This is a genomic window from Kitasatospora sp. NPDC114501, from assembly GCF_055633695.1.
This window is the reverse complement of sequence record NZ_JBVKDS010000029.1, coordinates 1-57,671: the sequence shown is the minus strand read 5'-3', so window position 1 is coordinate 57,671 and position 57,671 is coordinate 1. Positions and strand designations below refer to the sequence as shown.

Annotated in this window: 23 protein-coding genes and 1 pseudogene (1 of these 24 running past the window's edge); 9 read left to right on the top strand and 15 right to left on the bottom strand. The window is 74.4% G+C overall.

All coding sequences use genetic code 11. From position 1 onward, the window contains the following. From ACZ7RU_RS35965 to ACZ7RU_RS35955, 3 genes are all read right to left on the bottom strand, one after another. Window positions 1–233, bottom strand: part of the annotated coding region (locus ACZ7RU_RS35965) for an amino acid adenylation domain-containing protein (RefSeq protein WP_470345214.1) (this coding region is incomplete at its 3' end). 4,494 nt of the annotated region lie to the left of the window's left edge; 233 of its 4,727 annotated nt are in view. A gap of 105 nt (window positions 234–338) precedes the next feature. Next, window positions 339–5,300 carry an amino acid adenylation domain-containing protein gene (locus tag ACZ7RU_RS35960; protein ID WP_470345213.1) on the bottom strand — a complete coding sequence of 1,654 codons (4,962 nt, stop codon included), beginning with the start codon at window positions 5,298–5,300 and terminating at the stop codon, window positions 339–341. Between the two features lie 124 nt (window positions 5,301–5,424). After that, a complete protein-coding gene (locus ACZ7RU_RS35955; protein WP_470345212.1) occupies window positions 5,425–6,057 on the bottom strand; it encodes a hypothetical protein in 633 nt (210 codons plus the stop codon). A 299-nt stretch (window positions 6,058–6,356) separates the two neighbouring features. Between ACZ7RU_RS35955 and ACZ7RU_RS35950 the strand changes: the two genes are divergently transcribed. The 9 genes from ACZ7RU_RS35950 (at window position 6,357) to sbnA (ending at window position 20,920) form a co-directional block, all read left to right on the top strand. Further along, window positions 6,357–7,934, top strand: coding sequence for a tryptophan halogenase family protein (locus ACZ7RU_RS35950; RefSeq protein WP_470345211.1), 1,578 nt, complete (start codon window positions 6,357–6,359; stop codon window positions 7,932–7,934). Further along, complete coding sequence (locus ACZ7RU_RS35945; RefSeq protein ID WP_470345210.1) at window positions 7,931–8,464, top strand: flavin reductase family protein; 534 nt, start codon at window positions 7,931–7,933, stop codon at window positions 8,462–8,464. Before ACZ7RU_RS35950 ends, ACZ7RU_RS35945 begins: the two co-directional genes overlap by 4 nt. Continuing rightward, window positions 8,461–9,807, top strand: a complete 1,347-nt coding sequence (locus ACZ7RU_RS35940) for a cation:proton antiporter (protein ID WP_470345209.1) — start codon at window positions 8,461–8,463, stop codon at window positions 9,805–9,807. Before ACZ7RU_RS35945 ends, ACZ7RU_RS35940 begins: the two co-directional genes overlap by 4 nt. 62 nt (window positions 9,808–9,869) lie before the next feature. Further along, complete coding sequence (locus ACZ7RU_RS35935) at window positions 9,870–10,376, top strand: DUF3291 domain-containing protein (protein WP_470345208.1); 507 nt, start codon at window positions 9,870–9,872, stop codon at window positions 10,374–10,376. Beyond that, complete coding sequence (locus ACZ7RU_RS35930; RefSeq protein ID WP_470345207.1) at window positions 10,373–16,234, top strand: amino acid adenylation domain-containing protein; 5,862 nt, start codon at window positions 10,373–10,375, stop codon at window positions 16,232–16,234. Before ACZ7RU_RS35935 ends, ACZ7RU_RS35930 begins: the two co-directional genes overlap by 4 nt. Continuing rightward, entirely contained in the window at window positions 16,227–17,957 is a 1,731-nt protein-coding gene (locus tag ACZ7RU_RS35925; RefSeq protein ID WP_470345206.1) for an acyl-CoA dehydrogenase family protein, read from the top strand. Before ACZ7RU_RS35930 ends, ACZ7RU_RS35925 begins: the two co-directional genes overlap by 8 nt. After that, on the top strand, window positions 17,950–19,641 hold the full coding sequence (locus tag ACZ7RU_RS35920; RefSeq protein ID WP_470345205.1) for an acyl-CoA dehydrogenase: 1,692 nt from the start codon (window positions 17,950–17,952) through the stop codon (window positions 19,639–19,641). The genes ACZ7RU_RS35925 and ACZ7RU_RS35920 overlap by 8 nt, the downstream gene beginning before the upstream one ends. Before the next feature lie 23 nt (window positions 19,642–19,664). Next, window positions 19,665–19,937: an acyl carrier protein gene (locus tag ACZ7RU_RS35915; RefSeq protein WP_470345204.1), complete on the top strand. Its 273-nt coding sequence runs from the start codon at window positions 19,665–19,667 to the stop codon at window positions 19,935–19,937. Between the two features lie 11 nt (window positions 19,938–19,948). Beyond that, window positions 19,949–20,920 (top strand): 2,3-diaminopropionate biosynthesis protein SbnA, encoded by a 972-nt coding sequence (sbnA, locus tag ACZ7RU_RS35910; RefSeq protein ID WP_470345203.1) that lies wholly within the window; start codon window positions 19,949–19,951, stop codon window positions 20,918–20,920. Between the two features lie 70 nt (window positions 20,921–20,990). On the opposite strand, the gene ACZ7RU_RS35905 is transcribed toward sbnA, so the two are convergent. From ACZ7RU_RS35905 to ACZ7RU_RS35850, 12 genes and pseudogenes are all read right to left on the bottom strand, one after another. After that, complete coding sequence (locus ACZ7RU_RS35905; protein ID WP_470345202.1) at window positions 20,991–22,697, bottom strand: fatty acyl-AMP ligase; 1,707 nt, start codon at window positions 22,695–22,697, stop codon at window positions 20,991–20,993. After that, window positions 22,694–23,473, bottom strand: a complete 780-nt coding sequence (locus ACZ7RU_RS35900; RefSeq protein ID WP_470345201.1) for a thioesterase II family protein — start codon at window positions 23,471–23,473, stop codon at window positions 22,694–22,696. Before ACZ7RU_RS35900 ends, ACZ7RU_RS35905 begins: the two co-directional genes overlap by 4 nt. Window positions 23,474–23,487: 14 nt before the next feature. Next, window positions 23,488–24,432, bottom strand: a complete 945-nt coding sequence (locus ACZ7RU_RS35895; protein ID WP_470345200.1) for a TauD/TfdA family dioxygenase — start codon at window positions 24,430–24,432, stop codon at window positions 23,488–23,490. A gap of 12 nt (window positions 24,433–24,444) precedes the next feature. Beyond that, window positions 24,445–25,389: a TauD/TfdA family dioxygenase gene (locus tag ACZ7RU_RS35890; RefSeq protein WP_470345199.1), complete on the bottom strand. Its 945-nt coding sequence runs from the start codon at window positions 25,387–25,389 to the stop codon at window positions 24,445–24,447. Between the two features lie 86 nt (window positions 25,390–25,475). Next, complete coding sequence (locus tag ACZ7RU_RS35885; RefSeq protein ID WP_470345198.1) at window positions 25,476–26,720, bottom strand: MFS transporter; 1,245 nt, start codon at window positions 26,718–26,720, stop codon at window positions 25,476–25,478. Then, the gene (locus ACZ7RU_RS35880) at window positions 26,717–27,676 is read right to left on the bottom strand and encodes an ornithine carbamoyltransferase (RefSeq protein ID WP_470345197.1); all 960 of its coding nucleotides are present in this window, start codon (window positions 27,674–27,676) and stop codon (window positions 26,717–26,719) included. The genes ACZ7RU_RS35885 and ACZ7RU_RS35880 overlap by 4 nt, the downstream gene beginning before the upstream one ends. Before the next feature lie 40 nt (window positions 27,677–27,716). Beyond that, a complete protein-coding gene (locus ACZ7RU_RS35875; RefSeq protein ID WP_470345215.1) occupies window positions 27,717–49,748 on the bottom strand; it encodes an amino acid adenylation domain-containing protein in 22,032 nt (7,343 codons plus the stop codon). A gap of 5 nt (window positions 49,749–49,753) precedes the next feature. Continuing rightward, window positions 49,754–54,748: an amino acid adenylation domain-containing protein gene (locus ACZ7RU_RS35870; RefSeq protein ID WP_470345196.1), complete on the bottom strand. Its 4,995-nt coding sequence runs from the start codon at window positions 54,746–54,748 to the stop codon at window positions 49,754–49,756. Between the two features lie 106 nt (window positions 54,749–54,854). Then, a complete protein-coding gene (locus tag ACZ7RU_RS35865) occupies window positions 54,855–55,067 on the bottom strand; it encodes an MbtH family protein (RefSeq protein WP_470345195.1) in 213 nt (70 codons plus the stop codon). Between the two features lie 274 nt (window positions 55,068–55,341). Continuing rightward, a complete protein-coding gene (sbnB, locus tag ACZ7RU_RS35860) occupies window positions 55,342–56,340 on the bottom strand; it encodes a 2,3-diaminopropionate biosynthesis protein SbnB (RefSeq protein ID WP_470345194.1) in 999 nt (332 codons plus the stop codon). A 112-nt stretch (window positions 56,341–56,452) separates the two neighbouring features. Next, entirely contained in the window at window positions 56,453–57,319 is an 867-nt protein-coding gene (locus tag ACZ7RU_RS35855; protein ID WP_470345193.1) for a pyridoxal-phosphate dependent enzyme, read from the bottom strand. Between the two features lie 64 nt (window positions 57,320–57,383). Continuing rightward, window positions 57,384–57,671: pseudogene (locus tag ACZ7RU_RS35850) on the bottom strand (hypothetical protein); the annotation flags it as partial.

Here is a 57,671-nt window from a genome sequence, read left to right as displayed (position 1 = left end):
CCGCCGCGCAGCCGCAGCACCACCGGGAGGAGGTACTCGGGGCTGCCGGGCTCCAGCCGGTTGAGGAACCACATCTGCCGCTGCCCGGCGGACAACCGCAGCGGCCCGGTCCGGTCCGCCTTGTCGATGCCGCGGCCGCGGCCGCGGCCGCGCAGCTCGCCGCCGAGGACGCGGCGCAGGTACTCGGCCCGGAGCGCCTCGGACCCGGTGGTGTCGGTTTCGGTGCCGGTCATGGCTCTCGGCTCTCCTCAGCTGTGGTGGGGCGCGGACGGGGTGCGGTCCGGCGCCGGGTGCGCGGCCGTGCGGCAGGTCGTGGCGGGGGCGGCGGTCGGCCGCGGTCAGAAGGTGGCGGCGATCTCGTCGTCGCTCATCCGGGCGACCTCGGCCCGGACGAGCTCCTCGACCGCGTCGGACAGGCCGGCCACGGTGGGGGTCTCGAAGACGGCCCGCACCGGCAGGTCGATGCCGAACTCCTGGTGGACGGCGGCGATCAGGCGGATCGCGGTGATCGACGTCCCGCCGCTGACGAAGAAGTCCGTGTCCGCGTCGGGTTCGGTGCCGAGCAACTCCGCCCACAGGGCGGCGATGCGCTGTTGCAGCGGCCCGCTCGGGGCCGTCCGGGTCTCCGGGGCACCCGTCGCCCGGCCGGGTGCGGGCAGGGCGCGGCGGTCGAGCTTGCCGTTGGCGGTCAGCGGGAACCCGTCGAGCACCGTGAAGGTGGTCGGGACGAGGTAGGACGGCAGCGTCCGGGCGCAGTGCTCGGCCAGTTCCCGCTCGGACGGCGTGGAGGCCTGGTCGGCCGGCACGTAGTAGGCGGCGAGCGCGGGCTCCCCGCCGGCCGGCCGGTGCACCAGTACCGCGGCCTCGCGGACCGCCGGGTGCCGGGCCAGGGCGGACCGGGCCTCGGCCGGCTCGACCCGGTGGCCGCGGATCTTCGCCTGGTCATCCAGTCGGCCCAGGAACTCGACGGTTCCGTCCGGCAGTTGGCGCGCGAGGTCGCCCGAGCGGTACAGCCTGGCGCCGGGCTCGCCGTACGGGTCGGGCACGAAGCGCTCGGCGGTCAGCGCGGGGTGACCGGTGTAGCCGCGGGCCAGCCGGCGTCCGCCGATGCACAGTTCGCCCCGTGCGCCCCGGGGGACCGGCCGCAGCGCGTCGTCCAGCAGGTACACGGTGGTGTGCGGCAGCGGCCGCCCGATCGGCAGGATCCGGGTCGGCGGGTCGGCGGGCACCGGGTGGACGGTGGTTCCGACAGCGGCCTCGGTCGGTCCGTACTCGTTGATCAGTTCGGTGTCCGGGGCGAGGGCCCGCCAGCGTTCCAGGGTCTCCCGGGTGAACGGCTCCCCGGCGACCACCAGGACCGGGGCCAGCGCCGCGGCCTGCTCGGCGGTCAGCTGGTCGGCGATGATGTCGAGGTGTCCGGGTGTCAGCTTGAGGAAGCTGTACGGGCCGGTGCGGGCCAGCCAGTCGCCGAGGCGGGACAGCTCGGTGTCCGGGGGGAGGACCTGCACCGGCTGCCCGACCACCAGGGGCGCCCAGAGGTTGGGGACGACGAGGTCGAAGGCGTGCGAGGAGAACAACGGTGCGCCGCCGCTGCCGCGGGCCGCGAGTTCCATCGCCGCCCAGTCCACGTGGTCGGCCAGGCCCCGGTGGGTGATCTCGACGCCCTTGGGCCGGCCGGTGGAGCCCGAGGTGAAGATCACGTAGGCCAGCTGGTCGGCCGTCTCGGTACGGGCCGGGGCGGTGCCGGGCAGCTGCGCGATCGCCGCGGCGTCGGTGTCCAGCCGGACGGCTCCGGGGTGGCCGGCCGGGCCGGTACCGCCGGTGCCGATCCAGGCGGCCGCGCCCGAGGCGCGGAACACCTCCGCGATCCGCTCGGCCGGGTCGGCCGGGTCGACCGGGACATAGGCGGCACCCGCCTTCCAGACCGCCAGGAGTGCGGTGAGCAGCTCCGGCCCGCGTTCCAGCACGACGCCGACCCGGTCCTGGTCCTCGACGCCGGCCGCGCGCAGCCGGTGGGCCAGCCGGTTCGCCGCGGTGTCCAGCTCGGCGTAGCTCAGCACCCGCTCGCCCAGCAGCACGGCGGCCGCCGTCGGCGTGCGGCGGGCCTGTTCCTCGAAGCGGGCGGGGACGGTGGCCGGGAGATCGGCGGTTCCGGGCTCGTTCCACTCCACCAGCTGGCGGTGGAGCTCGACCGGCGAGAGCAGGTCCAGGGCCTCCAGCGGCCGCTCCGGGTCTGCCGCCGCCGCGGTCAGCAGCCTGGTGAACCGGTCGGCCAGGGCGGCGACGGTGGCCGCGTCGAAGAGTGCGGTGTCGTACTCCAGCGCGCCGCGGTAGGCGCCGTCCGGCATCCGGCGCATGAAGAGGGTCAGGTCGGTCTTGGCCACCCGCCAGGCGTCGGTGAACGCGGCCAGGTCCTCGTCGCGGTCGGCGACGCTGGTCCGGCCCTCGGTGTGCAGGTCGAAGGCGACCTGGTAGAGCGGGGTGCGGGAGAGGTCCCGCTCGGCGCCGTGGGCCTCCACCAGCCGCTCGAAGGGCAGGTCCTGGTGGGCGAAGCCCTCCCGGGTGAGGTCACGCACCCGGTCGAGGGCCGCCGCGAAGCCGGCCCGGCCGTCCAGCCGGCAACGCAGCACCAGCGAGTTGAGGAAGAACCCGACGGTGTCCTCGACCTCCGGCCGGGTGCGGCCGGGAACGGGGGTGCCGACCGGGATGTCCCACTGGCCGGTGTGGCGCGCCAGCGCGGCCGCGAACCCGGTCAGCAGGACGACGAAGGGCGTCGCGCCGTGGGCCCGGCCGAGTTCGGTGAGCCGCCGGGCCTGCTCGGGCTCCAGCCGGAAGGCGTGGGCGGCCCCGCGCCCGTCGCGCTCGGCCGGGCGGGGCCGGTCGACGGGCAGGTCGAGGGTCGGCAGGCCGTCCAACGTGCCGCGCCAGTAGTCGAGTTCGGCCGCGAGTCGGCCGTCGGTCAGTCGCCGGGCGGACCACGCCGCCCAGTCGGCGTACTGCACTGCGGGCGGGGTCAGGGTGCTCTCGCGGCCCTCGTGCAGGGCGGCGCACAGCTCGCGTAGCTCGCGTTCCAGGACGACCGTCGACCAGCCGTCGCAGCCGATGTGGTGCAGGGTCAGCAGCAGCAGGTGCTCCTCGCCCTCGATCCGGGCCAGCAGCGCTCGCCAGAGCGGGCCGTTCTCGAGGTCGAAGCCGCGGTGGAACTGCTGGTCGAAGAGCGTGGCGAGCTGCTCCCGGGTGGCGTCCTCGACCCGGAGCTCGACCTCCTCGGCCGGACCGATCCACTGCCGGGGCTCGCCGGCTTCCGCGGTGAAGCGGGTGCGCAGCGACTCGTGCCGTTCGGCGAGCAGCCGCAGCGCCCGGCGCACGGTGTCCGCGCCGGTGGCGGCCGGCAGCCGGACCAGCAGCGGGGCGACCCACTCGGTGCCGCCCGGCCGCAGCCGGTCGAGGAACCACAGCCGTCGTTGCCCGGGCGAGAGCGGCAGTTCGCCGTCCCTCGGGACCGGGATCACCGGCTCGCTGTCGACGGAGTCCGCGGCCGCCGGGGTGAGCAGCCGGGCCTGCTCGGCCACGGTGGCGGCCACGAACAGGCCGCGCAGCGGGACCGGCCCGCCGCTCGCCGCCCGCAGGCCCGCGGCCAGCCGGACGAGCTGGAGGGAGGTCCCGCCGAGCGCGAAGAAGTCGTCGTGGGCTCCGATCCGGTCCGCTTCCAGCAGCCCCGACCAGACCTCGGCGACGAGTTCCTCGGCCCGGTCGCGCGGGGCGACGTACGGGGCCCGGCCCGCTCCCTCCGCCTCGGCCGCGGCCCGCAGCGCCGCCCGGTCGGCCTTGCCGGAGGCGGTCAGCGGAAACTCCGGCACCTCGCGCACGACGGCCGGCAGGTGGCTCTCCGGCAGCCGACCGGCGAGGAAGGCGCGCAGCCCGCCGGCCGGGACCGGGCCGCGCGGCACGACGTGCGCGGCGAGCCGGGTCCCGGTGCCCCCGGCCGGGGTGACGGGGGTGACGACGGCCGCAGCGACCCCAGGGTGGGCGGCGAGCACCGCCTCGATCTCGCCGGGTTCGATCCGCACCCCGTTCACCTTCAGCTGCCGGTCCAGCCGGCCGAGGTACTCCAGGGTGCGGTCCGGGCGCCACCGGACCTTGTCGCCGGTGCGGTAGAGCCGGGAGCCGGGCGGGCCGTACGGGTCCGGGACGAAGCGCTCGGCGGTCGGCCCGGGCCGGCCGAGGTAGCCGCGGGCGACGCCGGGCCCGCCCGCGTAGAGCTCACCGGGCACGCCCACCGGCACCGGGCGGCCGGCCGGGTCGAGGACCAGGACCCGCATGCCGGTGATGGGCCGGCCGATCGGGACCGGCCCGGCCGTCCGGGCGGGGTCGACGGGATGGGCGGTGACGTCGATGCTGCACTCGGTGGGGCCGTAGGTGTTCCAGAGCCGGACTCCCGGGCCTGTGCGGGCGCGCAGCCGGGTCGCGAGTTCGGCGTGCAGCGGCTCGCCCGCGCTGAAGACCAGCCGCAGCGCGTCGCAGCCGCTCCAGTCGCCCTCGTCGACCAGCGACCGCAGCACGGAGGGCACCGCCTGGAGGACCGTCACCCGGTGGGCGGCGGCGGTGCGCAGCAGCGCCGCCGGATCGCGTTCCGTGCCGGGCGGCGCGACGACCACCGTGCCTCCGCAGGCCAGCGGGGCGAGGAACTCCCAGGCGGCGGCGTCGAAGCCGATCGAGGTCTTGAACAGGACCCGGTCCGCCGGGCCCAGCTCGTGGGTGTCGATGGTCCAGCCGACCCGGCCGGCGATCCCGGCGTGCGTGATGGCGACCGCCTTGGGCCGGCCGGTCGAGCCGGAGGTGAAGACGGCGTAGGCGAGCCGGTCCGGGTCGGTCGCGGCCGGGGCGACGGGCAGGAAGGCCTCGGACGGCCCGCGCAGCACGGCGGGCGTCACCGGGCGGGCCCCGGCGGCCCGGACGGTCGCGGCGAGCGGCTCCGCGGCCAGCACCAGGGAAACGCCGGCATCCCGGATCAACTCGCCCAGCCTGGCGGCCGGCTGGGCCGGGTCGAGCGGGAGGTAGGCGCCGCCCGCCCGCCACACCGCGAGCAGCGCGACGACCAGGTCCACGCCGCGGTCGAGCGCCACGCCGACCAGCCGGTCCGCACCGGCTCCCCGCGCGAGCAGCCCGCGGCAGGTGCGCTCGACGGCCCGGTCCAGCTCGCGGTAGTCGACCGTCCGGTCGCCGTCCACCACGGCGACCGCGTCCGGGGTGCGGGACGCCTGTCGGGCGATGCGCTCCGGAAGCAGCAGAGGATCCATTCCGGTCGAACTCCTTCGGGCGATGGCGGTGCCTGACGGGTGACAGACCGTCAAGAACGGGCCCGGACCGCACGTCGGCGCGCGTCACCGGACGGGTGGAGCCCCCAGCCCGACGGACCAGAGCCTACGAACGGTCTTCCATAACCCGTCCATATCCCAGCTGACGGTGCAGCGGGAGCAGGGCGAGGGCGTAGAGCGTCACGCCGAACGTCATCAGGTCGAGCGCGGCGGCCGACACGACCAGGCCGCCAAGAACGGCCACAGGGCTCCAGTACGGCAGCCGCCGGCGGAACGTCAGGACGGCCACCATCGCCAGCAGGCTCAGATGGAAGAGGACGGGGAGCACCTGGTAGAAGACCGGCAGCACGCCCGGGTGGCTCTGCACCTCGGCGAAGAACCGGTCCTGTTCGGCCCGGGTGCCGGTGGCGAGGCCGCTGTACAGGTCGATCAGCACCTGGCCCACCGAGGCGGCCGTCCCGGTCAGCGCGAGGGCGTACCAGAGCGGCGCCGCCAGCCGGCCGCGCTCGGCGAGCACCCGGCGCAGGTCGCCGAAGACCACGCCGAAGGCCAGCAGCGAACCGAGCAGGCACAGATGCCCGACGGTCCAGCCGGCGCCGGGCTGGCGCGCCCCCGGCAGCAGCCGGATCAGGCCGTACGCGCCGAGCAGCACCGGCGCGGCGGCCCGGACCAGGAGGACCGGGCGGCCTGTCAGGCCGACGGCGGGCGTGCCGGGGGCGGGGGCTGCGCTGGTCTCCATGGGCGGGATTCCTTCCGGCGGGATCACTGGGGACGCGCGGGGGAGGCGCGGGACACGACGATCCTCCTGTCGATGTGCCGTCAGAGGATCGACGGCAAGGGCGAGTCCGCCACCCAGACGGCTCGGGGTGGCCGCCGCCCCGGCTCAGGGGCGGCGTCAGGGGCGCACCCCTAAGGGCGGGGCGGGCGGCCCGTGGAGTGCAGCGCATGGTCGCTGATGGGTGAGCTATAGCCGCGGTCATCAGGGTGGTCGGGACGGTTCGGTGGTCGGACCGCTCCACGTACCCAAGGAGGCACGGGATGGTTCAGTCGGTCCTAATCGTCGGAGGCGGCACGTCCGGCTGGATGAGCGCGTCGTACCTCAAGGCCGCGTTCGGCGACAAGGTGGACGTGACCCTGGTCGAGTCGGACCGGGTGGAGACGATCGGCGTCGGTGAGGCCACGTTCAGCACGGTCCGGCACTTCTTCGACTTCCTCGGCCTGGACGAGCAGGACTGGATGCCGGCCGTCTCCGGTTCCTACAAGCTCGCCATCCGCTTCGAGAACTGGCGCGGCGACGACACGCACTTCTACCACCCCTTCGAGCGGCTGCGCGTCGCCGACGGCTTCAGCCTCGCCGACTGGTGGCTCCAGGAGGGCGACAAGTCCAAGCGCTTCGACGAGGCCTGCTACCTGACCCCGCACCTGTGCGAGGCGGAGCGCTCCCCGCGCATGCTCGGCGGCGGCCTGTTCGCCTCGGAGCTGGACAGCTCGCTGGGCCGCTCCACGCTGGCCGAGCAGCGGGCCCAGTTCCCGTACGCCTACCACTTCGACGCGGCGCTGCTGGCCCGCTACCTGCGCGACTGGTCCACCGCCCGCGGGGTCAAGCACGTCGTCGACGACGTGGTCGAGGTCGCCCAGGACGACCGCGGCTGGATCACCCACGTCAAGACCCGGAACTCCGGCGACCTCGCCGCCGACCTGTTCGTGGACAGCACCGGCTTCCGCGGCCTGCTGATCAACGGGGCGCTGGAGGAGCCGTTCGTCTCCTTCCAGGACGTGCTGCCGAACAACCGCGCCGTCGCGCTGCGGGTGCCGCGCAACACCGCCCAGGACGGCATGCGCCCGTACACCACGGCGACCGCGATGGACTCCGGCTGGATCTGGACCATCCCGCTCTACAACCGGGACGGCACGGGCTACGTCTACTCGGACGAGTTCTGCACCCCGGAGGAGGCCGAGCAGACCCTGCGCGACTTCGTCGGCCCGGCCGCGGAGGGCCTGGAGGCCAACCACATCCGGATGCGGATCGGCCGCAACGAGCGCTCCTGGGTGAACAACTGCGTCGCCGTCGGCCTGTCCAGCGCCTTCGTCGAGCCGCTGGAGTCCACCGGCATCTTCTTCATCCAGCACGCCATCGAGCAGCTGGTGCGCCACTTCCCGGACGAGCACTGGGACCCGACCCTGCGCGACGCCTACAACGAGCGGGTCGCCCACGTGCTCGACGGCGTCAAGGAGTTCCTGGTCCTGCACTACCGCGCGGCGGCCCGCGAGGACACCCCGTACTGGAAGGCGACCAAGACCCGGGAGATCCCGGAGGGCCTGGCCCGCCGCCTGGAGCTGGCCCGTTCGACCGTGCTCGACCCGGCCACCATCTACCCGCACTACCACGGCTTCGAGGACTACTCCTGGGTCACGATGCTGATGGGTCTGGGCGCCGGGCCGGAGCGGGCGCGTCCCGCGCTCTCGCACATCGACCCGGCCAACGCCCTCGCCGAGTTCGAGCTGCTGCAGGCCGAGGCGGCCGAGCTGGTCAAGGCGCTGCCCAGCACCCGCGAGTACCTGACCAGTCTGCACGAGCATCAGGACTCGTCGGCCGGCTCCTCGCCGACCCGGTGACCGCGCCCGATCGCGCCGGTTCCGCCGGCGCGACCGTCTCCCAGCTGTTCGTGGACGAGTACCGGTCGCTGATGAGCAACTTCCCGACCGGTGTCACCGTGATCACCTCCGCGCTGGAGGACGGCGAGCCGCAGGGACTGACCTGCTCGTCCATGACGAGCGTGACGCTGTCCCCGCCGACCCTGCTGGTCTGCCTGGACACCAGCAGCGTGACCATGGCCGTCGCCGCCCGCCGCGGCGCGTTCGCGGTGAACCTGCTGCACGCCCGCGCGGCCGCCACGGCCCGGCTCTTCGCCACCCGCAACGTGGACCGCTTCGCCCGGGTGCGCTGGCAGCGCACCCAGCACAGCGCTCTGCCGTGGCTCGTCGACGACGCGCTGGCGGTGGCCGAGTGCGAGCTGGTCGACGTCCAGGTGGTCGGCACCCACGCCGTGCTGTTCGGCCAGGTCGAGGCGGTCACCCTGTTCGACGAGGCGCCGCTGCTCTACGGCAGAGGGATGTTCGCGCCGTGGCCCTTGGAAGAGGAATGAACAACGACCTGCTGATCACCATGTTCACCTCGCTGACGACCATCGCGGTGATCGCGCTGGTCGCCGGCGCGATCGCGCGGCGCCTCGGGCAGCCCGCGGTGGTGGGCGAGATCGTGGCCGGTGTGCTGCTCGGGCCGACGGTGGCGCACGGGGCGCTGGCCTCGGCCCTGTTCCCGACCGAGGTCCGCGGCCTGCTCAGCGGCTTCGCGGACCTGGGCGTGGCCCTGATGATGTTCGTCGTCGGGCTGGAGTTCGAGCCCGGCGTCACCCGCGGCTCGAACCGCAACATCATCGGGGTCACCGCCGGGGCCGTACTGGTCCCGCTGGCCCTCGGGTGCGGGCTCGGGCTGGTGTGGGAGCCGGGCGGACCGGTCGTCTCGGACGCCGGGTACGTCCTCTTCGTCGGCGTGTCGCTCTCGGTGACCGCCTTCCCGGTACTGGTCCGGGTGCTGGAGGACCGCCGACTGCTGCAGACGCCGGTCGGCCGGCTCTCGGTGACCAGCGCGGCGGTGTGCGACGTGGCGATCTGGCTCCTGCTGGGCCTGGACACCCTCACCGTGGCGGGGAAGACGCCCACCCGGCTGCTCCTGCTGCCGGTCTTCCTGGCCGTGCTGGCCTTCGTCGTCCGGCCGCTGTTCCGCCGGGCGGTGCGCGGCGGCGCGGCCCGGTTCGGCGGCGTCGACCTGGTCATGGTCGCGGTGGGGCTGCTGGCCTCCTGCGCGGCCACTCAGTGGATGGGCCTCGACTTCATCTTCGGGGCGTTCCTGTTCGGCATGGCCATCGCCGGCAGCGAGCAGCGGGCGAAGTCGGACGGCCGGGGCGAGACCGTGCCCGGCGTCATCGACCCCGAGGGGCCGAGCGGCTGGGCGGCCCGGCTGCGGCGCGAGATCGAGCCGATCGGCGCCAAGCTGCTGATGCCGATCTTCTTCATCGTGGCCGGCTGGCAGGTGAACCTCGCCGCGCTGAGCCCGGCCGAGTGGGCCATGGCGCTCGTGGTGGTCGCGGTCGCGATCCTCGGGAAGTTCGGCGGCACCTTCCTCGGGGCCCGGCTCACCGGTATCCCGAACCGTCAGGCCGCCATCCTCGGCGCCCTCATGAACACCCGCGGCCTGACCGAGCTGATCGTGCTCACCGCCGGCAAGCAGATGGGGCTGGTGGACGCCTCGCACTACACCGTCCTCGTGGTGATGGCGCTGCTGACCACCGTCGCCACCGGGCCGCTGCTGACCCTGCTGGTCGGCAGGGTCCGGAAGCCCGGCCACCCGCTCGCCGCGGAACCGCCGGCCCACACCGATCTCGTCGGCGCGGCCCCCGGCCGGTCCGCCGAACACCGCGTGCCCTGAGTCGCCTACCGGGGCGCCGGCGAGCGTGACCGCCGACGCCCCCGTCCGAAAGTGGAGTCCCCATGCCTGCCGAATTCCATATCGCCCAGGTCAACATCGGCCTGCCCGCGGTCCCCGTCGACTCGCCCGGGTTCCGTGACTTCGTCGAGAACTTCGATCCGATCAACCGCCAGGCCCAGTTCAGCAAGGGCTACGTGTGGCGGCTGTTCGGCGGGTCCTCGGACGGGCGCCGGGTGGTGGACGCGGTGTGGCCGGACGACCCGCGGGCCGTCGTCAACCTCTCCGTCTGGGAGACCCTGGACGATCTGCGCGACTTCGTCTACCAGGGGGACCACGCGGCCTTCATGCGGCGCCGCAAGGAGTTCTTCGTCGCCATGCCGGAGGCCTTCCAGACGCTCTGGTGGGTCCCGGCCTGGACCGTGCCGACCGTGGAGGAGGCGCACGCCCGGCTGCTGCACCTGCGCGAGCACGGGCCGACGCCGCACGCCTTCACCTTCCGCAAGGTCTTCCCGCCGCAGCCGGAGAACCCCGCCGAGGGGCTCACGGTCGAGGTCGAGGCGGGCGCATGAGCGAGCGGAGTGAGCGGGTCGCCGAAGGCGGCGCGCAGCGCCTCTCGGCCGCCCAGCTCGGTGTCTGGGCCGCACAGCGCCTCGACGCCACCGGGCGCCGCTTCGTCATCGCGGGCTACGCCGAGATCGGCGGGCCGGTCGACGAGGCCGTGCTCGGGCGGGCGTGGCGGCGACTGAGCGAGGAGTGCGGGGTGCTGCGGCTGCGCGCCGTCGCGCCGGACGGCACCTGGGTGAGCTCCACGGCCGAGGGGGCGGACGGCTTCGCCCTGGTGGACCTCACCGCGGCCGCCGACCCCAGGGCGGCCGCGGCCGAGTGGATGCGGGCGGACCTGCGTCGGCCCACCGACCTCGACCAGGGCCCGCTGTCCTGCGCCGCGCTGCTGCGTCTGGCCGCCGACCTGCACTTCTTCTACCAGCGGTACCACCACAGCGCGGCCGACGCGACCACGTACTCGATGGTCTTCGGTCGGCTCGGCGAACTGTATTCGGCGCTCGCCGCCGGGGAGACCCCCGGCGAGGGGCGCTTCGGGCCGTTCCCGGCGCTGGCCGAGGCGGACGCGGCCTACCGCCAATCCGAGCAGTACGCGCGGGATGCCGCGTACTGGACCGGGCACTTCGCCGACCAGCCGCTGCCGAGCCGGCTCGCCGTCCGTACCACCCCGCCGGCCGGCGCCGACGCCTTCCCCCAACGGGTCAGCTGCACCGGCGAGTTCACCGCGCCGGTGGTCCGCGCACTGCGCGACCTGGCGCGCGAGCAGCGCTCCGGCTGGCCCGTGGTGGTCACCGCGGTCACCGCGGCCTACCTGGCCCGGATGACCGCCCGTGAGGAGGTCGTGCTGGGACTGCCGGTGGCGGGCCGGACCTCCCCGGCCGAGCGGCGCACCCCGGGCATGGCCAGCAACACGGTGCCGCTGCGGATCACCGTGCCGGCCGGGGCGAGCCTGGCCGACCTGCTGGCCCCGGTGGGCGAGGAGTTCGCCGCCGCGCTGCGGCACCAGCGGTTCCGGCACGAGGACCTCACCCGCGCGCTCGGCCTGACCGGGGACGAGTTCGGCCTGGTCGGCGCGATGGTCAACTTCCTGCCCGCGCTGCCCGCCACCGCGTGGGCCGGTCTCCCGGTGACGGTGCACAGCCTGTCGGCGGGGCCCGCGGCCGACCTGACCTTCGGGATCGGGAGCCCGACCGCGGACGGCGCCCCGGTCGCCTGCGACGCCAACCCGAACTACTTCACCGAGGAGGAGGTGCGGGCACACCGCGACCGCTTCCTGCGCTTCGTCGAGGCCGCCGCGGCCCGGCCGGACCTGGCACTCGGCCTGCTGCCGCTGCTCTCCGGGCAGGAGCGGCGGGTCGTCCTCGCGGAGTGGAACGACACCGCGCGGGAGCCGGGCATCCGCTTCGTCGCGCGGACCGTCGCCGAGCGGGCCGCCGCGCACCCCGACGACCTCGCGCTGGTCTCCGAGTCGGAGACCCTGACCTACGCGCAGCTCGACCGGCGGGCCGAGGAGTTGGCCGCCGATCTGACCGCGCGCGGGGTCGGTCCCGAGGACCGGGTCGCGATCACGCTGCCGCGCTCGGTGGAGCTGGTGGTGGCGATGCTCGCCGTCCTGAAGACCGGCGCCGCGTACGTCCCGGTGGACCCGGAGTACCCGGAACAGCGCCGGGAGCTGCTGATCGCCGACTCCCGGCCGGCCTGCGTCGTCGACCGCACCGGCGCGGTGACCGGGCACGGCGGCGGCGCGGCCGGGCACGGCCTGCTGGCCGAGCACCCGGCGTACGTCATCTACACCTCCGGATCGACCGGCCGGCCCAAGGGCGTGGTGGTCTCGCACGCCGGCCTGTCGAACCTGGTCGACGACCACATCGCCCGGTTCGGCTTCGAACGCGGCAGCCGGGCCCTGCAGTTCGTCTCCCCCAGCTTCGACGCCGCGGTGGCCGACATCTGGCCCGCGCTGGCCTCCGGCGCCTGCCTGGTCCTGGCCCCGGTGGGCCGCACGCTCTCCGGGACCTACCTGTACGACTTCCTGCGCGAGCAGCGGATCACCCACGCCGCGCTGCCGCCGGTGGTCGTGGCGACGCTGCCCGACGCCCCGCTGCCCGAGCTGCGGGTGCTGGTCGTCGGCGGCGCGGACTGCGCGCCCGAGGTGGCCGAGCGCTGGTCGGCCGGGCGCCGGATGTTCAACGCCTACGGCCCGACCGAGGCGACGGTGACGGCCTCCTGCAGCGCGCCGCTGGCCGGCCGGGTGAAGCCGTCGATCGGCACGCCCGTCCAGAACGCCCGGGTCTTCGTACTCGACGACGAACTGCAGCCGGTGCCCGCCTGGGTGCCGGGCGAGCTGTACGTGGCGGGGGTCGGCCTGGCCCGCGGCTACCTGGACCGCCCGGCGGCGACGGCGGAGAAGTTCCTGCCCTGCCCGTTCGGCCCGGACGGCGCCCGGATGTACCGCACCGGGGACCTGGCCCGCCGCCGCGCGGACGGCACCCTGGAGTACCTCGGCCGCGCCGACGCCCAGATCAAGCTCCGCGGCTTCCGGATCGAGCCGGGCGAGATCGAGTCCGTCCTCGCCCGTGACGAGTCCGTCGCCAACGCGCTGGTGGTCGCCGCCGCCGGCGGGACCAGGCTGCACGCCTACGTGGTGCCCGAGCACGGTGCCATCGTGGACTCGGCGGCCCTGCGCCGCCGCGCGGCCCGTTCGCTGCCCGACTTCATGGTCCCGGCCGCGATCGTGGTCCTGGACGCCTTCCCGCTCACCCCGAACGGCAAGGTGGACCGCGCCGCGCTGCCCGAGCCCGACTTCGCGCGGCCCGAGGCGGCGGACGCGGAGCCGGCCACCGAGGCCGAGGCAGCGCTGTGCGCGGCCTTCGCCACGGTGCTGGGCGTGCCGCGGTTCGGCGTGGACGAGTCCTTCTTCGACCACGGCGGGGACTCCATCCTGGCCCTCCAGGTCGTCTCGCTGGCCAGGGAGGCCGGGGTCGGCCTCTCCCCCGCTGACGTGTTCCGCCACCGGACCCCGCGCGAACTCGCCGCGGTCGCCCAGGCCGAGGAGGCCCCGGCCGAGCCGGTCGCCGAGCCGTACGGGCCCGTCCCGACGACGCCGGCCTTCGCCTGGTTCGGCGAGGTGACCGGGTGGAAGCACGGGGTTTCCGGCTTCAACCAGTCCGTGGTGGTGCGGGTGCCGCGGGAGGCCGACCCGGCCTCGCTGCGCGCCGCGCTGCAGGCCGTGGTGGACCGGCACGACGCCCTGCGGGCGGTCCTGGTCCACGGCGACGGCGGCACGCCCCATCTGGAGGTCCACCGGCCCGGCCGGTACGACGTCACCGACTGCCTGACCACGGTCGACGGCCCGGCGACGCCGCAGGCTCTGGACGAGGAGACGGTACGCGCCCGCGAGCTGCTCGCCCCCTGGCAGGGCCGGATGCTGCGGGCGGTCTGGTTCGACGCCGGCCGCGAGCGGGACGGCAGCCTGCTGCTGATGGCCCACCACCTGGTGGTCGACGGGGTGTCCTGGCGCGTCCTGCTCGCCGACCTCGCGTCCGCCTGGGAGGCGGTCGCGGCCGGCCGCCGACCCGAACTGCCCCCGGTCCGCACCTCGCTGCGGGACTGGGCGCACCGGGTGAACACAGCCGCCGCGGACAGCGCGCGGGAGGCCGACCACTGGCGCGAGGTGCTGCGCACGCCCGATCCGCGGATCGCCGAGCGCCCCCTGGACCCGGCGGTCGACCTGGCCGGCCGCGCCCGGCACCTGCACGTCGAGCTGCCCGCCGACACCACCCGCCGACTGCTGGTGGGCATCCCGGCGGCCTTCCGCGCCGGGCCCGAGGACGTCCTGCTGACCGCGTTCTCGCTCGCCCTCGGCGGCTGGCGGGAACTGCGCGGCGGTCCGTCCGGCAACGAGGTCCTGATCGACCTGGAGGGCCACGGCCGGGAGCAGCTGCCGCCCTCGACCGACCTCTCGCGCACCGTCGGCTGGTTCACCGCGATCCACCCGGTCCGGCTCGCCCCGGGCCCCGGCGCGGACCTCGCCCAAGCGCTCAAGCGGGTGAAGGAGCAGCTGCGCGCGCTCCCCGCCCGGGGAACCGGCTTCGGCCCCGCCAAGTACCTGGCGGGCGCCTTCCCCGACGCCCCGACCCCCCGGATCGGCTTCAACTACCTCGGCCGCTTCGCCATGGCCGCGGGCGGGCCGTGGAGCCTCGAACCGGACCGTCGGACCCCGGGCTCGGGCGCCGATCCCGCGATGCCGTTCGTCCACGAGATCGAGGTCAACTCGATCGCCTACGAGGACGCGGACGGCCTCCGGCTGCGAACGGTGTTCTCCTGGCCCGAGGAGCTGTTCGGCGAGGAGGACGTCCGCGCCCTGGCCGACGCCTGGCTGGCCTCACTGGGCCGCCTCGCGGCCGCCGCCGAGGACCCGGACTTCGGCGGTCGCACCCCCTCGGACTTCCCGCTGGCCCCGCTGGACGCCGCCCGCCTGGACCGGCTGGAGCGCGAACGGCCCGACCTCACCGACATCTGGCCGCTGACGCCGCTCCAGCAGGGGCTGCTCACCCAGACCCTGCTGGACGAGGACGGTGAGGACGCGTACGTCGCCCGGCTGACGCTCGACCTCGAAGGCCCGCTCGACGCGCCCCGCCTGCGCCGGGCCGCCGAGCGGCTGGTCGAGCGGCACCCGGCGCTACGGGTCGCCTTCGACTGCCTGGACGGCACCGAGCCGCTCCAGGTCGTCCGCGCCTCGGCCGTGCCGGGCTGGCGGCTGGTGGACCTCTCCGGGCACGACGAGGCGGGCCGCGCGGCGGCCCTCGCCGAGCTGGACGCGGAGCTGGAGCGGGTGCGCTTCGACATCGCCGACCCGCCGTTGCTGCGGCTGGTGGTGGCCCGGCTCGACGCCGACCACCACCGGGTCCACCTGCTCAACCACCACCTGCTGTGGGACGGCTGGTCGACCCCGGTGCTGCTCACCGACCTGTTCGCGCTGTACGAGGGCAGGGAGAACCCGGAGGCCGCCCGCGAGAGCTCGCCGGCCGGGTACCTCGGCTGGCTGGCCGGACGGGACCGGGAGGCGGCGGCACGGGCCTGGTCCTCGGCCCTGGCCGGGTCGGCCGAACCCACCCTCGTCGCCCCGCAGGCCGCCGGCCTCAGCACCGTCCGCCACGGCCAGCTGCGCACCGAGCTGTCGGCCGAGCTGACCGCGGAGCTGACCGAGCTCGCCCGCACCCGCGGTCTCACCGTCAACACCCTCACCCAGGGCGCGTGGGCGGTGGTGCTCGGCGGGATCGTCGGCGCCGAGGACGTCGTCTTCGGCACCTCGGTGTCCGGGCGCCCGCCCGAGCTGCCCGGGATCGCGCGCGCCGTCGGCATGTTCACCAACACGGTGCCGGTCCGGGTCCGGATGGATCCGGCCGAGCCCGCCGTCGACATGCTCACCCGGCTCCAGCGCGAGCAGACCGAGCTGCTCGACCACCAGTTCCTCGGCCTCGCCGAGATCCAGCGCGCGGCCTCCGGCCGGACCCTGTTCGACACGACCATGGTCTGCCTGAACTACCCGCTGGACCCGCAGGCCCTGGACTCCCAGCTGAGCGACGTCCGGCTGACCGCGCTGGACGGACACGACGGGACGCACTTCCCGCTGCGCCTGGTGGTCATCCCGGGGGCCCGGCTGCGCCTGTGGCTCGGCTACCGGCCCGACGTCTACGGCACGGACGAGGCCCAGGACGTGCTGGACCGGGTGGTCCGCGTCCTGGAGGGCCTGGCGGCCGACCCGGAGCGGTCCGTCGACTCGCTGGACCACCTGCCGACGGCGTACGGCTTCGTCGATCTCGCCCAGTGGGGCGGCTATGGAAACGTGGTCGGATCCGATGACTGAACCGCAGGACGCGACCGCCCTCGCCGCGGAGATCGACGCTCTCCTCGGCGAGGCCGCGCCGGTGCTCGCCGAGCTCGACCGCACGTCCGGCTACCCGCTGACGCAGCTGGCCGGCCTGGACGGGCTGGGGTTGTCCGCCCACTACGTGCCGCGCGAGCACGGCGGCCGGCTGGAGAGCCACCAGGACCTGTTCGAGCTCTGGCGGGCGATGAGCCGCAACGACCTGTCGGTCGCCGTGGCGCACGCCAAGACGTACCTCGGCTCGATCTGCGTGTGGATCGCGGGCTCGCCCGAGCAGGCCCGTGGCCTGGCCGGGGCGGTTCTCGGCGGCGCGCGGGTCGGCTGGGCGCTGACCGAGCCCGGCCACGGCGCCGACCTGCTCGCCGGTGAGCTGACCGCCGTCCGCGAGGAGGGCGGCTGGCGCCTCGACGGCACCAAGTGGCCGATCAACAACGCCACCCGGGGCCGGCTGCTGTCCGTCCTGGCCCGCACCGACGAACGCGGCGGCGGCCGCGGCTTCGGCCTCTTCCTGGTGGACAAGGCCGAGTTGGCCGCCGGTTCGGCGACGCCGCTGCCGAAGGTCGACACCCTGGGCATCCGGGGCGCCGACATCAGCGGGATCCGCTTCGACGGCGCACACGTCGGCGGGTCCGCGCTGATCGGCGCGCCGGGCGGCGGCGCGGAGACCGTCCTCAAGGCCCTCCAGCTCACCCGGACGATGTGCGGCGCGCTCTCGGTCGGCGCGACCGAGCACGCCCTGCGGCTGGCCACCCGGTTCGCCGTGGAGCACCGGATCCAGGGGCGGCCGCTGGTCGAGCGGCCCTTCGTCCGATCGCTGCTCGCCCGCGGCGCCGCCACCCTGCTGACCATCGAGGCCGCCGGGACGGTCGGCTGCCGGGCGGCGCACGCCCTCACCGGCGAGATGAGCGTGGTGTCCGCCGTGCTCAAGGCGCTCGCCCCGACGCTGGCCGACGACGTGCTCGGCCGGCTCGGCGACTTCCTCGGCGCCCGCTCGCTGCTCACCGGGCTCTACGAGCACGGCGCCTTCCAGAAGCTCGCCCGGGACCACGCCGTGCTCGCCATCTTCGACGGCAGCACCCCGGTCAACCGACACGCGCTGATCAACCAGTTCGCGGTGATCGCCGCCGGGCACGCCGCCGGCACCGCCGACCTGGACGGCCTGGCGGCGACGGCCGGGCTCACAGCGCCGCTCGCCCCCGTACCGTGGGGACAGCTGCGCGCGGCGAGCCGACGCGGGTGCAGCGTGGTGGCATCCGCCCGGACCACCCTGCCCGCGGTGGACGCCGCCCGGAACGCCGAGCTGTCGGCACTCGCCCGGCACACGGTGGACGCCACGGACCGGGTCTGCGCGGCCATGGCCGACGTCCGCCCGAACCGTCAGCCCGCGATGTACGCCCACGATCTGGCCCAGCAGTACGAACTCTGCTTCGCCGCCGCGGCCGCCCTCCACCTCTGGACGGCGAACCACGCCGCCGCCCGGGAAGCGAGGCCCTGGGCAGGAGAGCTGTGGCTCACCGGGGTGCTGCGCGAGGTCGTCCACCGGCTCGATCCGGAACTCTGCGGCGACGCACCGCGGTTCGCTCCGGCCTGGCACGAGGAGCTGGACGGCCGGCTGGTCGACTGGCTCCTGCGGGCGGTGGATCGGCCCGGCCCGATCTCGGCCTTCGGTTTCGTACGGCACTCGGAGGGTTCCCATGGCTGACCGCGTGTCCGCCCTCGAAGACCTGCTCGGCGACCCGTGGCAGGAGACCAACCCGACCGGCTTCCGAGCGCTGCTCGCCGCCGACGCGCGCGAGGAACAACTCGCCGCGGCCACCGAGGTCCTGGACGGTTTCCGGTTCAACCAGGAGCTCGTCCCGACCGCGCTCGGCGGCCGGCTCGACTCCCTGGAGCACCTCGTCGCGGCCGCCCGGGTGCTCTGGCGGCGCGACCCCTGCCTCGGCGTCGGCTATGCCGGCAGTTCCTACCTGGCCGCCGTGCACGTGTGGGCGGCCGGCGACGAGCCGCAGCGGCGCGCCATGGCGGACGCGCTCACCGCGAACAAGCGCTTCGCCATCGTCTACAACGAACTCGAACACGGCAACGACCTCACCGGCGCCGCCTTCCGCGCCACCGCCGTCCCCGACGGCTGGCAGCTGCGCGGACGCAAGGACGTCGTCACCAACCTCGGCGCCTCCGACGGCATGGTGGTCTTCGCCCGCACCTCGGAGCGTCCGGGCAGCCGCAGCCACAGCCTGTTCCTGCTCCCCGAGCTGGACCACGCCTCGGCGCGGCTGCGCCCCGGGCCGCGCTACCCCAGCAGCGGTCTGCGCGGCGTGCACCTGGGCGGCGCCGAGTTCCTCGACTACCCCGTCCCGGCCGACGCGCTGCTCGGTACCCCCGGCCAGGGCCTCGAACTGGGCCTGCGCAGCTTCCAGGTGACCCGCACCACGCTGCCGGCGATGTTCCTCGCCGCCGCGGAGAGCTGCCTGCACGTCACACTCGACGCGGCCGAGGAGCGCCGGCTGTACGGGTCGTCCATCGTGGCGCTGCCGTACGTGCGGGCCTCGATCGCGCGCGCCGCCGCCGACCTGCTGGCGGCCGACGCGCTGTGCGCGGTCGCGGTACGGGCCCTGCACCTCCTGCCGGGGCAGGCCCCGCTGCTCGCACCGGCGGTCAAGTACCTGGTTCCCCAGCTGCTCAAGGACGTCGTCGAGTCGCTGCGGATGGTCCTCGGCGCGCAGTCGTACCTGCGCGAGGGGCCCGCGGCGATCTTCCAGAAGCTCGCCCGCGACCTCACCCCGATCGCGTTCATGCACGCCTCGCGCAGCGCCTGTCTGACCGGCCTGCTGCCGCTGCTCCCCCGGCTGGCGCAGCGCTGCTGGCTCGGCGCCGACGCCGCACCGGGCGAGGCCGGGCTGTTCCGCCCCGGCGCGCCGCTGCCGCCGATGGACTTCACCACGCCCGGGCTCGGCATCCCCCGGGCCGACACCGCCGCGGCGACCCTCGCCGCCGTCGCCGGACAGCCCGGCGGCGGCCTGCCCACCCGCTTCGCCGCGTACTTCCGCGACGAACTCGCCCGGCTCCGCGACCAGTTCACGGGCCTCTCGCCGCGGGACACCACACTCGACGCCTCACCCGCCGCGTTCGAGGCCGCGCACCGCTACACCGTCGTCCTCGCCGCGGCCGCCTGCCTGGGCGTATGGCGGCACGCGGACGGCGACGCGGGTTCGGGCCTCGGCGACGACCTGTGGGTCTCGGCGGCCCTCGACCGCCTGGCCGCCCGCATCCCGGGCCGCCGGCCGATCAGCGCCGAGGACCGCACCGAACTCGAAGAGGCCCTGTTCCGGCAGACGGCCGGCCTGCACCAGGCCGGACGCCCACTCGATCTGACGGGGCGCCAGTGACCCCCGGACACCTAGGAAGAACCATGACAACCAGCTCGCTCAACTCGCCGAAGTCCCTCCAGGAGACGACCTCCTGGCTCATCGGCCGGGTCGCCTACTACGTGCAGCTGCCGCCCGGGGACATCGCCGCCGACGTCCCGCTCGCCGACTACGGCCTCGACTCGGTCTACGCGTTCTCGCTCTCCGCGGACATCGAGGACGAGTTCGGCGTGTCGGCCGACCCCACCCTGTTGTGGGACTTCGAGACCGTCACGGCGCTCGCCGAGCACCTCGTGAACGGTGGCGGCCAGGAATGACCGCCCCGGTCATGCAGGGAATCACGGAGACCATCGGCGGCACTCCCCTGGTGGAGCTGGACGGCCTGGTACCGGACTCCCGTTCGCGCGTGTTCGCCAAGCTCGAATGGTTCAACCCCGGCGGCAGCATCAAGGACCGCACCGCGCTGGAGATGCTCTCCGCCCGGATCCGCTCCGGTGAGCTGGATCCGGCGAAGACCACCGTCGTCGAGTCCAGCTCGGGCAACCTCGGCGTGGGCCTGGCCCAGCTGTGCCGCTACTACGGCATGCGGTTCGTCTGCGTCGCCGACATCCGTACGGCACGCAGCAACCTCGCGCTGATCGAGGCGTACGGCGGGCGGGTCGAGATGGTCGACCGGCCCGACCCGGAGACCGGCGAGTTCCTCGCCGCCCGGCTGCGCCGGGTGCGGGAGCTGGTCGCCTCCGACCCGCACGTCTACTGGCCCAACCAGTACGGCAATCCGCTCAACCCGCGCGCGCACGAGCGCACCATGCGGGAGATCGCCGAGCAGCTCGACCACGAGGTGGACTACCTGTTCGCCGCGGTCAGCACCTTCGGCACGCTGCGCGGCTGCGCCCAGTACATCCAGCAGAGCGGCATGTCCACCAAGGTGATCGCGGTGGACGCGGCCGGCAGCGTCATCCTGGGCGGGCAGCCCGGGCGCCGGCTGCTGCCCGGCCACGGCGCCGGGGTGCGCTCGGCCCTGGTGGACCTCTCGCTGGTCGACGAGGGGATGCGGGTCACCGACCTCGAGTGCGTGGCGGCCTGCCGCCGTACGGTGGCGCGCACCGGCGTGCTCGCCGGCGCCTCCTCGGGCGCGGTGGTGGCGGCCTACGAGCGGCTCGCCCCGAAGCTGCCGGACCACTCGACCAGCGTGCTGTTCTTCCCGGACAGCGGCGAACGCTACCTGGACACCGTCTACGACGACGCCTGGGTGGCCCAGAACCTCGGCGAGATCCCGGATCCACCCGGGCTCGGCTGAGCACGACGAAGGCGCGGTTCCCGTTCCCCGGGGAACCGCGCCTTCGTCGTCATCGCGTCGAGGACCGGCCTCAGGCCGGCAGCAGTCCGCGCACCTCCGGGGACAGGTCGGCGTAGACCGGATCGAGGTCGCCCTCCAGGAACAGCGAGCGCATCGTGCCGCGCTGGATCTTCCCGCTGGTCGTCCGGCGGACGGCACCGCGGCGCAGCAGCACCACGTCGCGCAGCGGGGAGCCCAGCACCCCGGTCAGCTGCTTGCGCACCGCCGAGACCATGGCGGGGAACTCCTCCGGCTCGGCCTTGGGGTTGATCTCGTGCACCAGCACCACCCGCTCCTCGGGGGCCTGCACCGCGAAGGCCGCGCCGACGAAGCCGTCCAGCAGCGGGTGGGCGGCGCGCGCCCCGTGCTCGACGTCCTGCGGGAAGACGTTGCGGCCGCGGATCACCATCACCTCCTTGAGCCGGCCGGTGATCACCAGCTCGCCCTCCAGCACGCCGCCGAGGTCACCGGTGCGCAGCCACCCGGCGTCGTCGGCGGAGTCCGCCAGGACGGCCCGGAAGATCTCCTCGCTGGCCTCGGGCCGGTTCCAGTAACCCTGTCCGACGCTCTCGCCGCGCACCCAGATCTCGCCGGTCCCGCCCGGCGGGCAGGCCAGGCGGGTCACCGGGTCGACGATCCGCAGCTCGAAGCCGAACGGCAGGCCGCAGCCGGCGAGCTCCCGGCCGTCGTCGGTGGTGACCAGCGTGGGGAGCCGCCGCGGCGGCTTGGTCGAGACGTAGACGGTCGCCTCGGCGAGGCCGTAGCCGGGCGCCATGGCCTCCGGGGCGAAGCCCGCGGCGGCGAAGCGCTCGGTGAAGGCGCGCAGCGTGGGCACGTGGATGGGCTCGGAGCCGTTGATGACGCACCGCAGGCTGGACAGGTCGAAGTCGTCCGTCCGGTCCTGCGGGACCAGCCGGACGCAGAGCCCGAAGGCGAAGCTGGGCGCCGCGCTGACGCTGATCCGGTGCCGGTCGATCAGCCGCAGCCAGTTGGCCGGCCGCTTGACGAAGCCCGCCGGCGGCATCAGCACCATCGTGGCCCCGGCCAGCACCGCGGCGCTGAGCATCACGAACAGGCCCATGTCGTGGTGCAGCGGAATCCAGCCGCCGAAGACGTCGTCCTCGTCGGCGTCGTTGGCTCGGCAGAACGCCTCGGCGTTGGCGAGGATGTTGCCCTGGCCGACCATCACGCCCTTGGGCTCGCCGGTGGAGCCCGAGCTGTACTGGAGCACCCCGAGGGTGTCCCGTCCGGGCTCCGGCAGCGCGGCCCGCTGCCCGGTCGCGGCCTGCGCGGCGGCGGGGGTCGTCACGGCGCAGCCCTCGATGCCGGCCTGCGCGACCGTCTCGGCCAGGCCCTGGACGTCGCCCTCCTCGGTGAGGACGAGGGCGGGCCCGCAGTCCCGGACGATCTGCTCGATCCGCGCCCGTCCCTGCGCCGAGCCGCCGGGCGGCGGCACCGGAACGGCGACCATCCCGGCGGACAGGCAGCCGAAGTAGGACTCGACGAAGCCCACGCCGCTGGGCAGCGCGAGGACGACGCGGCTGCCGGGCTCCAGCCGGCCGGCCAGCCAGCGCGCCGAACGCTCGGTCCTGGCGAGCAGTTCGGCGTAGCTGTACACCTCCTCTCCGTCCGGTCCGCCGTCCTGCGAGACGATCAGGGCCGGCTTCTCCGGCCGCAGCCGGACGCGGTCGGCGAGGGCTTCGGGGACGTTCCGGTACCCCGTGAGGTCGACGGTCATGACTTGCTCCCTTGGTCCGTCCACTGCCGCAGGGCCTGGGCCAGGACCTGCGCCAGGGGCTCGGGATTCTGCTCGAAGTAGAAGTGGCCGCCCTCGAAGGTGTGCACGGCGAAGGGTCCGAGCGTGTGCCGCGACCACTGCGCCGCGTCCTGCTCGGTGAAGGCCTCGTCCGCGTCGCCGACGAGGGCGGTGATCGGACAGGCCACCGGCGGCCCCGGGGCGAAGCGGTAGCGCTCGCTCATCAGGAAGTCGTTGCGCAGGATCGGCGCCGAGAGCTCCCACAGCTCGGGGTCGCGCAGCAGTTCACTGCCGGTGCCGCCGAGCCCGTCGACGTACCGCCGGATCTCCTCGTCGCTGAAGTCCAGGCCCGTCCGCGTGATCCGGTCGGGGGCCTTGCGGGCCGAGGCGAAGAGCGCGGTGAGCGGCGAGGGGTACCGGGGCCGCAGCCGGCGGGCCACCTCGTAGGCGATGGTCGCGCCCAGGCTGTGCCCGAGGAAGGCGGTGGGCCGGCCCAGGTCGGGGGCGAGGACCTCGGCGAGGATGTCGGCGAGCTCCTCCAGGTCGGGGACGAACGGGTCCGCCAAGCGGTCCTGCCGGCCCGGGTACTGGATCGCCAGCACCTCGATCCCGGGCGCGAGCAGCACGGCCAGCTCCCGGAAGGAGCCGGCCGTCCCGCCGGCGTGCGGGAAGCAGACGAGCCGGGCTCGCGCCGCGGTGGTGTGCGGGACGAAGCCGCGCAGCCAGGACGACCGCGCGGCCTGCGGAAAGGCTCTCAACTCGCCCCGGCCCCTCAGTCGGAGCCGGGCACGTGGGCCTCGGTCATCGCCACCGCGATCTTGCGCGGGCCGGTGAACGGCTCCCGCGCGTGCGCCGCCAGCATGTTCTCGACGATCAGGATGTCGCGCTGCTGCCAGTCGAAGCGGGTGGACGCGGCGCGGTAGCAGTCGCGCAGGTGCGCGGTGACCTCGGCCGGGATCGGGGTGCCGTCACCGAAGTAGGTGTTGCTCGGCATGTCCTCCTCGTCGAACAGCGCGAGCAGGCCGTCCTGGACCTCCGGCGCGAGCGTCGTGTAGTGGAAGAAGGTCGCGTGGTTGAACCAGACCTCCTCGCCCGTGTCGGGGTGGCGGTGGACCGCCTTGCGCACGGCCTTGGTGCGCAGCCCGTCCGCGCCGCGCCACTCCACCTCCAGGCCGCTGCGCTCGGCGTGGGCCTCGACCACGGCGCGGTCGTCGGTGTTGAACACCGAGCGCCACGGCACGCCGAAGCCCTCGTGGAAGTTGCGCACGACCATCCAGCCCTTGCGGGCGAACTCCTCGCGCACGCTCGGGTCGATCGCCTTGTACACGGCCCGGATGTCGGCCAGCGGCGTGGCGCCCTGGGTCTCCGGCGCGGTCTCGCAGTAGAACCAGAGCAGCCGCGGCCAGGAGGCCTGGTAGGAGTTCTCGTTGTGCAGGAAGATCTCCTCGTTCGGCGGGTAGTCCGTCGAGGTGTAGACGTTCCCGAGGATCGAGTGCCGCGGGGACGAGCGCTCGCTGTAGACCAGCGGGTCCCCGGAGAGGGTCCGCACGGCCTCCTGGAAGCCCGCGACCCCGTCGATCGGGAAGCCGCGCAGCAGCACCGCGCCGTGCTCCAGCAGCTTTCGGCGGATCAGGGGGCGCTCGGCCTCGAACGCCTCCCGGGGGGCGCGGCCGTCCGTCCCGGCCTCGATGACGTATGCCAGGGTGTTGTCAGTCATGGTGCGGCTTCCTCACGCCTCGTCGGTTCCGGACATGGCCACCAGCACGCGGCGCGGACCGTCGAAGGGCCGCCGGCCGTGCCCGACCAGGACGTTGTCGATCAGCAGCAGGTCCCCGACCTGCCAGTCCACGTCGACCGCCTTCTCCAGGCCCAGGTCGCGGATCCGGGTGACGTACTCGTCCGGGATCGGGCTGCCATCGGCGAAGGTCGCGGACTGCGGCAGGTCCTCGGGCGGCATGATCTGGGTGAGCGCCCGCGCGGTCTCGTCGCCGAGGCCCGCCGGGTGCCACTGGTCGGCCTGGTTGAACCAGACCTCCGCGCCGGTCACCGGGTGCTTGACGAAGGCCGGGCGCAGCTGCTCCACGTGCAGGCCGCCGTCCGAGCGCCACTCCCAGCCGGCCTCGGAGTCGGCCAGGAACGCCTCGACCTCGCCGCGGTCCTCGGTCTCGAAGGTCTGCTGCCAGCTCTTGCCCAGGCCGTAGCCGCCGTGCAGGTTCTGCTGGTAGCGCACACCGGCGGCGAAGGCCTCGCGGATCTCCGGGCCGACCGACTCCAGCCAGAGCTCGCCGTCGATCACCGGGGTCGCGCCGCCGGAGCCGGGCGCGGTCTCGCAGTAGAAGGCCAGCCGGGTCGGCCAGCGCGAGGCGTACGACATCTCGTTGTGCATCGAGATGGCCAGCGCGGCCGGGTACTCGGTCGAGGTGTAGACGTTGCGGCCGACCTTCGTGCGCGGCGAGTTGCCGTGCACGTAGGCGAGGCGGTCGGGCAGCAGCGCGTCGAGTACGTCGTCGAGCTCACCGGGCGCGACCCCGAACCCGCGCATCACCAGCGCCTTCTCGGCGGTCAGCAGCGCGGCCAGGTCGATCCCGCGCAGGTACTCGACCAGCGCCGCCGCGTTCGCGGCGGTGCCGGTCTCGTCCGGGTTGAGCTCCCGGGGCTTCCAGTTGTGATTCACGTCCGTCCCTTCAACATGTGCCGGCGGGCACCGACTCCACGCTCCGCCCACCGCCTATAGGCCCTCTGCATCGTGTCCGGAGGCCCTTACTTGAGTGGCTCCCGGCCGGAGCGGACCGCCGGGCTCACCGCGGCGATCAGGGCGAGCAGCGCCATGGCGCCGGTGGCCACGCCGATCGTGGTGTCGAGCCCGGCGTGGGCCAGCGCGAAGCCGGCCGCCACCGCGCCCAGCGAGTTGGTGCCGGAGGAGAGCAGGCTCGCCACGCTGATCGCCCGGCCCTGCATCTCGTCCGGGCAGACCTTGGTCAGGTAGACCCCGGCGGCCAGGTTGGTGGTGGCGCCGACGGCGGCGATCCCGGCCGACAGCGCGCCGAGGACCACCGGGTTGGGGCTCAGCAGGATCATCGGGACCAGGGCCGTCCACGACAGCATGGCGCCGATCACGATCCGGGAGGCCGGCAGCCGGGACAGGAACCAGCCGCCGGTCATCGCGCCGAGCACGCCGCCGAGCCCGCCGACCACGCTGACCACGCCGAGCTCCAGCGGCGAGCCGTCGTTCTGCTTGATGATCAGGACCACGGCGAGGTTGGTCGCCTGGAAGACCAGGTTGCTGCCGGCCACCAGGGAGATCGCCGCCCGCAGGAAGCGCTGGTTCCACAGCCAGACCATGCCCGCGCCGATCTCGGCCCGCAGGTCTCGTTCGCCGGTCGGCTTCCTGGCCTGCTGGAACTCGGTCCGGATGGCCAGCAGGCTGAAGCAGGCCAGCGCGCGGCCGGCCAGCGAGACCAGGAACGGCAGCCACGGCAGCAGCGTGAACAGGCCGGAGCCGAGCGGGCTGCCGAGCAGGCCCGAGGCCTGGCCGCGCGCCTCGTTGCGGGAGAGCGCGGTGGACAGGTGCTCGGGGCGCACGACGTTGCGCACCGCGGCGCGCTCGGCGAGTCGGTAGAAGATCATCGCGCTGCCCTCGACGAAGGCCGCCAGCATGAGCAACGGGATCCACAGGTGGCCGAGCAGCAGCGCGGTCACCACCCCGGCCATGGCCAGACCCGCGCCGAGGTCGCAGGCGAGCATCACCCGCCGGCGGTCCCAGCGGTCCACCAGGGCGCCGGCCGGCAGCTGCACGACCAGGTTCGGCAGCTGCGCCGCGAAGGCCACCAGACCCGCCGAGGCGATCGACCCGCCCTGCCAGAGGATCAGCAGCGGGAAGGCCGTGGAGCTGACCCGGCTGCCGAGCACGGAGACCCCGGCGCCGAGCCACAGCAGGGTGAAGTCGCGGTTCTTCGAGAGCGGTTCGATGGCCTCGCCCGACTCGGTCACATCCGTCTTGGTCACGGCCGCCCCGCCGGGGTCGCGCCGGACGGGACGACCGCGCCGTGGCGGCACCATTCGAGCACCGCCATCGCTCCGTACATCTTGCAGGCCGCCTGGTCGAAGGCGATGCTGCGCGGGCCGTCGAGCACCTCGGCGCTGACCTCCTCGCCGCGGTGGGCCGGCAGGTCGTGCATGAACGCCGCGTCCGGGCTGGTGCGCCAGAGCTCGCGGGTGACCCGGAAGGGCTCGAAGCCGCGCCGCCAGTCCGGGTCGGGCTTGACCGTGCCGGTGGTCTGCCAGCGGGTGGTGTAGATGACGTCGAAGCCCGGGGGGAGCGCTTGCGTGTCGTGGCGCTCGACGATCCGGGCGCCGGTCTTCTCGGCCCGTGCCGCGGCGAGTTCGAGGATCCGGGCGGGCAGCCCGTACCCCGCCGGCGTGCGCAGTTCCAGGTGGGTGTCCGGGTACCGCGCCAGGGCCAGCGCGAGCGCGGCCGCGGTGTTGTTGCCCTCGCCGAGGTAGAGGATCCGCAGGCCGCTGATCCGGCCGAACCGGCCCTGCAGCGCCGCCAGGTCGGCGATCGCCTGGGTGGGGTGCTCGTCGGCGGTCATCGCGTTCACCACCGACATGCCGCCCTTCCCGGCCCAGCCGCGCAGCTCCTCCGGTTCACCGGCGGTGCGCGCGACCAGTGTGTCGAGCATCCGGGCGAACACCGCCCCGGTGTCCTCGCTGGTCTCCCCGGTGTTGGTCTGGAGGTCGTCCGGGCCGAAGGCGACGATCCCCGCGCCGAGGCGCAGCGCGCCGGCCGAGAAGGCGGTGCGGGTGCGGGTCGAGGTCTTGCGGAAGTAGATCCCGACCACCGCCCCGTCCAGCGGCCGGACGCCGGCCAGGCGGCCCGCGCCGTGGTCGGCGGCGCGGGCGACCATGGCGTACAGGTCGTCGTCGGCGAGGTCCTCAAGGGATATCAAATGCCTGGTCATGCGGTTCCTTTACCAGCTCGTCGGTGGCGGTGGCCCGGGGTCAGCGGGTCTCGGGGCGGCCGGTGGCCGCCGAGGTGAACATCCGGACCAGCCGGTCGCCGCCGGCGCCGGCCGCCAGGACGACGTAGCCCCGGCCGGAGCGCAGCTCCGCCATGGTCATCGCCCGGTACCCGGTCAGTTCGCCCGCGTGGCCGTACCAGACCGTCTCGCCCTCGGTGTCCAGCACCGTGCCGAGCCCGTAGAAGCTGCCCGGCGACTGCTCGGTGAGCAGCTCGGCGACGGTCTGCGGGCGCAGCAGCGCGCGCGGCCGGCCGAGTCCGGAGCGGCGGATCTCCAGGGCGAACGCGGCCAGGTCGGCCGCCGTGGTCCACAGGCCCGCGGCCGCGGCGTCCGCGCGCTGCTCCCAGCCGCCCTCGACCGGCGCGCCCTGCGCGTCGTGTCCGTGGGCGGCCGTCCGGCCCTCGGGGAACTCCGGCCGGAAGGAGGAGTCCGTCATGCCCAGCGGCGTGAACACCAGCCGGTCCACCAGCTCGGCGAACGGCTCGCCGGTGACGTCCGACATCGCCTGCTGGAGCACCGAGAAGTGCACGTTGGCCTTGCGGAACTCGGCGCCGGGCGGCAGCTCGCGCCGGACGCCCGGGCGGCCCTGGACCTCACCGGCGAGCAGCTCGCGCAGCCCCGGCACGACACCGCCGCGCGGGTAACCCGCACCGGCCATGACCCGCAGCCCGGACAGGTGGGCCAGCAGCTGCCGGACGGTGATCGGCGCGTCGCTGCCGTCGCCGGGGATCCGCCAGTGCGTCAGGTACTCGTTGACGTCGGTGTCCAGGGCGAGGACGCCCTCGTCGACCAGCCGCAGCGCGGCGAAGGCGGTGATGTGCTTGCTGACCGAGCCCACCGGGAAGACGGTGTCCGGTCCGACCGGCCGGCCGCCCTCGCCACGGGTGGAGCCGAAGGCCTCCAGCGCGACCAGTTCCCCGCCCTCGATCACGGCGACCACGGCGCCGGGCACCTTGCCCTCGGCCAGCGCCCGCTCGACGGCGGCCCGGTCGACCGCGGCGGGCGCGGCCTGCGGGGCCGGCGCCGCGGGGGCCGACTGCGCCGACCTGGCGGCGAGTTCGGCGTCGATGGCGGCGGACAGCTTCCGGACGGTGTCGTTCTGGTAGAGCATCGCCAGGCCGAGCGGGAGGCCCGCCCGGCGGGAGGCCGCGACCACCTGGATGACGATCATCGAGTGGCCGCCGAGGTCGGTGAAGGTGTGGTCGATGCCGACCCGCTCGTGGCCGAGCGCCTGGGCCCAGATCCGGGCCAGTTCGCGCTCGGTCGCGGTCTCCGGCGCCACGTAGGGCTGCTCCTCGGTGGCCTGGCCGGCCTGCGCCAGCGCCTCCCGGTCGACCTTGCCGTTGGCGGTGAGCGGCAGCTCCTCCGTCACGTGCACGGTGGCGGGCACCATGTACTCCGGCAGTCGCTCGCCGAGCCACTCGCGCAGCCGCGCGCCGTCCGGGCTCTCGCCGACCCGCGGGGCGACGTGGCCGACCAGCCGCAGGCCCTCGTTGCCCTCCTGGGCGACCGCGAGCACCACGGCCGTGGCCACCGACTCGTGGGCGGCCAGCGCGGTCTCGATCTCGCCGAGTTCGATCCGGTGCCCGCGCAGCTTGATCTGCCCGTCGGTGCGGCCGAGGAGTTCGACCTCGCCGCCGTCCAGCAGCCTGGCCCGGTCGCCGGTCCGGTAGAGCCGGGCGCCCGGCGCACCGAACGGGTCGGGCAGGAAGGACCCGGCGGTCAGGCCCGGCCGCTTCAGGTAGCCGCGGGCCACGCCCTCGCCGCCGACGAACACCTCGCCGACCACGCCGGCCGGGAGCCGGCGCAGCTCCTCGTCGAGCACGAACATGGTGGTCCCGGCGTGCGGCCGGCCGATCGGCACGGTCTCGCCGCCGCGTGCGGGGTCGTACTCGGCGGAGCTGTTGGCGACGGTGACCTCGGTCGGGCCGTACTCGTTGAAGATCCGCGCGCCGCCCGAGAGCTCCGCCCACCGCTGGGCCAGCGCGGTCGGGAACGCCTCGCCGCCGACCAGCACGATCGCCGCCAGGCCGGCGGCCTGCTGCCCGGTCAGCTGATCGGCGAGGATCCCCAGGTGCGAGGGCGTCAGCTTGAGGAAGGAGTACGGACCGCTCGCCGCCAGCCAGTCGCCGAGCTCGTCGAGGCCGAGGTCGTTCGGCAGCATGTGCACCGCCCGGCCGCGCAGCAGCGGCACGTACAGCTGGGGCACCACGAGGTCGAAGGCCACCGAGGAGAACAGCGGCGCCGGTCCCTCGGCGTCGGCGGTGAGCTCGGTGACGCCGGCCAGGTAGCCCGCCAGCGAGCGGTGGGTGATCTGCACGCCCTTGGGCACACCGGTGGAACCCGAGGTGTAGATCACGTAGGCGAGCGAGTCCGGGTCGGTGGCCGCGGCCCGGCGCGGAACGGCCGGCTCGGGCAGCTCGCGGTCGACCACGACCAGCGGGACGCCGGAGAGCTCCGCGAAGGTCGCGGCGTACTTCTCCTCGGTCACCACGGCCACGACGCCCGCGTCGGCGAGGGTCCGGCTCAGCCGCTCGGCCGGGTAGGCCGGGTCGAGCGGCAGGTAGCCGCCGCCGGCGCGCCAGGTCCCGAGGAACGCGGCGAGCAGGTCGGGCCCGCGGTCCAGGGCGACCGCGACCACCCGGTCGGTGCCGGCCACCGGCGCCAGCGCGGCGGCGATCCGGTCGGCCCGGTCGGACAACTCGGCGAAGGTCGCCGTGTCGTCGCCGCAGCGCACGGCCGGCCGCTGCGGCGTCCGGGCGGCCTGGGCGTCGAACGCGGCGAGCGTGAGCGGCGGCTCGGCGGGCCGGACCGCGCCGGAGGCGAAGCCGAGCAGCCGGGCCTCCTCGCCGTCCGGCAGGTGGACGGCGCGGGCGTCGCCGTCCGGGTCCTCGGCCATCGCCCGCAGGACCGTCCGGTACGTCTCCACCATCAGCTCGGCGGCCTTGACGGACATCGCCCGGGCGTTGGTGTTGAAGGTCAGCCGGCCGGCCTTGACCGCGACCGTCATCGGGAACTCGTTGGAGCTGAAGCAGAAGTCCAGACGCCGGTCGACCGGGCCGTCCTCCTGCTGGTCGAAGTCGATGAAGCTGAAGTGGACGTCCATCAGGCGCGCGGTGTCGGCCGCCTCGTTCTGGATCGCCGGCATCGGGTAGTGCCTGTGCTCCCAGGTCCGGGTCTCGTTCTCGAAGACCTGGACGACCAGCTCGCGCCAGGTGCGGGCGGTGCGGTCGAAGGCGAACGGCAGCGGGTTCAGGCTCATGCCGGCGACCTGGTCGGCGCCCGACACCTCGGCCCGCACGTGCGACATCAGGCCGCTGAAGAAGGTGCGCTCGGCGGTGACCTGGCTGAGCACCTTCAGGTGCGCGGCGAGCAGCACGGTCTTCACCGAGGCGCCCGACTGGAAGGCCAGCGCGCGCAGGCCGGGCAGCAGCTCACCGAACTCGATGGAGCGGCGGAAGACGTCGTCCGGGCCGGCGTCCGGGTCGCCCCAGGCCGCGGGCAGCTCGAACTTGGGGTTCCCGCCGACCACCTCGGCCCAGTACTTGCGGTCGTCGTCGGAGGCCAGGGCGCGCAGCTCGGCCGCCACCTGGTCGGCGAAGCGCATCCCGATGTCCCGGCGCGGCCCGACCTCACCGCCGTCGCGCATCGCCCGGTAGAGCCCGAGCAGCTCGACCCGGAGCTGGAAGAAGCTCCAGCCGTCGAGGATCACGTGCGACTGCGAGAAGCTCAGCTGCCAGCGGCCGCCGGAGAGCTTCTGCACGATCAGCCGCTGCTGCGGCGCCTCGTGGTAGTCCACCGGCGAGTTCGCCTCGCCGTCGAGGAACGCGGCCAGGAAGGCCGGCTCCTCCTCCTCGCTCAGGTGGGTGGAGTCGTGCACGATCAGCCGCGGCTCGGCGCTCTCGTGCACCAGCTGCATCGGCACCGAGTAGGTCTCGAGGTCGAACGAGGTGCGCAGGATCTCGTGCCGGGCGATGAGCTCGGCCAGCGAGGCGCGCAGCGCGTCCTCGTCGAAGGGCTCCTCGTCGGTCAGACCGATGGTCTTGACGATGTGGTAGTGCTGCTTGCCCTCGCTGGAGAGCATCTCGACGAGCATGCCGATCTGGTTCTGCGTCAGCGGGTAGGCGTCGGCCAGGCCCTCCGGCAGCAGCGCCCGGTCCTCCTCGCCGATCAGGGCGAAGGGCTCGACCCTGGTGTTCTCCTCGCGGATCTCGGTCCGGTCGGCGAGCGCCACGCACAGTCGGGCGACGGTGTGCTGCGCGAACACGTCGCGGGTGCTGGTGTTCAGGCCCTCGGCGCGCAGCCGGCCGGCGACGGCCACGGCACGCACGGAGTCACCGCCGATGTCGAAGAAGTCGTCGTGGACACCGACCCGGGGCAGGTCGAGCACCTCGGCCCAGACCTCGGCGACGCGTGCCTCCAGGTCGGTGCGCGGGGCGGTGTAGGCGTGGCCGGTCGCGTCGGCCGCGTCCGGCAGGGCCCGGCGGTCGACCTTGCCGTTGGCGGTCAGCGGGAGCGCGTCCAGCGGCACGAACGCGGTCGGCACCATGTACTCCGGCAGCGCGCCGGCGCAGTGCTCGGCCAGGTCGGCCGGCAGCTCGCCGCCGGTGACGACGACGTACGCCACCAGGCGCCGGTCGCCGCCCTCGCCGCCGGCCGCGATCACCACGGCCTCGGTCACCGCGGGGTGCGAGCGCACCGCGGAGGTGACCTCGCCCAACTCGATCCGGTAGCCGCGGATCTTCACCTGGTCGTCCAGCCGGCCGAGGAACTCGACGTCGCCGTCGGCGTCCAGCCGGGCCAGGTCGCCGGTGCGGTACATCCGGGCACCGGGGACGCCGAACGGGTCGGGCAGGAAGCGGTCGGCGGTCAGACCGGGCCGGCCGCCGTAGCCGCGGGCCACGCCGGTGCCGGCCACGAACAGCTCGCCGGTGTCGCCGGCCGGCACCGGGTCGAGGAACTCGTCCAGGATGTACACGGCCAGGTTGGGCAGGGCGCGGCCGATCGGCACCACGCCCGGGCCGGGCCGGCCGGAGAGCGGGTTGACGCTGGTGCCGACGGTCACTTCGGTCGGGCCGTACTCGTTGATCACCCGGTCGTCGCCGAGCCAGGCCACCCACTGGGCGGCCAGGGTGCCGGGCAGCGCCTCGCCGGCCACCACGACCCGGCCGGCCAGCCGGTCGGCCTGGGCACCGGTGATCTGCTGGGTGACGATCTCCAGGTGACCGGGGGTCAGCTTGAGGAAGGAGTAGGGCGCGCCGGCCAGCAGGGCCGGGCCGAGGTCGGTGAGCTCCAGGTCCTGGGGCAGCAGCCGGACCTTCTGGCCGACCAGCAGCGGCGCCCAGAGGTTCGGGACGACCAGGTCGAAGGCCACCGAGGAGAAGACGGCCGAGCCGCCCTGGCCGGCGCCGCACAGGTCGCGGGCGGCCCAGCCGAGGTGGTTGGCCAGGCCCAGGTGGGTGACCTGCACGCCCTTGGGCGTGCCGGTGGAGCCCGAGGTGTAGATGACGTAGGCGAGGTCCCGCGGGTCCAGCGCGGCCGGCTCGACGGCGGTGGCCGGCGCGGAGGCGGCCAGCAGCTCCTCGGCCCGGAGCACCGGTCCGTCGAAGACGCCCGCCAGGCCCTCGGCGTAGCCGCCGTGCGCCACCACGGCGACGGCCTGGGCGTCCGTCAGCGCGAAGCCGCAGCGCGCGGCCGGGTAGCCGGGGTCGAGCGGCAGGTAGGCCGCCCTGGCGCGCCAGATGCCGAGCAGCACCGGCAGCAGGTCGGCGTCACGGTCCATCACCACGCCTACCACCGAGCCGGTGCGGGCGCCGGCGGCGCGCAGTCCGGCCGCCACGACGTCGGCGCGGGCGATCAGCTCGGCGTAGGTGAGCTTCCGCTCGCCGGCCACCACGGCCACCGCGTCGGGCGTGCGGGCGGCCTGCAACTCGATCGCCTCCGGCACCGAGGCGATGCCGAAGTCCACGATCTCGCCGGCGTCGGGGTGTCCGGCGTCCTCGCGGGGCGAGCCGGCCCGGGCGAAGGCCGCCAGCGCGGCGACGGTGCGGTGCTCGAACAGGTCGCGCACGGCGACGTCGAAGCCCTCCCCCCGCAGCGCGCCGACCACGGAGATCGCCCGGATCGAGTCGCCGCCGATGTCGAAGAACCCGTCCTCGACACCCACCCGCTCCAGCCCGAGCACCGACTGCCAGACGGCGGCCACCACGTGCTCGTCCGCCGAGCGCGGCGCCACGTACTCGGCGCCGCCACGGACGTCGTCGCGGCCCGGCACCGGCAGCGCGGCCCGGTCCAGCTTGCCGTTCACGTTCAGCGGCACCCGGTCCAGCAGCACGAACGCCGACGGCACCATGTACGCCGGCAGCGTCCGCCCGCACCACTCGGCCAGCACCTGCGCCGACGGCGCCCCGGCCCCCGGCGCCGGCACCACGTAGCCGACCAGCCGGGCACCCGAACCGTCGTCGTCCCGGGCGATCACCACGGCCTCGCCCACCGACGGCTCCGCCGCCAGCACGACCTCCACCTCACCCGGCTCGATCCGGTAACCCCGGACCTTCACCTGGTGATCCCGACGGCCCACGAACTCCAGCACACCGTCGGCCCGACGCCGCGCCAGGTCACCACTGCGGTACATCCGCGAACCCGCCGCCCCGAACGGGTCCGGCACGAACCGCTCCGCCGTCAGCCGCGGCGAGGAGTACCCCCGGGTCACACCCGCACCCGCCACACAGATCTCCCCGACCACACCGACCGGAACGAGGTTCCCCGCCTCGTCCACCAGGTGCAGGCGCAGGTCGCTGAGCGGCCGGCCGATCGCGTTGCCGGCGTCGGCGGCGAAGTCCTTGCGGGTCAGTCGGTGGTAGGTGCTGTGCACGGTGGTCTCGGTGATCCCGTACATGTTCACCAGAGCGGTGCGGCTCAGGCTGCGGCGCTCGATCCAGGGCGCGAGCGCCGGGATCTCCAGCCGCTCGCCGGCGAAGACCACCGCGCGCAGGGCCAGCGCCTTGATCCGCGGGTCGCCGTCGCGGGCGGCCGCCACCAGCGCGCGGAAGGCGCTCGGCGTCTGGGAGAGCACCGTGACCTCCTCCTCGACCAGCAGGTCGAGCAGGTCCTCCGGCGAGCGGGTGGTCTCGGCGGAGACCACCACGACGCGGCCGCCGTTGCCCAGCGCGGCCCACAGCTCGAAGACGGAGACGTCGAAGGCGTAGGAGTGGGTCATGCTGAACACGTCCGACTCGTCGAACGCGTAGTGCTCCTGGGCGGTGCTGACGAGCCGGACCACGTTGCGGTGCGTCACCTGGACGCCCTTGGGCAGACCGGTCGAGCCCGAGGTGTAGATGGCGTACGCGAGGTGGTCGGTCTCGATCGCCACCTCGGGGGCCGTCGCCGGCAGGCCGGCGAGCAGCGCGGCCTCGGCGTCGTCGTCGAGGACGACGAGCGGGCCGTCGAAGAACTCACGGACCAGCGGCTCCAGCGAGCGGACGGTGACGACCAGTCCGGCCCGCGCGTCGGCGGCGATGTGGCCCAGTCGTCCGGCCGGGGCCGCCGGGTCGAGCGGCAGGTAGGCGGCACCCGACTTGAGGATGCCCAGCAGGCCGGGGACGAGGTGCTCATCGCGCTCCAGGCAGAGGCCGATCAGCTGCTCCGGCTTCGCGCCCAGCTCGACCAGGCGGTGGGCCAGCCGGTTGGCGCGCTCGTCGAGCTCGCGGTAGCTGAGCGTGCCGCCCTGCGCGGTGACCGCCGGCTCGTCCGGCAGCGCGTCCCGCTGGTCGGCGAACAGTCGCGTCAACGTGCCGCCGGCGGAGTCCGCGCCGGCGCCGGAACCGTCCTCGGACAGCAGCCGGGCGCGCTCCTCGGCGGGCAGGTAGATCGCCGAGGCATCCCCGTCCTCGTCGTTCGCCATACCTTCCAAGACCTCGCGGTACATGACGCTGATCCTTTCCATGCCAGCCGGACTGATCACGGCCGAGTGGCTGCTGAGGTGCAGACGGCTTCCACGGTTGTGGACGGTCAGACCGATACCGGTCTCGACCGGGGCGTTGCTGATCCGCCGCCCGGTGTCCACGACCTCGTCGTCGACCAGGTGAAAGTCGAGGTAGTTGAAGTAGACGTGCACCAGCCGGCCGCCGCCCCCTGCGCGCTGGATCAGCGGCATCGGGTACCGGCGGTGCGGCCAGAGCTCGACCTCGCGGGCGTAGACCCGCTGCACGAGCTCCCGCCAGGTGCGGGCGCCCCGGTCCATCGGGAACGGGACCGTGTTGAGGTACATGCCGGGCACCCGCTCGGCGCCGAGCACCTCGACGCGGGTGTCGCAGACCAGCCCGGAGTGGAATCCGAAGGCGTCGGTGAGCTGGCTCATCACCTTCAGGTGCGCGGCGTGCAGGACCGACTTGAGCGAGACCTCGGCCCTGGACGCGAACGCTCGCAGGGCGGTTTCGAGGTCCTCGAACGGGACCTGGCCGTAGACCGGCGTCGGCTCGGCCTCGGGGTTCGCCCCGAGCCCGGTCAGACTGAGCGGGCTGTACTCGGAGACGATCCCGCGCCAGTAGTCCTGCTGCTCCTCGTCGGCGATCGCGGCCAGTTCCCCGGCCACGGTGTCGGCGAAGCGGACGGCGGGCAGCTCGGCCGGCTCGGGGGTCCGGCCGGCCCGCAGCGCGCGGTAGGTCTCCAGGAGCTCCATCAGGACGAGGTGGTAGCTCCAGCCCTCGGTGACGGCGTGGCACTGGGTGAAGGTGAGCCACCACGCCTCGTCGCTCTCCACGTGGGCGTGGATCCGCAGCAGCGGCGCGGTGGAGAGGTCGAACGGCCGGGCCCGCTGGCCCTTGACGTACGCCTGGAGTTCGGCGACCGCCGCCTCCTGGTCGAGCCCGCGCAGGTCCGCGCTGCCGACCGGGATGGTCGACTCCGCGTGCACGACCTGCATCGGCACCGTGTAGCCGGTCAGCTGGATCGAGGTCCGCAGGACCTCGTGGCGGGCGGAGAGCAGGTCCGCCGCCTCGCGCAGGGTTTCGGCCGCGAAGGGGTCCCCGTCCTTGATCCGGAAGCTGTTGACGATGTGGTAGACGTTCCGGTCGCTGTCGGCGAGCATCTCGACGAGCATGCCGATCTGGTTCTGCGTCAGCGGGTAGGCGTCGACCGCGTCCTCGGGCAGCGCCGCCCGGTCCTGCTCCGTGAGGAGCGTGAACGGCGCGACGGTGGCCGTGGCGTCCTCCCCCAGCCTCGGCCGCAGGGCCAGCGCCTCGGCGAGCCGGGCGACCGTACGGAACTCGAAGACGTCGCGGACGGTGGCGTCCAGGCCCTCGGCGCGGATCCGGCCGACCAGCGCGACGGCGATCAGCGAGTCGCCGCCGAGGTCGAAGAAGTTGTCCTCGATCCCGACCTCCGGAACGTGCAGCGCCTCGCTCCAGATGCCGCACAGGCGGCGCTCGACGGCGTTGCGCGGCGAGACCGAGGCCACGCCCGCGAAGTGCTCCCCGCCGGGCTCGGGCAGGGCGCGCCGGTCGATCTTGCCGTTCGGGGTCAGCGGGAGCGACTCCATCGCCACGAAGGCCGCGGGGACCATGTGCAGCGGCAACCGGTCGGTGAGCCAGGCGCGCAGCTCGGTCGGCACGGGGGCCCGCTCGGCCGCCGGGACCAGGTAGGCCACCAGCCGCTTGCGCTCGCTCTCGGCGCCGGTGCCGCGCAGCAGGACCACGGCGGCGCCGACGGCCGGGTGCGCGGCCAGCGAGGCCTCGATCTCGCCCAGCTCGACGCGCTGCCCGTTCACCTTGACCTGGTCGTCGACCCGGTCGAGGAACTCCAGCTGCCCGTCGGCGAGCCGGCAGACCAGGTCGCCGGTGCGGTAGAGCCGGGCGCCCGGCTCGCCCCACGGGTCGGGGACGAATCGCTCGGCGGTCAGCCCGGGGCGACCGATGTAGCCGCGGCTCACGCCGACGCCGCCCGCGTAGAGCTCGCCCGGCACGCCGACCGGGACGAGCTCGCCGGCCTCGTCGAGCACGTACAGGGTCGTGTTGCGCACGGCCCGGCCGATCGGCACCCGGATCCCCTCGGCCTCTCCGGCCTCGTTCAGGATCGCGTGGGTGATGTCGTCGGAGCACTCCGTCGGGCCGTAGGCGTTGACCACGGGCACGTGCGGGTACCGGGAGAACCAGCGCACGCACAGCTCGGGCGGGAGGGCCTCGCCGGTGACCACCAGGCGGCGCAGCGCGGGCAGTTCCGGAGCCGGAGTGCCGGCGTCCCAGACATCGAGCGCGGCGCGCAGCACCGAGGGCACCACTTCGAGCACGGTGACGCCGTCGCCGACGGCCCGGTCGAACAGGGCCACCGGGTCGGCCGCGGCCTCGGAGCCGATGATGCTCACCGACCCGCCGACCACGAAGGCGACGAGCATCTGCCAGACCGAGACGTCGAAGCTGAGCGGGGCGTTCTGCGCGACGACGTCGCCGCCCGTCAGCTCCAGGTCCTCGACCTTGGCGAGCAGGTGGTTGCCCATGCCGCGGTGGTGCACCATCACGCCCTTGGGGCGGCCGGTGGAACCGGAGGTGTAGATCACGTAGGCCAGGTTGTCGAGCGTGGCCTGCGGGGTCGGGGCGGTCACGGGCCGGTCGGCCCACTCCTCGGCGCGGTCGAGCCCGATGATCCGCCGGCCGTCGCGGCCCGCCGGGTCGTCGGCGCGGTCGGCGATCAGCAGCCGGACGCCCGAGTCGTCGAGCAGGTAGGCCTTGCGCTCGTCGGGCAGGTGCGGGTCCACCGGGAGGTAGGCGCCGCCCGTCTTGAGCACCGCGAGCACCGCGACGAGCTGCTCGACCGAGCGCTCGGCGAGCAGGCCGACGACGCTCTCCGGCCCCGTCCCCAGCGAGACGAGGTGGTGCGCGAGCCGGTTGGCGCGCGCGTCCAGCTCGGCGTAGCTCAGCTGCTGCCGGCCGTCGCGGGCGGCGAGCGCCTCCGGGCGTTCGGCGGCGAAGCGGGTGAACGCCGCCACGGCGTCGAGGTCGACGGGCTGGCGGGCGGTGTCCGTCCACAGCTCCAGCAGGTTGCGGCGGTCCTCCTCGGGCAGCAGGGCGCCCTGCGGCGAGCCGTCGGCGTCGGCCGCGATCGCGGCCAGCACCGCGCGGTACGTCGCGGCCAGGCGGGCGGCCGCCTCCCGGCTCATCACGTGGGTGTTCGTGCTGAGCGATATGTGCGCCGGCGAGCAGTTGACGGTGAGGGCGAAGTCGTTCTGCGAGTCGCCGATCCGCGGCCCGTCACCGACCGCCTGCTCCTGCTTCGCGAAGTCGAAGTAGTTGAAGACCACCTCGAACAGCGCCTCGCCGCCGGCGTCCGGGCGCAGCCGGGCGATGGCCGGCATCGGGTAGTGCCGGTGCGTCCAGGCCGCGGCCTCCCGGTCGAAGGCCGTACGGACCAGCCGCAGCCAGGTGTCCGGCAGGGCGTCCAGTGCGAACGGCACCGTGTTGAGGTGCATGCCGTACACGCGCTCGGCGCCGGTCAGCTCCGGGCGGGCGTCGGCGACCAGGCCGAAGTAGCGGCCGGGCTCGTTGGCCAGCTGGGACATGACCTTGGCGTGCGCGGCGAGCAGCACGCTCTTGACGGAGGTGCGGGCCCGGGCTGCGACCGCCTGGAGCGCCTCGGCCAGATCGGGGAAGTCGATCCGCTGGTCGTAGGCCTCGCGCGGCCCGCGGGTGTGCGCCCAGACCGCGGGCAGGCTGACCGGTGAACGCTCGGCGATCACCCGCTCCCAGTGGGTGCGGTCCTCCTCGGAGTCCAGGGACCGCAGTTCGGCGGCGATGAAGTCGGCGTACCGCGCACCGGTCGGCTCCCCGGCCGGCTCGGCCGCGGTCTCGGCACCGCCGGCGCGCAGCTTGCGGTAGGCGGCCAGCAGCTCGGTGACCAGGGCGTGGCGGGCCCAGCCCTCGTGGGTGGCGTGCGGCTGGACCAGCGTCAGCCACCAGCCGTCCTCGCCGTCGAGGACCACCGCGACCCGCAGCAGCGGGGCGGCGGAGAGGTCGAACGGCGTGACCCGCTCGCGCTCCAGCAGGCCTTCGAGCTCCTCGCGCCGCTCGTGCACGGTCAGCGGGACCTCGGCGCCCGCGTGCACCAGCTGCATCGGCTCGGAGAAGCCGGTCAGGTGCATGGAGGTGCGCAGCATCTCGTGCCGGGCGACCAGCACGGCGAGCGCCGCGCGGAACGCGTGCGCGTCGAAGGGCTCCCGGTCCGGAACGCGCTGCGAGCCGACGCTGTGGTAGGTCGAGCCGTCCGCGCTCGCCAGCATCTCGACCAGCATGCCGGTCTGGATCCGGGAGAGCGGGTAGGCGTCCACCACGTCGGCGGGCACCTTGGCGCGGTCCTCGGCGGAGACCAGCGCGAACGGGGCGACCGGGGTGAGGGCTCCGGTCGGGGCAGTGCGCTCGGCGAGCGCCCGGCTGCTGCCGGCGACGGTGCCGTGCTCGAAGAGGTCGCGGACCTGGGCGTCCAGGCCCTCCGCGCGCAGGGCGCTGATCAGCGCGATCGCCTTGATCGAGTCGCCGCCGATCTCGAAGAACCGGTCCTCGACGCCGACCCTCGGCACTCCGAGGACAGCCGACCAGACCGCGGCGACCCGCTGCTCCAGCGGGGTGCGCGGGGCGGTGTGGGCGCGCTCCGCCGCCTCCTGGGCGTCGGGCAGGGCCTTGCGGTCCAGCTTGCCGTTGGCGGTCAGCGGCAGCGCGTCCATCGGGACGAACACCGCCGGGACCATGTACTCGGGCAGGGTCTCGGCGCAGTGGGCAGCCAGCTCGGCCGCGCCGGCCTCGCCGACCACGTACGCCACCAGGCGCAGGTCCCCGGCCGGCGAGGCGGCGGCGACCGCCGCCGCGTCCCGGACCCCGGGGTGGGCGCGCAGCGCGGCGGCCACCTCGCCCAGCTCGATCCGGTGACCGCGGATCTTCACCTGGTCGTCCAGGCGACCGAGGAACCTGACGTTCCCGTCGGCGTCCCGGCAGGCCAGGTCGCCGGTGCGGTACATCCGCGAGCCGTCGGCCCGGAAGGGGTCGGGCAGGAACCGCTCGGCGGTCAGCCCGGGCCGCTGCCGGTAGCCGCGGGCGACACCGGTGCCGACCACGAACAGCTCGCCGGCCACGCCGTCGGGCACCGGCTGGAGGTTGTCGTCGAGGACGTACATGCCCATGTTGGGCAGGGACTTGCCGATCGGCACCACGCCGGCCGGCACCGGGAGCGACAGCGGGTTGACACAGGTGCCGACGGAGGCCTCGGTCGGGCCGTACTCGTTGACCAGGCGGCCGTCGCCGAGCCACTCGGCCCACTGGCCGGCCAGCGCGCCGGGCAGGGCCTCGCCGGCCACCACGACGACGCCGGCCAGGTCGCGGGCCTGCTCCGCGGTGATCTGCCCGGACAGGATCTCCAGGTGACCGGGGGTCAGCTTGAGGAAGGAGTACGGGGCACCGGCCAGCAGCTCGCGGCCGAGGTCCGAGAGGTCCAGGCCGGCGGGCAGCATCCGCACCGGGTCGCCGGTCAACAGTGGCGCCCACAGGTTGGGCACCACCAGGTCGAAGGCGACCGAGGAGAACAGCGCCGATCCGCCCCGGCCGGCCCCGCAGAGGTCGCGGGCCGCCCAGCCGAGGTGGTTGGCCAGGCCCTCGTGGGTGACCTCGACGCCCTTCGGCCGACCGGTCGAGCCCGAGGTGTAGATGACGTAGGCGAGGTCCTGCGGGTCCGGCAGGTGGACCGCGGCCGGACGGTCCGCGCCGGACGGGGCCGGCGCGTCCGCGAGCACCAGCGGGCCCGGGAAGGCGGCGCCCAGCTGCTCGGCGTGGTGCCGCTGGGTGACGGCGGCCCCAGCGCCGGCGTCGGTCAGCACCGCGCCCCAGCGCTTGGCCGGGTAGGACGGGTCCAGCGGCAGGTACGCCGCGCCCGCCCGCCAGATGCCCAGCAAGGTGGGCAGCAGGTCGAGGCCGTGGTCCACGACCACGCCGACCAGCGAGCCGGGCGCGACCGCGGCGGCCCGCAGCCGCCCGGCGACCGCGTCGGCCGAGGCGAGCAGCTGCGCGTAGGAGAGCGTCCGCTCGCCCGCGATGACGGCCACCGCGTCGGGGGTGCGCGCGGCCTGCGCCGCGATCAGCTCGGGCACGCTCTCGCGGCCGAAGTCGGCGCTCTCGCCCCACTCCTCGACGCTCGCCGCGTCGGCCGGCAGGCAGACCGCCCGGGCGTCGCCGTCGGGGCTGGCCGCCATCGACTCCAGCACCGCGCGGTACATCGCGGCCAGGTGGTCGGCCCGCTCCTGCGTCATGGTGTGCGAGTCGGTGCGCAGCGTCAGGATGTTGTCGAGGGTGGTGACGCCGAGCGCGAACTCGGTGGCACTGGTGTTGATCCCGGTGCTCTCGTCGGTGGTGTCCTCGAGGTCCGCGCCGGAGAAGTCCAGGTAGCTGAAGAAGGCTTCGAGGACGCGGCCGCCCTCGGCCAGCTCGGTCTGGATGGCGGGCATCGGGAAGTGCCGGTGCTCCCACATCCGGGACTCGCCTTCGAACACCGCGGCGACCAGCTCGCGCCAGGTGCGTGCGGAGCGGTCGTGGCCGAACGGCACGGTGTTGAGCAGCATGCCCAGCACCCGGTCGGCGCCGGCCGTCTCCGGGCGGGTGTGGCAGACCACACCGGTCTGGAACGAGGTCTCGTGGGTGAGCTGGCTCATCACCTTCAGGTGGGCGGCCAGCAGCACGCTCTTGAGCGAGACGCCCGCCTCGCGGGCCAGGGCGCGCAGCCCCGGTTCGAGGTCGGTGAAGCGCAGGCCGGCGCGGACCTTGGCGCGCGGCGCGGTGGTGTCGCCCCGCCAGGTCTCCGGGAAGGTGAGCCGGGCCCGGTTGTCGACGATCTCCTGCCAGTACGCACGGGAGTCCGCGGAGGCGAGCGCCGCCAGCTCGGCCGCGATGGAGTCGGCGTAGCGCGCCGTCCCCTCCTCGGGTGCCGCGGGGGTCCGCCCGGCCAGGACCTGCCGGTAGCACTCGACGAGCTCGGTCAGCAGGAGGTGGTAGCTCCAGCCGTCGAGCAGCGCGTGGCTCTTGGTGAAGGTGCAGCGCCAGGCGCCCTCCTCCTCGGTGTGGACGAAGATCCGCAGCATCGGCTTGCCGGCGTGGAGGTCGAAGGCCCGGGTCTGCTCGGCGGCGACGAAGCGCTCCAGGTCGGCCCGCCGCTCCTGCTCGGAGCGGCCGGACAGGTCTGCGTACCCGACCTCGATGTCCGTCCCGGCGTGGACGACCTGCATCGGTACCGAGTAGGTGTGCAGGTCGAACGAGGTCCGCAGGATGTCGTGGCGGGCCGCCACGAGGTCCACGGTCCGGCGGAAGGCCGCCAGGTCGAACGCGACGGAGTCCGCGATGAGGAACGAGGCCACGTCGTGGTAGGAGTTGCCGGTCTCGGAGGCCAGCGTCTCGACCAGCATGCCGAGCTGGTTCTGCGACAGCGGGTAGGCGTCCACGGCCCCGGCCGGCAGCGCGGCCCGGTCCTCGGCGCCGATCAGCGCGAACGGCGCGACGGCGATCGCGGTCGCCTCGACCGTGTCGCGGCGGCGCAGCAGCTCGGCGAGCCCGGCGACGGTGCGCGCCTCGAAGATGTCGCGCACCCCGATGTCGAGGCCGGAGGAGCGCAGCGAGCCCACCAGGGAGACGGCGCGGATGGAGTCGCCGCCGTGGTCGAAGAAGCTGGTCTCGACGTCGACCTCGTCGATGCCGAGCACCTGCGACCAGACCGCGGCGACCCGCTCCTCCAGCGGGTCGCCCGGCGCGCGCCGGGCCTGCGCGGCCGCCTCGGGGGCGGGCAGCGCGGCGCGGTCCAGCTTGCCGTTGGCGGTCAGCGGGATCGCGGCCACCGCGACGAAGGCGTCCGGGACCATGTAGGCGGGCAGGAAGGCGGCCGCGCTCGCGTTCAGCACGGCGGTGTCGAGGGCCTCGCCGGACTCGCTCACGTAGTAGGCGGTGAGCAGCCGGCCGGCCGCGCCGGACACCGGGGTGACCCGGGCCTGGGAGACCCCGGGCACCGCCGCGAGCACCGCCTCGATCTCGCCGAGTTCGACGCGGTAGCCGCGGATCTTCACCTGCTCGTCCCGGCGGCCGAGGAAGTCGGCATCGCCGTTCGGCAGCCACCGGACCAGGTCGCCGGTGCGGTACAGGCGGGCACCGGGCTCGCCCCACGGGTCCGGCACGAAGCGCTCGGCCGTCTGGCCGGGCCGGCCGGCGTAGCCGCGGGCGAGGTGGCCGCCGCCGATGCACAGCTCGCCGACCACGCCGACGGGCACCGGCTGGAGGTGCTCGTCGAGGACGTACATCGAGGTGCCGGGGATCGGTCGGCCGATCGGGGCCGGGTCCTGGGCGAGCGCGCCGGTCACGGCGTACACGCTGTTGCCGACGGTCGCCTCGGTCGGGCCGTACTCGTTGACGACGCGGCCGCCGCCGAGCAGCCCGCACCAGGCCTCCGCGACGCGGGCGGACAGGCTCTCGCCGCCGACCACGAGGGTGCGGGTGAGGCCGCGGGCGTCCTCGAACTGCTGCGACAGCAGTTCGAGGTGTCCGGGCGTCAGCTTGAGGAAGGCGAACGGCGCCGCGGCCCGCAGCGCGCGGCCCAGGTCGGCCAGGTCCAGTTCCTCCGGGAACACGTGGACCGGGCGTCCGGCCGCGAGCGCGGCCCAGAGCGTCGGCACCACGAGGTCGAAGGCGACGGAGGAGAACAGCGCGGTGCCGCCCTCCGCGTCGATGTAGTCGGTGACGGCCCAGTCGAGGTAGCCCGCCAGTGCCCGGTGGCCGATCTGCACGCCCTTGGGCATGCCGGTGGAGCCGGAGGTGTAGATCACGTAGGCAAGCCGGTCCGCGGCGTCCACCCGCTCGGGGGCGGTGGCCGACCACTGCGCCGAGGAGTCCTCGCCTTCGCCGAGGGCGACGGTCGGGCAGACCGCCCGGCCGTCCAGGCGCCGCGCGCCGGCCGCGTCGGTGACCAGCGCGACGGCCTTGGCGTCGGCCAGCAGGTGGGCGACCCTGCCCTCAGGGGCCGTGACGTCCAGCGGCAGGTAGGCGGCACCCGCCTTCCAGGCGGCGAGCAGCGCGACCACCAGGTCGGTGGAGCGCGGCAGCCAGACCGCGACGACCGATTCGGGGCCGGCGCCCTGCGCCCGCAGGCGGTGGGCGAGCCGGTTGGCCCGGGCGTCCAGCTCGGCGAAGCTCAGCTCCTCGACGATCTCGCCGAGGACACCGCGTCCGGTGACGGCGGTCGCCGTGGGCGACTGCGCGGCGCGGCGCTCGAAGGCCACGAGCGCCTGCTCGGCGGTGGCCGCGGCGGGGGTGGCCGACCAGTCGCCGAGCACCAGGGTGCGCTCGGCCCCGGGGAGGTAGGCGGCCTGGGCGTCGCCGTCCGGGTCCGCCGCCATCGCTTCGAGGACCAGGCGGAACATCACGGCGATCCGCTCGGCGGCGGCACGGCCGACCATCCGCGGGTTGGCGGTCAGGAAGACGTGCCCGGCGCGGGAGGAGACGGTGAGCGGGAACTCGGTCGGGCTCTCGTCGTTGCCGCCGAAGCCGACCAGTTCGCCGTCGACCTGGTGGAAGTCCTGGTAGTTGAAGAAGACCTCGAACAGCCGGGAGCCCTGGCCGGAGTCCCGCACGATGGCGGGCAGCGGGTAGCCGCGGTGCGGCCAGAACGCCGCCTCCTGCCGGAAGGTCCGGCGCACCAGCTCGCGCCAGGTACGGGCGGAGCGGTCGACCGCGAAGGGCAGCGTGTTCAGGTACATCCCGGCCACCCGATCGGCGCCGAGCCGCTCGGAGCGGGCGTCGCTGACCAGGCCGACCCGGAAGGCGGGCTCCTCGGTGAGCTGGCTCATCACCTTGCCGAAGGCGGCGAGCATGACGCTCTTGAGCGAGGCGTCGGAGGCGACGGCCAGGGTGCGCAGCCGGTCCTCCAGGTCCGCCCACGGCGTGCGCGCGGCCACCGGGACGCCGGCGTCCGCGGCGTGGTCGCCCCATTCCTCGGGCAGGACGAAGCCGGCCGTCCGGCCGACCAGGTCCCTCCAGTACGCGCGGCTCTCCTCGTTCGCCAGGACGGTCTGCTCGGCCGCGATGAAGTCCGCGAAGCGCAGGCCGGGCGCCTCGTACGGCGCGGGCTCCACGCCGTCGCGCAGGTCGCTGTGGAGCGCCAGCAGCTCCATCAGCAGGGAGTGGTGGCTCCAGCCCTCCAGCACCGCGTGGCACTCGGTGACGGAGAGCTGGTAGCCGCCGTCGGTCACGTGGACGAAGAAGCGGAGCAGCCCGGGCACCGCGAGGTCGAACAGCGCGGCGCGGTCTGCCTTGGTGAACTCCGCCAGCACGGCGGCGATTTCGTCCTCGCCCAGGCCGCGCAGGTCGCGCACGCCGAGGCCGAGGGTCGCGGAGCCGTGCACGATCTGGAGCGGCTGCGGGTAGTCGGTCAGGTGCAGCGAGGTCCGCAGGATCTCGTGCCGCTGGGCGAGCAGCTCCAGCGCCGCACGGAACGCCGGCTCGGAGAATCCGCGCTCGTCGGTGATCGGGAAGGTCGTCGTGTTGTGGTACAGGTTCCCGATGCCCTCGCCGGCCTGCACTCCGCTGGAGGCGAGCATCTCGACGAGCATGCCGAGCTGGTTCTGCGACAGCGGGTAGGCGTCCACCGCGCCGGTCGGCAGGGCCTCCCGGTCGACACCGTCGAGCAGGGCGAACGGCTCGACGGCCGGCCCCTCCGGCAGCGCCTTGGCACGGCCGCGGGCCGCCTCGGTCAGCGCGGCGACGGTGCGGTGTTCGAACAGGTCGCGCACGGCGACGTCGAAGCCCTCCGCACGCAGCGCGCCGACCACCGTGATCGCCCGGATCGAGTCGCCGCCGACGTCGAAGAACCCGTCCTCGACACCCACCCGCTCCAGCCCGAGCACCGACTGCCACACCGCGGCCACCACGCGCTCGTCCGCCGAGCGCGGCGCCACGAACGCACCGCCACCGCGCACGTCACCGCGGCCCGGCACCGGCAGCGCGGCCCGGTCCAGCTTGCCGTTCACGTTCAGCGGCACCCGGTCCAGCAGCACGAACGCCGACGGCACCATGTACGCCGGCAGCGTCCGCCCGCACCACTCGGCCAGCACCTGCGCCGACGGCGCCTCGGCCCCCGGCGCCGGCACCACGTAGCCGACCAGCCGGGCACCCGCACCGTCGTCGTCCCGGGCGATCACCACGGCCTCGCCCACCGACGGCTCCGCCGCCAGCACGACCTCCACCTCACCCGGCTCGATCCGGTACCCCCGGACCTTCACCTGGTGGTCCCGACGGCCCACGAACTCCAGCACACCGTCGGCCCGACGCCGCGCCAGGTCACCACTGCGGTACATCCGCGAACCCGCCGCCCCGAACGGGTCCGGCACGAACCGCTCCGCCGTCAACCGCGGCGAGGAGTACCCCCGGGTCACACCCGCACCCGCCACACAGATCTCCCCGACCACGCCCACCGGGACGGCCCGGCCCTCGGCGTCGAGCAGCCGCAGACGCAGGTCCGAGAGCGGCTCACCGATCCGGTTGGGCGCGCCCGCCTCGAAGTCGGCCGCGTCCACGCGGTGGTAGGTGCTGTGCACGGTGGTCTCGGTGATCCCGTACATGTTGGCGAGCACCACGCGCCCGTCCAGGCCCATCCGCTCGGCCCACGGGGCCAGCTCGCGGACCTCCAGCTTCTCGCCGGCGAAGACCACCAGGCGCAGCGCGAGCTCGTCGAGCCGCGGGTCCGCGTCGCGGGCGGCGGCGACCAGGCCGCGGAAGGCCGACGGCGTCTGGGAGAGCACGGTGACACCGGTGGCGACGAGGGTGCGCAGCAGGTCCTCGGGCGAGCGCACGGCCTCCTCGGAGACCAGGACGAGCCGGGCGCCGTGCGCGTAGGCCGCCCACATCTCGAAGACTGAGACGTCGAAGGCGTACGAGTGGGTCATGCTGAACACGTCCGACTCGCCGAACGCGTAGTGCTCCTGGGCGGTCGTCAACAGCCGCGCCACGTTGGCGTGGCTCACCCGGACGCCCTTGGGGCGGCCGGTCGAGCCGGAGGTGTAGATCGTGTAGGCCAGGTTGTCCGGGTGGACCTCGGCCTGCGGGTTCCCGGCCGGCTCGGCCGCGATCGCCGGGGCGTCGGCGCCGTCGAGCTCGACCACCACGCCGTCGAAGTAGGTCAGCAGCTGCGGGGCCAGCCCGGCGGTCGTCACCACGATCCCGGCCCGGGCGTCGCTCAGCACGTACTCCAGCCGGTCGGCGGGCAGCGACGGGTCCAGCGGCAGGTAGGCGGCACCCGACTTGAGCACGCCGAGCAGGGCGGGGATCAGCTGCGCGTCGCGCTCCAGCAGCACGCCGACGGACCGCTCCGGCCCGGCGCCGAGGGCTCGCAGGCGGTGGGCGAGCCGGTTGGCCCGCTCGTTCACGTCCTGGTAGCCGAAGGCCTGCTCACCGACGACCAGGGCGACGGCCTCCGGGTTCCTCGCCGCGGCGGCCTCGAACAGCCGGTGCAGGCCGGTCGGCACGGCGGCGGCCGGCAGCGGCCGGGTGTCCGCCGTCAGCGCGGCCTCCGTCTCGTCCAGGAAGACGGCGGTGCGGACGGCGGCCGACGGCTCGGTGGTGCAACGGTCCAGCAGGCGTAGGAAGTGCCGGGCGAAGCGCTGGACGGTCTGCTCGTCGAAGAGCGAGGCGGCGAAGACGAAGCCGGCGCCCATCGCGCCGGTCCGCACGCCGGAGACCTGGAGGGCCAGGTCGCACTTGGCGACGCCCTCTCCGGCCTCCAACGCGGAGGCGGCGACGTCGCCGAAGGCGAGGCCCTCGGCGCGCTCGTCGTGCATCGTGAAGGCGACCTGGTACAGCGGGGTGCGCGACAGGTCACGCTGCGGCTCCAGCTCGTCGACCAGGCGGGCGAAGGGGATCTGCTGGTGGTCGAAGGCCTCCAGCACGGTGGCGGCGTTGCCGCGCACCAGCTCGTCGAAGCTCTGGTCGTCGGCCCAACGGCCGCGCAGCACGAGGCTGTTGATGCAGTAGCCGATCAGACCGCGCAGCTGCGCGGCGTCCCGGCCGGACACGACGGTGCCCACGGCCACGTCCCGGACGCCGGTGTACCGCGAGAGCAGGAGCTGGTACGTGGTCAGCAGCACCGCGAACGGCGTCGTGCCGTGGTTGCGGGCGTACTGCCGGACCCGGTTCGCCAGGTCCTCGGGAATGGTGAACTGAACCTGCCCGCCGACGTGGTCGCGCAGGGCGGGGCGGGGGCGGTCGGTGGGCAGGTCGATCGGCTCGACCCCGGCCAGCTGGCTGCGCCAGTAGGCGAGGTCGCGCTCCGCGTCGGCACTGCCCGCCCGCGAGCGCTGCCAGGCCGCGTAGTCGGCGTACTGGACGGTCAGCTCGGGCAGTCGCGGCTCGGTGCCGCCGAGCACCGCCGTGTAGGCGGCGGCGAGTTCGGTGGCGAAGACGCCGGTGGACCAGGCGTCGCAGGCGATGTGGTGGAAGACGACGGCGAGGATCGCCTCGTCGTCGGCGAGCCGGATCAGCGAGCCGCGCACCGGCAGTTCGACCGCGAGGTCGAAGGGGCGCGCGAACTCCCGGTCGAGCGCCGCGCGCGCCTCGGCCTCGCGCCGCTCGGCGGGCGCCTCGCGCAGGTCGGTCACGGCGGGCGCGGCCGGTACCTCGTCGGTCACCAGCTGGGCCGGCTCGCCGTCCACCGTCGCATAGCGGGAACGCAGGATCTCGTGGCGCGAGAACACGAATCGCCAGGCGGCGGCCAGCGCGTCCTCGTCCAGGGCGCCGCGCAGACGCAGCGCCAGCGGCACGACGTACTCGTTGCTCTCCGGATCCAGCCTGTTGAGGAACCACATCTGCTGCTGACCGTCACCCAGCCGCAGCGGGCGGGACCGGTCGGCCCGGGGGAATGCCTCGCGGCGCGCGGCCCCGGCGGCCCGCAGCCTCGTGCGGAACAGGTCCTCGCGGGAGGTGGGCTGGGTACCGCGCACCGGCGCCGGCTCGACCATGTCGTTCACGCGTTGTGTCCCTTCTGGGAGTCCGGGCCCGCGCCCTGCGCGGCGTCGTCCTGGCGGATCATGTCTTCGATCAACCGGGCCATTTCGGCGATCGTGGGCGCCTCGAAGACGTTGCGCACCCCGATCTGGAGCTGGAAGGCCTCACGCAGCCGGGCCACCAGCTGGATCGCGAGGATCGAGCTGCCGCCGGCCTGGAAGAAGTTCTCCTCGATCCCGACCGGCCCGCCCAGCAGGTCCTGCCAGATCTCGAAGACCAGTTGCTCGCCGAGGTCGCGCGGGCCGGTGGGGGCACTGGCCGTGGCCTTGGCTTCGGGCTCGGGCAGGGCCGAGCGGTCGAGCTTGCCGTTCGCGTTGAGCGGGATCCGGTCGAGCACCGTGAAGGAGGCCGGAACCATGTAGTCGGGCAGCGCCCGCGCACAGTGCGCCGCCAGCTCCGCGTCGGCGGGGGCCGGCTGCGCCGGGTCGGCGAGCACGCAGTACGCGGCGAGTTGGAGCTCGCCGGAGGGCCTCGGCACCGGGACCACGGCCGCGTCCCGCACCGCCGGGTGCTCCAGCAGCACCGAGCGGGCCTCGCCGGGCTCGACCCGGAAGCCGCGGATCTTGACCTGTTCGTCGATCCTGCCGACGAACTCCACCTGGCCGTGCACCGTCCAGCGCACCAGGTCACCGGTGCGGTAGAGGCGGGTTCCGGGGGCGCCGAGCGGGTCGGGCAGGAAGCGTTCGGCGGTCAGGCCGGGCCGGCCGTGGTAGCCGCGCCCCACCCCGGTGCCACCGACGTGGAGTTCGCCGACCACTCCGACCGGGACCGGCCGCATCCGCTCGTCGAGCACCCGCATGACCATGCCGGGCAGCGGTCGGCCGATCGGCACCTCGTCGCCGAGTACCGGATTGTCCACCGGGAACACGCAGGTGCCGACGGAGGTCTCGGTGGGGCCGTACTCGTTGATCAGCCGGCCGTCGCCGAGGGCGGCGGCCCAGGGGCGGGCCAGCGCTGCGGGCAACCGCTCGCCCGCCGCGACGATCAGGCCGTGCTCGCCCACCAGTTCGGCGCAGCGCTCGGGACCGAGCCGGTCGGTGAGCACCTGCAGGTGGCTCGGCGTCAGCTTGAGGAAGCCGAACGGACCGGCCTTGGCCAGGTGGTCGCCGAGCTCGTAGAGGTCGCCGTCCTGGGCCTGCAGCCAGACCCGCTCACCCGTGGTCAGCGGCGCCCAGACGTTCGGCACCACCAGGTCGAAGGCGATCGAGGAGAACAGCGCGCCACCGCCGGGCGCGGCCGCGACGAGGGTGCGCGCGGCCCACCGGACGTGGTTGGCCAGGCCGCGGTGGGTGACCGCGACACCCTTCGGGCGGCCGGTCGAGCCCGAGGTGAAGATGAGGTAGGCGAGCCGGTCGAGGTCGTCCGAGGCCTGGGCGAGCGGCTCGCAGCCCTCGATCACCGCCTGCTCGCGGTCGACGTCCAGCACCGTCCAGGAGTCCGAGGCGGCGGCGAACCGCTCGCCGTTCGGCCTGTCGGTGAGCAGCGTCCGGGCTCCGGCGGCCTCCGCCATCCGGGCGACGCGGTCGGCCGGGAAGGTCGGATCGACCGGCAGGTAGGCGCCGGCCGCCTTCCAGACCGCCAGCAGAGCCGCGATCAGCCGCGGCCCCCGGTCCATGGCGACGACGACCACGTCCTCGGCGCCGACGCCGGCCGCGCGCAGTCGGGCCGCCAGCCGTCCCGCGTAGTCGTCCAGCCGGGCGTAGGTCCAGACGGCGTCCTCGCCGACCAGCGCGACCGCGTCCGGGGTCTCCGCGGCGCGCCGGGCCACCAGGGCGGGCACCGAGGCCGGCGCCACCTCATCCACGGCCTCGCCGGTGCCCCAGTCGGCCACGGTCCGGGACTCGGCCTCCGAGAGCAGCGGCAGCTCGGCCAGCGCGAGGTGCGGCGCGGTCGCGGCGACCTCGACGATCCGCAGCAGGTGCTCGGTCATCCGGCGCACGGTCGCCTGGTCGAACAGCGCGGTCGCGTACTCCAGGCCGCCGACCAGCGAGCCGTCGGAGCGCAGGCGCAGGATCAGGGTCAGGTCGGTGTGGGTGGCGTGCCACATCTCGGCGAGCGACTCGACCGGCGCGTCCTCGGCGATCAGGGCGTTGAAGTCGGCGTCGTGGTAGTCGAAGGCGGCCTGGAAGATCGGGGTGCGGGAGAGGTCGCGCTCGGGCGCGAGCCGCTCGACCAGCCGGTCGAAGGGCAGCGACTGGTGCTCGAGCGCGCTCTTGACGGTCCGTCCGAGCCGGTCCGTGGCCTCCGTGAAGGACAGCTCCGGCTCCAGGCGGGCGCGCAGCACCAGGCTGTTGAGGAAGAAGCCGACCACGCCCTCGGTCTGCGGGAACTCACGGCCCGCGACGGGCGTGCCGATCGGCAGGTCCCAGCTTCCGCCGTGCCGTCCGAGCAGGGCGGCGAAGGCGGTGAGCAGCACGGTGAACCTGGTGGCGCCGACCTTGCGGGCCAGCCGGTCCAGGGCCTCGCTCCGCTCGGCGTCGATCTCCAGCGGGACGATCGAGCCGCGGGCGTCGCGGACCGCCGGACGCGGCCGGTCGGTGGGCAGGCGCAGCGCCGTGATGCCGTCCAACTCCTGAGCCCAGTGGTCGAGTTCACGCTCGGTCCGGGGGTCCTTGGCGGCTTCCTGCTGCCAGACCGCGTAGTCGCCGTACTGGATCGGCAGGGCCGGCAGCTCGGGCGTGCGGCCGGCGGCGAGCGCCCCGAGGAGCTCGGTGAACTCGCGCTCGAGGATGCCGGTCGACCAGCCGTCGGAGGCGATGTGGTGGATCAGCAGGCACAGCGTGCGGTCGGTCCCGTCCTCGACCAGCACCGCGCGCAGCAGCGGGCCGGTCGCGAGGTCGAAGCCCTCCTGCTGCTCGGTGCGCAGCACGCCGGGCACCGCCTCGGCGCCGCCGCGCACCACCCGCAGCCCGACGGCGGCCGGCGGGTCGACGATCTGGACCGGGACACCGTCGATCTCGGGGAAGCGGCTGCGCAGCGCCTCGTGCCGCTCGACCAGCAGGTCGAGCGCGCGCTGGACCGCCGGCACCCCGGCGTCGGCCGGCACCGGCAGGACGAGCCCGGACACCCACTCGCCGACGCCCGAGCGCAGCCGCTCGGAGAACCAGATGCGCTGCTGGCCGGGCGACAGCGGCAGCGGCCGGCCACGGTCGACGGGCTTCGGGCCCGGCTCCGCGGCCGCGCCCAGCAGCTCGGCCTGCGCCGCGACGGTGGTGGCGCCGAACAGCCCGCGCAGGGCGATCGCGGACCCGGACAGGTCGCGCAGCCGGGTCACCAGGCGGGTCAGCTGCAGGGAGGTGCCGCCGAGGTCGAAGAAGTCGTCGTCGAGGCCGACCTCGTCGGCGCCCAGCACGGTGCGCCAGGCTCCGGCGACCAGCTGCTCGGCCTCCGTCGCCGGGGCGCGCCGCACACCGCCCGAGCCGGCGGCGGGCACCGCCAGGGCCTTGCGGTCGATCTTGCCGGTCGGCCCGAGCGGGAGCGCGGCGTGCTCGACGAAGCTGCCCGGGACCATCGCCGGGGCGAGCACCCCGGCCAGGAAGCGGCGCAGCTCGGCTGAGCCGGCCCTCGGCGCGTCCGGGCGCAGGACGTAGTGCGCGGCGAGTCGCTTGTCGCCGTTCGAGGTCTCGTACCCGACCACCGCGGTCATCAGCACCGACGGGTGGGCGAGCAGCGCGGCCTCGATCTCGGCGGGCTCGACGCGCACGCCGTTGATCTTGAGCTGGTCGTCGATCCGGCCCAGGTACTCCAGGACCCCGTCGTTGCGCCAGCGCACCCGGTCCCCGGTCCGGTAGAGCCGGGAGCCGTCGCCGGCGAACGGGTCGGGGACGAAGCGCTCGGCGGTCATCGCCGGGCGGCCGAGGTAGCCGCGGGCCAGGCCGACACCGCCGGCCAGCAGCTCGCCGGCCCGGCCGGGGCCGAGCGGGCGGTCGGCGGCGTCCACGACCAGGACCCGCATGCCGGTGATGGGCCGGCCGATCGGCACCGGCCCGGCGAGCGCCTCGGGGTCGACCCGGTGCGCCGTGACGTCGATGGAGCACTCGGTCGGGCCGTAGGTGTTCCACACCTGGACCCCGCGCGCCTTGCCCCGCACCGCGGAGACCAGCTCCCTGGTCAGCGGCTCACCCGCGGAGAACAGCAGCCGCAGCGCGTCGCAGCGCTCCCAGCCGTCCTCCTCCAGCAGCAGCCGGAGCACCGACGGCACGACCTGCAGCACGGTGGCGCGGCGGTCCGCGACGGCCCGCAGCATGGCGGCCGGGTCGGCCTCCACGCCCACCGGCGCCAGGGCGACGGTGCCACCGCTGATCAGCGGGGCGAACACCTCCCAGCAGTGGGCGTCGAAGGTGATCGCGGTCTTCTGCAGCACCGTGTCCCGCTCGGTCAGCCCGCACTCGCGCACGACCCAGCGGACCCGGTTGGCGATGCCGCCGTGGGTGATCGCGACACCCTTGGGCTCACCGGTCGAGCCGGAGGTGTAGATGACGTAGGCGAGGTGCTCCGCCGCCGGCCGCACCTCGGGGGCCGTCACCGGCAGGGCGTCGAGCCACTCGGCCGAGCCGTCGAGGACGATCGGGCTGGCGCCCGCCTCCCGGACGGCCTGCGCCGAGGCGGCGTCGGTGATCACCAGGCCGGCCCCGCTGTCGCCGACCAGCCGGGCCAGCCGGGCCGCCGGCAGGTCCGGAGTGAGCGGCAGGTAGCCGCCGCCGGCCCGCCAGACACCCAGCAGCGCGACGACGAGCTCGACGCTCCGGGGCAGGCGGACCCCCACCACGGTGTCCGGGGTGACCCCGGCCTCCAGCAGGTGGTGGGCCAGCCGGTTGGCCCGGGCGTCGAGCTCGGCGTAGCCGAGGGAGCTCGTGCCGTCCGTCACCGCGACCGTGTGCGGCGTCAGGTCGGCCTGCTGGGCCACGAGCTGCGCGAGCAGGGCGGCCTCGTCGCTCGGCACTGGCGGGTTCATCGTGGACACTCCTGATCGGGGACTACGCGGTGGCGGCGGAGGGGTGGACTGAGGGCGTGTCGGGTGGTTCGGGCGGGACGGGGCCCGTCCGATCCACCGGACACCCTCAGCTGGCCGCGGTCTCCATGCGGCGACGCAGGCTGGCCGGGCGCATGTCCGTCCAGACCTGGTCGATGTGGGCCAGGCACTCGTCCTTGGAACCCTCGGTACCCTCGGCCCGCCAGCCGGCGGGCAGGTCGCGGTCGGCCCACCAGATCGAGTACTGCTCCTCGTCGTTGAGGACGACGCGGTAGCGGCGGAGGTCGGTCTGCTCTTCCATCGGTACTCCTGACGAACGGTCGGCTGGCGGGCATGCCGGCCGACGGACGATCGGTGAGGGACGGGAAACGCGGATCGGGGCGCCCCACGGCACCCCGCGGTACGCGCCTTCCCCGTCGAAGGAGATCCTCGGCGCGACGTCTATACCGCGTTCTATACTTCGCCTGGCCTCGGGCCGCCCGGCACCGTACGGGCCCCGCACCGGCCCGTGAACGACGACGCCGGCCCCGCGGCCGAGGGGGCCACGGGACCGGCGGGAACCGACTGCGGGAGGGTTACTCGCCCGGCAGGAAGCCGTCGACGACGACGCCCAGGGAGGCCGCCTGCGCGAGGCCGCGGATGCGGTCGGCGAGCGCGATGTCGAGGCTGCCGAGACCGAACGGCGAGTAGATCGCCCGGCGGGCCGGGTCGCGCCGGAACGCGGCCGGGTCGCGCAGGATCGCACCGATCTCGGCGTCGATGAAGTCCCGGTTGCCGCTGGCCTGTTCGGCCAGGTGCACCGAGGTCTGCTCACGGGAGACGTGGTCGGCGTCGTCCACCACGTTCTGCGCGGCGAGGATCTCCTCCACGTGCAGGTCGCGCAGCGAGACGTGCAGGACGGTCGCGTCCTTGGCCGCCGGCCCGAGGTCGAGGTGGGGCGCGGGCGCGGTGGTGGCGAGGGCGATCAGGCGCTGGTCCGCGATCGTCTCGGCCACCGAGTCGCCGATCGTCACCGCCAGACCGTACCGCCGCGCGGCCTCCTCGCCGAACTGCCCGGCCCGCTCGCGGTCGAGGTCGAACAGCCGCAGCCGGCTCAGGCTCGGGAAGGCGTCGCGCAGGTAGTACAGCACCTGACGGTTGATCGGGCCGCAGCCGATCAGGGCGAGTTCCTCGGGCTCGGCCTCCACCGACAGCGCCCGGGCACCGATCGCCGCGCTGGCGGCGGTGCGGTGCGCCGAGATCTCGGAGCCCTCGATCAGCGCCGTCGGCCGACCGGTCTCCGGGTCGTTGAGCACGATGACGGCGCTGGCCCGGTCGATCCCGCGCGCGACGTTGCCCGGGAAGGAGGCGATCCACTTCATCCCCATCGACGAGGGCTCCTCGCCGCCGCGCACATAGGCGGGCAAGCCGATGATGCGGTCTCTGGGCATGTCCGGGAAGCGGAGGAAGATCGAGTGCGGCACCGTGGTCAGACCCTCGTCGTGCCTGCGGTAGGTGTCGCCGACCGCCTCGACGACCAGGTCGCGGTGGGTGGCGAGGATCTCGCGAACCTCGGAGTTTCGCAGGATCAGCATGACGTTCCTTCTGTCGGGAACCCCGGGAACGGGGTCCGGATGTTACGACGGGTACGGCTCCGGCCCGGGCGGTCCCGGCTCCTGGACGCACCCCTCCGGGAGCCGGCGGCGGTCAGGAGTAGATCGAGTCCAGGTAGCGCTGGCCCTTGTCCGGGAAGACCACGACGACCTTGGCGTCGGGCGCCAGCCCGCCGGCGAGCTGCTCGAAGGCTGCCAGGGCCGCCCCGGAGCGCGGCCCGGCGAGGATCGCCTCCCGCTCGACCAGGCGCCGGCAGGCCCGAACAGCCGTCGCCCGGTCGATCCGGAGCCGGTGGCGCACCCCTTCGACACCCGGATCCGGCGGCATCGGATCATCGGCCTCGGCGACCAGGTGGACCGCGACCAGCTCGGTGGCCAGGCCCGACAACCGGATCCGCTCGGCGCAGCCGCGCAGGACCGCCGGGCTGTCCGCGGCGCAGATCACCAGGTCAGGCGGGCCGTCGACGCCTTCGAGGATCTCGCGTGCCGCGCCCGGGTCGGACTGGGCACGGCGCAGCGCGCTGTGCGGTCCGGGCCAGTACCCGCCGATCCGCGCCGCGAGCTCGCGGGCGGCGGCCTCCCGCGCCGACTCGTCCGCGGCGTCGCCGTCCGGCACCTCGACCTGGGCGCCGTAGGCCCGCAGCAGCCCGCCGACGGCCGAACGGACCGCAGGGCTGGCGACGCAGACCAACTCGATCCTGCGGCTACGGCAGGCCTGGGCCAGGCTGACCGCGAAGTCGACGGAGCCGGTTTCGGCCACCAGGGTCGAGCCCGCGACCATCTCGCCGCGCCGGAGCAGTTCGTCCACCGCGGCGACGGCGGAGCGGTCCTCCACGCTGCCGGTCGGGTTGAAGCCCTCCAACTTGGCGAAGAGCTGCCCGGGGAAGCCGTCGTCGACGCGCACCAGCCGTATCAGGGCGGTGTTGCCGATCGTGTCCAGAATCCCTGCGCTGAGCCCCATGGGAGTTCACCCCGTCCTCTCCGGTGGCCGTCCGCGGTTCGCGTGCGTGTCGGCCGGTCGTGTCTTATTCGCGGATGCCTGCGGCTTCGATTGCTCGTTGGCGGGTTGCGCGTGTGGTTGCTTGTGCTGCGGTGGCCAGGGTGACGAGGGCGCAGAGTGCGATGGTCTCGCTGATCTGGGTCCAGGGGATCACGGTGGTCGGGTTGGTGGTGAGTCGGTCGAGTGAGAGGTGTTGGGTGAGTGCGGCGAGGGTGGTGGCGGTGGCGGCGAGGAGGGTGCCGACGATGACGGCGATGGCTGATTCGGCTGCGGCGATCTTGATGATCTGGGTGCGTGCGGTGCCGGCGAGGGA

Bases quoted from the DNA above. Each gene is read 5' to 3' on its own strand.
- sbnA (WP_470345203.1), top strand. From the start codon at position 19,949: ATGCAGGGAATCACGGAGACCATCGGCGGCACTCCCCTGGTGGAGCTG.
- ACZ7RU_RS35905 (WP_470345202.1), bottom strand. From the start codon at position 22,697: ATGACCGTCGACCTCACGGGGTACCGGAACGTCCCCGAAGCCCTCGCC.
- ACZ7RU_RS35955 (WP_470345212.1), bottom strand. From the start codon at position 6,057: ATGGAGACCAGCGCAGCCCCCGCCCCCGGCACGCCCGCCGTCGGCCTG.
- ACZ7RU_RS35870 (WP_470345196.1), bottom strand. From the start codon at position 54,748: ATGAACCCGCCAGTGCCGAGCGACGAGGCCGCCCTGCTCGCGCAGCTC.
- ACZ7RU_RS35855 (WP_470345193.1), bottom strand. From the start codon at position 57,319: ATGGGGCTCAGCGCAGGGATTCTGGACACGATCGGCAACACCGCCCTG.
- ACZ7RU_RS35895 (WP_470345200.1), bottom strand. From the start codon at position 24,432: ATGACTGACAACACCCTGGCATACGTCATCGAGGCCGGGACGGACGGC.
- ACZ7RU_RS35950 (WP_470345211.1), top strand. From the start codon at position 6,357: ATGGTTCAGTCGGTCCTAATCGTCGGAGGCGGCACGTCCGGCTGGATG.
- ACZ7RU_RS35940 (WP_470345209.1), top strand. From the start codon at position 8,461: ATGAACAACGACCTGCTGATCACCATGTTCACCTCGCTGACGACCATC.
- ACZ7RU_RS35925 (WP_470345206.1), top strand. From the start codon at position 16,227: ATGACTGAACCGCAGGACGCGACCGCCCTCGCCGCGGAGATCGACGCT.
- ACZ7RU_RS35880 (WP_470345197.1), bottom strand. From the start codon at position 27,676: ATGACCAGGCATTTGATATCCCTTGAGGACCTCGCCGACGACGACCTG.
- ACZ7RU_RS35915 (WP_470345204.1), top strand. From the start codon at position 19,665: ATGACAACCAGCTCGCTCAACTCGCCGAAGTCCCTCCAGGAGACGACC.
- ACZ7RU_RS35935 (WP_470345208.1), top strand. From the start codon at position 9,870: ATGCCTGCCGAATTCCATATCGCCCAGGTCAACATCGGCCTGCCCGCG.
- sbnB (WP_470345194.1), bottom strand. From the start codon at position 56,340: ATGCTGATCCTGCGAAACTCCGAGGTTCGCGAGATCCTCGCCACCCAC.
- ACZ7RU_RS35865 (WP_470345195.1), bottom strand. From the start codon at position 55,067: ATGGAAGAGCAGACCGACCTCCGCCGCTACCGCGTCGTCCTCAACGAC.
- ACZ7RU_RS35960 (WP_470345213.1), bottom strand. From the start codon at position 5,300: ATGGATCCTCTGCTGCTTCCGGAGCGCATCGCCCGACAGGCGTCCCGC.
- ACZ7RU_RS35930 (WP_470345207.1), top strand. From the start codon at position 10,373: ATGAGCGAGCGGAGTGAGCGGGTCGCCGAAGGCGGCGCGCAGCGCCTC.
- ACZ7RU_RS35875 (WP_470345215.1), bottom strand. From the start codon at position 49,748: ATGGTCGAGCCGGCGCCGGTGCGCGGTACCCAGCCCACCTCCCGCGAG.
- ACZ7RU_RS35920 (WP_470345205.1), top strand. From the start codon at position 17,950: ATGGCTGACCGCGTGTCCGCCCTCGAAGACCTGCTCGGCGACCCGTGG.